The following is a 54,011-nucleotide window of genomic DNA, read 5'->3' as shown; positions in this document are numbered from 1 at the left end:
CATCGATAAGATTGATCATGGCTTCGGCGGCTTGCCTTTCTCGTCGAAAGGATAGGGTTGCTTCCAGCGTTCGAAAATCGGTTTCAACTCGCCGCTCTTCACCAGCACTTCCATGCGTCGGTCGAACAGCGCCCGCAACGTACGGCCGTTTTCGTTGTTGGCGAAACCCAGGTACAGCGGCAAATTGATCAGGGGCGAAAGCTTGAATTGCTTGGGATCGTCGGCCTTGGCAAGCACATCCTGGATTTCCATCAACGCATCGATATAAAAATCGGCACGATCATGGGCCAACATCGGCAAGATACCTACGGCGCGGTGAATCTCATTGAAACGCCGGATGTTGGGCAGGTAGTTGTTGTATTCGTACCCGCGCATCCACACCAGTCGATAGTTGCCAATCGTCGCCAGCGTCGGTGAAGGCTTGGAGGCCAGCCCCAAGGCATAGATATGATCGACGTCGTAGTGCCAATGCGGGTAGAGCACGCCTTCGGATTCATCCCGATAGGCGCCAACCTGCACGTCGACCTCGCCGCGCTGCACCAACCCGATCGAGCGGGTGTAGGGCACGCTGCGGATCTCCAGCTTGACGCCTTCAGGCTCGAAGACCGCGCGCAAGATATCCCAGCCCATGCCCTGGCCATCGGCCTGGGTGTAATCGGCCCACTCTTCGCTGGCCGCACGGATCTTGTCAGGCAGCGGCGGCGACTCGACCGCCCTTGCACCCAAACAGGCTCCTAAACACAGCAACAGCAGTAGTGCGCGGCTTACGCCCATGCCTGACTCCCTCAGGTGAAACACCACACCAATCCCTGCATTGCCAGCCAGGCGAAAACCCCGGCCAACACATCATCGAGCATGATACCGACACCGCCGTGTACATGCCTGTCGATCCAGCGGATCGGCCACGGCTTGAGGATATCGAAGAAACGGAACACCAGGAAACCCGCCAGCAACCAATACCAGCCTTCCGGTACCAGCCACAAGGTGATCCACATGCCGACCATTTCGTCCCAGACGATGCCTTCATGATCGTGCACCCGAAGGTCATCCGCCACTTTGCCACACAGCCAGAAGCCAAACAGCATGGTGATGCCCAGCATCAACCAGTAGCCCCAGTCCGGCAACATCTGCCACAACGGTATGAAGGGTAGCGCAACCAGCGAGCCCCAGGTGCCCGGGGCTTTGGGCAAAGTACCCGAACCGAAGCCAAATGCCAGGAAATGCCAGGGATTGCGCCAGACCGAAGGCGGAACGAACTCTGCCGGGACCTGGTTGGGATGATCTGTCACGGTGTCTCCCGAAAATGTTGATAGCCCCGCACTGGCGGGGTGATGTCGTGCCCGAGGCTGTCGACCAGCGTGACGCCTTGCCCGGCCAGTACACGGCCGATCACGTGGATCGGCCAGCCGGCGGCCTGCAACGCCGACAATCGGCTTGGTGGCACGGCGAACAACAGCACGTAATCGTCACCGCCGCTCAGGGCGACCTGCTCGGCATCCGCCCGGCCAAGAAACGCTACCAGAGCGTTGGACAGCGGCAGTCGGTCCCGTTCAACCTGCAAGGCCACCCCGCACGCTTGGGCGATATGCCCGCAATCGGCCAGCAGGCCATCGGAAATATCCATCGCCGCGCTGGCCTTGCCCCGCAACGCCAGGCCCAGGTCGATCTGCGGACGTGGCGACCAGTAATGGGCCAGCAACGGCTCGGCAATCGCAGGTTCGGCGCTGCGCTGGCCGAGCACCAGCGGCAATGCGCCGGCGGCATTGCCCAATTCGCCGCCCACACACAGCAGGTCGCCGGGCCGCGCGCCGCTACGGGTCAGGGCCTGGCCGGACGGCACGTGGCCAAACACCGTCATGGTCAGGCTCAGGGGCCCACGTGTGGTGTCCCCCCCCACAAGCGCCACGCCACAGGCCTGGGCCATGTGGTTCAAACCGCGGGCATAGGCTTGCAGCCAATCGGCGGTCACCGTCGGCAAGGTCAGGGCAAGGGTAAAGGCGAAAGGGTTGGCGCCCATGGCGGCCAGGTCACTGACCGCCACGGCCAGCGAGCGCTGGCCGAGCAGGAACGGCTCGCAAGGGTCTGGAAAATGCACACCGGCCACGAGCGTGTCGGTGGACACCGCCAGCTGTTCCCCGGAAGGAACGGCCAGCAGGGCGCAGTCGTCGCCGATCCCCAGCGCAACGCCCTCGCCGCCCTGCGCACAAGGCGCGGCGGCGAAGTAGTGACGGATCAGCTCAAATTCGCCCATAGCCGCTGCAAACGCCAATCAGCGCTTGAACGCCTTCACTTCGGCTTCACGCAAGCGCGGGGCAAGTTTGTCGAGCACACCGTTGACGAACTTGTGGCCATCGGTGGAGCCGAAGACTTTCGCCAGCTCGATCCCTTCGTTGATCACCACGCGGTACGGTACGTCGACGCGCTTGAGCAACTCCCAGGTGGACAGGCGCAGCACCGCCAGTTCAACCGGATCCAGCTCTTCAATGGTCAGGTCCAGGCAAGGCGTGAGCGCGGTGTCGATTTCAGTCTTGAACTGTGGGACCCCGTGCAGGATCTCGCGGAAGTAAGCGCCATCAACATCACTGAAATCGTTGTCGACCCGAAACTGCGCTTCGATCTCGTTCAGCGATTGCTTGGCCATGTGCCATTGATACAGCGCCTGGGTCGCGAGCTGACGGGCTTCGCGGCGCTTGGCACTTTTCGACGGCTTGCCGGCATCCGCAGGCTTTGGATCGCGCGGGTTGAAACGATCGCTTTCGTCGCTAATCACTTGGCCTCCAACTGCGCCAGCAGGCTGACCATTTCCAGGGCGGACAGTGCCGCTTCGGCACCTTTGTTACCGGCCTTGGTGCCGGAACGCTCGATGGCTTGCTCGATGGAGTCAACGGTCAGTACGCCGAAAGCGACTGGCACGCCGAATTCCATGGAGACCTGGGCCAAGCCCTTGGTGCATTCGCCGGCCACGTATTCGAAGTGCGGAGTACCGCCACGAATGACCGCGCCCAGGGCGATGATCGCCGCATATTCGCCCTTTTGAGCGACTTTCTGCGCAACCAGCGGAATTTCGAAGGCGCCAGGGGCACGGATGATAGTGATGTCGCTTTCGCTCACGCCATGGCGAACCAGGGCATCGACCGCACCGCCAACCAGGCTCTCGACCACGAAACTGTTGAAACGGCCCACTACCAGAGCGTAGCGGCCTTTGGGGGCGATGAAGGTACCTTCGATGGTCTTCAGGGTCATTCGTCAGATCTCTTAAAGAGCCGGAGCGCGTTCTATACGCGCTCCTCAGTGATATTAGTCTCGAATCTACAGCACCCGCAGATCCCGTCACGCTGTCCATTTCAAGCTTTTGTGGCGAGGGAGCTTGCTCCCGCTGGGCTGCGAAGCGGCCCCGATTGTGGGTGCTGCGCAGCGGCCCTATTGTGGGTGTTGCGCAGCGGCCCAGTTGTGGGTGCTGCGCAGCGGCCCAGTTGTGGGTGCTGCGCACCCAAGCGGGAGCAAGCTCCCTCGCCACAATGAATCTAACAAGCCTTAAGTGAACAATAATGCCGGAATCCGCAGGCCATTATTCGGAGGGCACGTATTCTACAACTTCCAGATCGAAACCGGATATCGCATTAAATTTCATCGGTGCGCTCATCAGGCGCATTTTACGCACGCCCAGGTCCCGAAGGATCTGCGAACCGGCACCGACGATGCTGTAGGTGGTCGGTTTTTTCACGGCGGCTTGATCCGCGGTTTCGCGGATGTGCGCCAGCAGCACGTCGCCATCGAGCGGGTGACCGAGCAGCAGCACCACGCCGCTGCCGGCCTCGGCCACCGCGGCCATGGCGGCCCGCAGGCTCCAGCGGCCGGGTTGCTTGACCATCAACAGGTCACGCAATGGGTCCATGTTGTGCACCCGCACCAGGGTCGGCTCTTCGGCGCACACGGTGCCCAGGGTCAGCGCCATGTGCACGTCGCCTTCCACCGAGTCGCGGTAGGTCACCAGGTTGAACTGGCCCAGTTCGCTGTCCAGCGGCTGCTCGGCAATCCGCTGAACGGTACGTTCGTGGATCATCCGGTAGTGGATCAGGTCGGCGATGGTGCCGATCTTGATGTTGTGTTCGGCGGCGAAGGTTTCCAGCTCCGCACGACGGGACATGGTGCCGTCGTCGTTCATCACTTCGCAGATCACGCCGCTGGGCTCGAAGCCGGCCATGCGCGCCAGGTCGCAGGCCGCTTCGGTGTGGCCGGCGCGGGCCAGGGTGCCGCCAGCCTGGGCCATCAGCGGGAAGATGTGGCCGGGGCTGACGATGTCTTCGGCCTTGGCGTCTTTCGCGGCAGCCGCCTGGACGGTGCGCGCGCGGTCAGCCGCGGAAATACCGGTGGTCACGCCCTCGGCAGCCTCGATGGACACGGTGAACTTGGTGCCGAAGCCCGAACCGTTGCGCGGTGCCATCAGCGGCAGCTTCAGCAGCTCGCAGCGCTCGCGGGTCATCGGCATGCAGATCAGCCCACGAGCATGCTTGGCCATGAAGTTGATGTGCTCGGCCTTGCAGCATTCGGCGGCCATGATCAGGTCGCCTTCGTTCTCGCGGTCTTCGTCATCCATGAGGATGACCATCTTGCCTTGGCGGATGTCTTCAACCAGTTCTTCGATGCTATTGAGCGCCACGCGGCACCCCCTTGGGTCAGGATTTGAGGTAGCCGTTGGCGGCCAGGAAGCTTTCGGTGATGTTGCTGCCGGATGCGGGCTCCGCGGCCTTGTCACCGAGCAGCAGGCGCTCCAGGTAACGGGCCAGCAAGTCGACTTCCAGGTTGACCCGGCGACCTGGCCGGTACGAGGCCATGATGGTTTCGCTCAGGGTGTGGGGAATGATCGTCAGCAGGAATTCGGCACCATCCACCGCGTTGACCGTCAGGCTGGTGCCGTCGACGGTGATCGAGCCTTTATGAGCGATGTACTTGGCCAGCTCCTTCGGGGCGCGGATGCGAAACTCCACGGCCCGGGCGTTATCCGTGCGCGAGACCACTTCGCCGACGCCGTCCACGTGGCCGCTGACCAGATGCCCGCCCAAGCGAGTGGTGGGGGTCAGGGCTTTTTCCAGGTTGACCGGGCTGCCGCTCTTGAGGTCGTTCATGGCCGTGCAGTCGAGGGTTTCACGGCTCACGTCCGCCAGGAAGCCGTTGCCTGGCAGTTCAACGGCGGTCAGGCACACGCCGTTCACCGCGATGCTGTCGCCCAGCTTGACGTCGCTCAGGTCGAGCTTGCCGGTTTCGACGTAGACCCGCACATCGCCGCCCTTGGGGGTGAGTGCACGGATGCTGCCGATGGATTCGATGATGCCGGTAAACATGGAGTCCTCCTCGAGAACAGGCCGCCGCTTGCGCGAAAGCCGGGAATTATACGCTGGCCGGTGGAACGGGAACGGCGATGACTCGCCAGTCATCGCCCACGGCGCGGATTTCGGTGATTTTCAGCTGGGGAGCGTCCTTCATCTGCGCCAGCGGCCAGTCCAACAGCGGCCGCGCCGAAGAACCGAGGAACTTGCCGGCGATGAAAATCTGGAACTCGTCCACCAGCCCTTGCCGGGCAAAAGCGCCCGCCAGGCGCGGACCAGCCTCCACCAGCACTTCATTGACATCCCGGGCAGCCAGCGCCACCAGCAGCCGACGCAGATCGACCTGGCCGTCATCGCCTGCCACGATCATGCATTCGGGACCGTTGGCGTATTGTTCTTCCACCGCCATGCAGGTAGCGACCAGCGCCGGACCGGCCTTGAAAAACGCGGCATCCAGCGGCACCCGCAGACGACCGTCCACCAACACCCGCAGCGGCGGGCGGCTCATGACCAACGCCGTCTGCTCGGCATCGAGCCCGAGTTCATCGGCGCGCACGGTCAGCCGGGCGTTGTCCGCCAGCACCGTATCGGCGCCGGTCAGCACCACACTGGCCTGGGCGCGCAGGCGTTGCACCGCTGAACGTGCAGCCGGGCCGGTGATCCACTGGCTTTCGCCACTTTCCATGGCGGTGCGGCCATCGAGGCTCATGGCGAGCTTGACCCGCACGAACGGCAGCCCCTGCTCCATGCGTTTGAGAAAACCCTCATTGAGCTTGCGCGCTTCACCCTCCAGCACGCCACTTTCGGTGGCGATGCCGGCCTGGGCCAGCCGTTGCAGGCCACGCCCAGCGACTTCCGGGTTAGGGTCCTGCATCGCCGCCGCCACCCGCGCCACGCCGGCGTTGACCAGCGCATCGGCACACGGCGGCGTACGCCCGTGATGGCTGCACGGCTCAAGGGTCACGTAAGCCGTGGCGCCGCGGGCTTGTTCGCCAGCGGCGCGCAGGGCATGGACTTCGGCATGGGGCTCGCCGGCACGGATATGCCAGCCTTCGCCGACAATCTGCCCGTCACGCACGATCACGCAACCGACCCGGGGATTGGGGTGGGTGGTGTAGTGACCGCGCCGCGCCAACTCCAGGGCACGGGCCATGTAATGGGCGTCGAGAACGGCCTGCTGCGCCGAGCCGGTCATTCTTTCACCGGTTCGCGAGCCAGGCGGTCGATTTCTTCGCGGAACTCGTTCAGGTCCTGGAAGCGCCGGTACACCGAGGCGAAACGGATGTAGGCGACTTCATCGAGCTTCTGCAACTCGGCCATCACCAACTCACCGACTACCAGGGATTTGACCTCGCGCTCGCCGGTCGCCCGCAGCTTGTGCTTGATGTGCACCAGCGCCGCTTCCAGGCGCTCGACGCTCACCGGGCGTTTTTCCAGGGCGCGCTGCATGCCGGCGCGCAGTTTGTCTTCGTCGAACGGCTGGCGGCTGCCGTCGGTTTTGATCAGGCGCGGCAACACCAGTTCAGCGGTCTCGAACGTCGTGAAACGCTCGCCGCACGCCAGGCATTCGCGGCGGCGGCGGACTTGTTCGCCCTCGGCGACCAGTCGCGAGTCGATGACCTTGGTGTCGTTGGCACCGCAGAAGGGACAGTGCATGGTGGCAGGCAACAAAAAAAGGGAGGGCCATGGTAGCGCATCCCACTGGCAAGACAAGCCATAGGGTTTACGGTATACAGACGGGCTTACCGTCAGATCCATGGAATTCACCTTGCTGGAGCCACACATGCCGCTACGATCGCTCGTTTTGCTCAGTCTTTTCAGCCTGCTGATGGCGTGCAGCAGCGACGCACCCAAGCCTGCGGCTCCCGCCCCGGGGCCAGCGCCGAAACAGGCCCAGGAAAAAGCCCGCCAAGCGGCCGAGCTAGGGCCGCTGCCGGCGTATCAGCGCGAATTGAGCGGCACCTTGCAAGGCGTGCCGGCCGGGGCCGAGGTTGAACTGGCGCTGCTGGTGATCGATGACAAGGACCGTCCGCAGCAATTGCTCGCCAGTTCCAGCCTGATCGGTACCAACCAGGCCCTGCCCTTCCGCCTGCGCTTCAACCCCGACGCCTTCCCGGTCGGCGCCCGGGTGGAACTGCGTGGCCGCGCCAGCCAGTCGGGCCAGTTGATCCTGCACCTGCCGGAGCAACGCATCAGCCAACCAACCACCCAGGCCCTGGGCGCCCTGCAATTCGTCAAAGCGCCATGAGTGCACCGCAGGACCTGCAACGGGCGTTGAGTGAATTGCTGGGTGACGCGCGCCTGGTGGCCTGCCCGCTACCCGGCGCCGACTTGAAGTTGTGGCTGATCGACGGCGACAACATGGACCGTGCCTTCAGCCCGGAAGAAACCCGCCGCATTCTCCACGAGCCACCCTATTGGAGTTTCTGCTGGGCCAGCGGCCTGGCGATGGCGCGCTACCTGGCCGAACAGCCGCAGTGGGTCAAGGGCAAGCGCATATTGGATTTTGGCGCCGGTTCCGGCGTGGCGGGCATCGCGGCGGTCAAGGCTGGAGCGCTGGAGGTGGTGGCCTGCGACCTGGACCCTCTGGCGATTGCCGCGTGCCGGGCCAATGCCGCGCTCAATGACGTGGAGCTGGGGTATTCAACGGATTTCTTCGCCGAGGCCGATCGCTTCGACCTGATCCTGGTCGCCGATGTGCTCTACGACCGGGCCAACCTGCCGCTGCTCGATCAATTCCTCAGCCGTGGCCGTGAGGCGTTGGTGGCCGATTCCCGGGTGCGGGACTTCCAGCATCCGCTGTACCGACGCATCGACATGCTCCAGGCCATGACCTTGCCGGACCTGGCCGAGCCTGAAGAGTTTCGGCATGTGAGCCTGTATCACGCGCGGCGCGCCTGAAAAGCTTCGCGAGCAAGCCCGCTCTCACACGGGATCTAGAGTGAACGCGAATGTTGTACCCACTGAAGATCAACTGTGGGAGCGGGCTTGCCCGCGATGGCGTCCTGTCAGACACCACGGGACGAAAGACCACCCCGCTTTCAGCCACCCCCCACCAAGCCGTATAGTTGCCCCATTCAAGCGCTCTACGAGATTGCCCATGACTCAGGAAACGCCCTACATCTTCGACGCCACCACCGCCGATTTCGACCAGTCGGTGATCGCGAACTCTTTCCACAAACCGGTGCTGGTGGATTTCTGGGCCGAGTGGTGTGCGCCGTGCAAGGCCCTGATGCCGATGCTGCAAACCATTGCCGAGAGCTATCAGGGCGAACTGCTGCTGGCCAAGGTCAACTGCGACATCGAGCAAGACATCGTCGCCCGCTTCGGCATCCGCAGCCTGCCCACCGTGGTGCTGTTCAAGGATGGCCAGCCGGTCGATGGCTTTGCCGGGGCCCAGCCGGAATCGGCGGTGCGGGCGATGCTCGAACCCCACGTGCAGATGCCACCGCCAGCCGCCGCCGACCCGTTCGAACAAGCCCAGGCGCTGTTCGACGACGGTCGTTTCGCCGACGCTGAAGCCCTGCTCACGGTGTTGCTGGGTGAAGACAACACCAACGCCAAGGCGCTGATCCTGTACGCCCGTTGCCTGACTGAACGCGGCGAGCTGGACGAAGCGCAGACCGTGCTCGATGCGGTAAAAAGCGACGAGCACAAAGCCGCGCTCGCCGGCGCCAAGGCGCAAATCCAGTTCCTCGGCCTGGCCAAGCACCTGCCGGACGCCGCCGACCTCAAGGCCCGACTGGCAAAAGACCCGCAGGACGATGAAGCGGTGTACCAACTGGCGATCCAGCAACTGGCGCGCCAGCAGTACGAAGCGGCCCTCGATGCACTGCTCAAGCTGTTCATGCGTAACCGCAGCTACAGCGAAGGCTTGCCCCACAAGACCTTGCTGCAAGTGTTCGAACTGCTGGGCAACGATCATCCGCTGGTGACGAGCTATCGTCGCAAGCTGTTCGCGGCGTTGTATTAGGGGGGCAGCGGCAAGCTGCAAGCTGCAAGATTGCTTCAGCTTGAAGCTTGCGGCTTGTAGCTTGCCGCTTCTTCTCCCACCCAACTGTAGAGCGGCGTATCGGCGCCGCTCAGTACCTTGACCTCGGCACAGTGGCGCAAGCGCACCAACAGGCGCTTGCCCGCCGAGGCGCTGCCGGTCAGGCCTTCGAGTTGCTCCAGCAGGTCCGGGCCGCTCAATTGCCCGGCCTTGCGCAGCAGTTCCTTGGCGATCTGCCACTGGGCATCGTCCTGACTCACCGGATTGGCCACCGGTTTGGTCGCCGGGGCCGCGACACTCTCGCACTTGGCCACTTGCAATTGCGCGCCGAGCTGCGCCCAGTCGCTCTCATCCATTTCGATCGACAAGTCCACCGGCCAATCGCCGACGGTTCCGCGTATCCGCAACATCACCGTGCTCCTGAATATTTCATGTTCGCATGCTCCCATGGCCCTTGCGCGACGCCAAGCAGACGGTCAAACTCTCCGCACTTTCGTTATAAGATTACATAACCTTTTCGGAGACTCGTCATGCGTCGTCTGCTTCTCGCTTTGCCGTTCGCCCTGCTGCCATTGGCCGTCGCTCATGGGGCGGTCGAGCATGATCATGACCACGAGCACGGCAGCCTGGGTGCCCATGAACACGGTGTGGGCCGGTTGAACGCCGCCCTGGACGGCCAGACCCTGGAGCTGGAACTGGAAAGCCCGGCGATGAACCTGGTGGGCTTCGAACATGCCGCCACCAGCGATGCCGACAAGGCCAAGGTCGCCGCCGTACGCGCGCAGTTGGACAAACCATTGGCGTTGTTCAACCTGCCAGCCGCCGCCAAATGCACCGTGGCCCAACAGGAACTGGAAAGCCCATTGTTCGGCGATGAACCGGACCACGAAGACCATGATGAAGACGGCGACGAGCACCACGGCGAGCACAGTGAGATTCATGCCCACTACCAATTCACCTGCGCCGCCCCGGGTGCACTGAAGAACCTGGACCTGGCGACCCTGTTCAAAACCTTCCCGGCCACCCAGAAAATTCAGGTACAACTGATCAGCCCGAGCGGCCAGCAAGGCGTGGAAGTGACGGCCAAGGCGCCAGTCCTGAAATTCTAAGTACACCGAAAGCCCATGTGGGAGCGAGCTTGCTCGCGATGAGGCCGGCACATCCAACACAGATGCTGCCTGACAAACCGCTATCGCGAGCAAGCTCGCTCCCACAGGAGTTGATCTTTAATTTGACCGGTTTCATATGACCCAAGCACTCATCGAACTCTCCGACCTGGGCTTCAGTTGGCCCGGGCATCCGCCGTTGCTGGATATCCCGGCGTTCCGCCTGGAGGCCGGTGAGACGCTGTTTCTCAAGGGCCCGAGCGGTAGCGGCAAGACCACCTTGCTGGGGCTGCTGGGCGGGGTGCAGACACCGGACCGCGGCAGCATCCGCCTGCTTGGCCAGGAACTCAGCGAACTGGGCGCAGGCCGTCGCGACCGCTTTCGCGTCGACCACACCGGCTATATCTTCCAGCAGTTCAACCTGCTGCCGTTTCTCTCGGTGCGCGAAAACGTCGAGCTGCCCTGTCACTTTTCCAAGCTGCGTGCGCAACGGGCGATCCAGCGCCACGGCAGTGTCGATCAAGCCGCCGCCACGCTGCTGGCCCACCTGGGCTTGACCGATCCGAACCTGTTGGGGCGGCGCGCCGACTCGCTGTCCATCGGCCAACAGCAACGGGTCGCCGCCGCCCGGGCCCTGATCGGCCAGCCGGAGCTGGTGATCGCCGACGAGCCGACTTCGGCCCTGGACTACGACGCCCGGGAAAACTTCCTGCGACTGCTGTTCGCCGAATGCCACGAGGCCGGCTCGAGCCTGTTGTTCGTCAGCCACGACCAGAGCCTGGCGCCGCTGTTCGACCGCAACCTGTCGCTGGCCGATCTCAATCGCGCCGCCACGCCACTCGAGGTTTGAGATGTATTTGTTCCGTCTAGCCATGGCCAGCCTGGCGAACCGCCGCTTCACCGCGATCCTCACCGCGTTTGCCATCGCCCTTTCTGTTTGTTTGTTGTTGGCAGTGGAGCGGGTACGTACCGAGGCGCGAGCCAGTTTCGCCAGCACCATCAGTGGCACCGACCTGATCGTCGGCGCCCGCTCCGGCTCCGTGAACCTGCTGCTGTATTCGGTGTTTCGCATCGGCAACGCCACCAACAACATCCGCTGGGACAGCTTTGAACACTTCGCCAGTAACCCGAAAGTGAAGTGGGCGATCCCCATGTCCCTGGGCGATTCCCACCGTGGTTATCGGGTGATGGGCACCACCGAGGCCTACTTCGAGCATTACCAGTACGGCCGCCAGCAGCACTTGGAACTGGCCGACGGCCGGGCTTTCGCAACCGATCCGTTCGAAGTGGTGCTCGGTGCCGAAGTGGCCGAGGCGCTGCACTACAAGCTCGGCGACAAGCTGGTGCTGGCCCACGGCGTGGCGGCGATCAGCCTGGTCAAGCACGACGACAAGCCCTTCACCGTGGTCGGGATTCTCAAGCGCACCGGCACCCCGGTGGACCGCACGCTGCACATCAGCCTCGGCGGCATGGAGGCGATCCACATCGACTGGAAGAACGGCGTGCCGGCCCAGGGCAATGGCCGCATCAGCGCCGACCAGGCCCGCAACATGGACCTCACGCCCCAAGCGATCACCGCGTTCATGCTCGGCCTCAACAACAAGATCTCCACCTTTGCCTTGCAGCGCGAGATCAACGAGTTCCGCGGCGAACCCTTGCTGGCGATCCTGCCCGGCGTGGCGCTGCAGGAGTTGTGGAGCTTGATGGGCACGGCGGAAAAAGCCTTGTTCGTGATTTCGCTGTTCGTGGTGCTGACGGGCTTGATCGGCATGCTTACGGCGATCCTCACCAGCCTCAACGAGCGGCGCCGGGAAATGGCGATCCTGCGCTCGGTGGGTGCGCGGCCGTGGCACATCGCAACGCTGCTGGTGCTCGAAGCCTTCGCCCTGGCGCTGGCCGGGGTCATCGCCGGGCTGGCCTTGCTGTACATCGGCATCGCCGCCGCCCAGGGTTACGTGCAATCGGCCTACGGCTTGTACTTGCCGCTGGGCTGGCCGAGCGAATATGAATGGACGCTGCTGGCTGGCATCCTGGTCGCCGCCCTGCTGATGGGCGGCGTGCCGGCCTGGCGCGCCTATCGCCAATCGTTGGCCGACGGCCTGTCGATCCGTCTATGAGGACCTTGAAAATGCCCCGCGCCCTGCTTGCGCTGTTGATGATGGTCGCCCTGCCGCTGTGGGCGGCCGAGCCGAGGGACCTGGCCTGGTCGGAAATGATCCCGCCGGACGCCCCGCCAGAAGTGCCGAACATGACCCCGCTGCACGACTTGTCGAAGATGAGCGACGCCCTGGCCGCCGAATCCGCCCCCGCGGCCAAGCAGGATCTGCCCAACGCCCCGGTGGTCAAGGCCCTCGACGGCCAGCAGATTCGTTTGCCGGGCTATATCGTGCCGCTGGAAGTCAGCGAGGAAGGCCGCACCACCGACTTTTTGCTGGTGCCGTATTTCGGCGCCTGCATCCACGTGCCGCCACCGCCGTCCAACCAGATCGTGCATGTGAAAAGTGAAGTCGGGGTCAAGCTCGACGAGTTGTACCAGCCGTACTGGGTCGAGGGGCCGATGCAGGTCAAGCCGTCCACCAGTGAACTGGCCGATGCCGGGTATCAGATGGAGGCCGAGAAGATTTATGTGTATGAGCTGCCGGAGTGAATCCGGTAGTGGTGTGTTGTTGATGAGATAGCCATCGCGAGCAAGCTCGCCACCACAGTTGATCGTGTTTCTTCAGAAAGAATGCGGTCGAATGATGTGGGAGCGAGCTTGCTCGCGATGGTTCCCTCGAATTTTCTCATCAGCGCTTTTATTGAGCTGAGTCAATTAAACACCCCCTGACTCATTGAGCTGGGTCAAAAGACCGGACCAGACGGCTTCGTACCATGAGACATCAAATTTCGATGCCCTCTGGAGCCCTCATGAACAAGTCCTTGCTCTGCGCTTCCCTCGCCGCCCTCGCGCTCGCCGCCCCACTCGCCCAGGCCCACACAGCCGGCGATATTATCGTTCGCGCCGGTGCCATCACCGTCAATCCGGAAGCCGACAGCTCCAGCGTCAAGGTCGACCGTGGCCCGCTGGCCGGCGCCGACCTGGGCGGCAAGGCGACCATGAGCAGCGATACGCAGTTGGGCTTGAACTTCGCCTACATGATCACCAACAACCTGGGGATCGAACTGCTGGCGGCCTCGCCGTTCGAGCACGACGTGAAAATCAAAGGCACCGCCCTGGGCGCGGCCAACAACAAGCTCGGCACCCTCAAGCACCTGCCGCCAACCCTGAGCCTGGTCTACTACCCACTCGACGCCAAGTCGACGTTCCAGCCTTATGTCGGCGCCGGTATCAACTACACCTGGATCTACGACGAACACGTCGGCAGCGAAGCCAGTGCCAACGGCTTCAGCAATTTCCGCGCGAGCAACAGTTGGGGCATGGCGTGGCAAGTGGGCGCTGACTACATGTTGACCGACAACGTCATGATCAACGGCCAGATTCGCTACATCGACATCGACACCACCGCCTATGTGGACAACAACGCCGTGGCCGGCGGTACCCGGGCCAAGGTGAATGTCGACGTGGACCCATGGATCTACATGGTGGGGTTGGGTTACAAGTTCTAAATGGCAACGCAATGAACAGCTGACAACACATCCTGTGGCGAGGGAGCTTGCTCCCGCTCGAGCGCGAAGCGGTCGCAAATACTTTGGGTCTGCTTCGCAGCCCAGCGGGAGCAAGCTCCCTCGCCACAGTGTTCACTCCAGCAAGTTCATGAAAAAGGCGCCTCGAAAGGCGCCTTTTTCGTTCAGCGGCCCAACAGCCGCGCCAGCCCCACACTCAGCGGCGTTTGCTGGGGAAAGCTGAAGCGCTGCCCCAGCCGGCGATTGTCGGCCCGGGAATGGCGGATGTCGCCGGAGCGCGCCGGGCCGTAGCTGATCGGCGGCAGATCACCCACCACGGCGGCCAGGGCCTGGAGCATCTGCTTGAGGGTCGTGGCCTGGTTCCAGCCGACGTTCACTGCCCCCACTTCCACCTCTGGCTTCTCGATGGCCTGCACCAGCAAGTCCACCAAGTCTTCGACGTAGACAAAATCCCGGGTCTGCTCGCCATCACCGAACACGGTGATCGGCAGGCCTTTCTGTGCCCGTTCGCTGAAGATGCTGATGACCCCGGAATACGGCGAGGACGGATCCTGGCGCGGGCCGTAGATGTTGAAGAAGCGGAACACCACCGGCTCCAGATCGTGCTGGCGGCGATAGAAGTCGAAGTAGAACTCGCTGGCCAGTTTGTCCGAGGCATACGGCGTGAGCGGCGCCTTGGGGGTCTCTTCGTCGATGGACTCGCCTTCGCCGTTGTTGCCGTAGACCGCTGCGCTGGAGGCGAACAGCACTCGCTTCACACCGGACTGACGCATGGCCTCGCAGACATTCAGGGTGCCGATGAAGTTGCTCTGGTGCGTGCGCACCGGATCGTCCACCGAAGCTTGCACCGAAGCCACCGCCGCCAGGTGCGCGACGGCGCTGCAACCGGCCATGACCCGCGCCACCAGCGCGGCATCGGCGACGTCGCCTTCGATCAGTTCGACAGCGGGGTTGTCCAGTGGCAGGTTGCTGCGCTTGCCGGTGGACAGGTCATCGAGAATGCGTACCGAATGTCCCTTGGCAAGCAAAGCGTCGGTCAGGTGCGAGCCAATGAAACCCGCGCCGCCGGTGATTAAAACAGGGCCTTCAGCCATGGCGATAAAACCTATCCAGTAAGCCCGGGAGTGCCGCGCGCCAGGCGCGGGGCTTGATCCCGAAAGTGTGCAGAATTTTCTTGCAGGCCAGCACCGCGTGCTGCGGTTCTTCCGCGGCGTCCGGCCGTGCGGCGTGGGCCTGGGGGGTGGGCGACTCGATGGCCAGCGGATGCAGGGCACGGGCTTCGGTGAGGATCGCCTGGCCCAGCGCCAGCGGTGTAGTCGCCTCGTGCCCGGCGTAATGATAAGTGCCCCACAGCGGCGCCGCGCAATCGAGTTGCTTGAGCACCGAGATGATCACCCGTGCCGCATCGTCCACCGGCGTCGGATTACCGCGGCGGTCGTCGGCCAGCAGCAACTCCTCGGGCTGTTCGGCCCGGGCCAGGAAACGTCCGAGGATGCCATCGGCACTGTCGTCCAGCAGCCAGCCGAACCGCAGCAGCACGTGTTGCGGGCAGGTGGCGCGCACGCTTTGCTCGATCCGCCACAGCGCCTGGCCGCGCACGCCCAGGGGCACGGGCTCGTCTTTCTCGCTGTAGGCCGTGGCGCGGGAGCCATCGAACACGCGATAGCTCGACGGTTGCAGCAAGACGATGTTGTGATGCTGGCACAGCTCGGCCAGGCGCTCGACAGCGCGCTCCTGGCTGGCCAGGCGCTGCTCGCTGACAGCCTCGGCCTGGAACCAGTCGAAGTAGTACGCCAGGTTGATCAAGGCGTCCGGACGGGTGTCGTCGAGCAGTTGCGTCAGGCTCGCGGCATCCCAACCGTCTTCGGGCGGGCGGGGGGCAAGAAAACCGATGTCTTCTTCTGCACCGAGGCGAATCAGCGCCTGCCCAAGGGCATTTCCGCCGCCCAGTAACATAAGGCGCATTCGCATAAAGTCAGCAGGCCCAGTCTATTGGCACAAGAATTTGGTCGACCACGCCCGCAGGCGTTGTCGGAATCGTTGCATTTTGCGGGTTTAGTGCGCAACCGTCATCCGTAAAGTGTGGATCGCATCTTACAAGGCTGGTAGCTGACTTGTGGCGAGGGGATTCATCCCCGCTGGGCTGCGCAGCAGCCCCTTTAATTGCCACCTGGGTGGGTCAGATCTATCCCATTTGCTTGTTTGGGGCTGCTTCGCAGCCCAGCGGGGATGAATCCCCTCGCCACAGGCACAGTATCAGTACTTGCATCCTCCCCACCTCGCCCGCATACACTGATCCTATGAATCTGCCCCTTGCAGCCGACCACGCCATGGCAGGCTTTCACCCCGCCGTTCGCGCCTGGTTCAGCCAGACATTCCCGGCGGTCACGGCCGCCCAGGCCCAAGCGTGGCCGTTGATCGGCCAGCGTCGTTCGACCCTGGTGGCGGCGCCTACCGGCTCGGGCAAGACCTTGACGGCTTTTCTCGCCGTGCTCGATGACCTGGTGCATCGCGGCCTGGAACAGGGCGGCCTGCCGGACCAAACGCTGGTGGTCTACGTCTCGCCGCTCAAGGCCTTGAGCAACGATATCCAGATCAACCTGCAAAATCCGCTGGCCGGCATCACCGAACAGCTGCGGCGGATGGACCTGCCCCCCCTGCACATCACCACCGCTGTGCGTACCGGCGACACGCCGCAGAAAGAACGCTCGGCGATGCGCAAGACCGCGCCGCACATCCTGGTGACCACCCCCGAATCGCTCTACGTGCTGCTCGGTTCCGATTCCGGCCGGCAGATGCTCGCCAGCACCCGCACGGTGATCGTCGACGAAATCCACGCCATCGCCGCCAGCAAGCGCGGCAGCCACCTGGCCTTGAGCCTGGAACGCCTGCAAGCCCTGTGCGCCGAACCGTTGATGCGCATCGGCCTGTCCGCCACGCAAAAGCCCATCGAAGCGGTGTCGCGTTTTCTCGTCGGTGAGGGACGTAGCTGCGAAATCGTCGACATCGGCCACGCCCGCCCCCGGGACCTGGACATAGAGGTGCCGCCAGTACCGCTGTCGGCGGTGATGGCCAATGACGTGTGGGAACTGGTCTACAACCGCCTCGCCGAGCTGGCCCGGGAACACCGCACCACCCTGGTGTTCGTAAACACCCGGCGCCTGGCCGAGCGCCTGAGCCGTCATCTGAGCGAGCGCCTGGGCAAGGACGCCGTGGCGGCCCATCACGGCAGCCTGGCCAAGGAGTTTCGCCTCGACGCCGAACAACGCCTCAAGCGCGGCGAACTGAAGGTGCTGATCGCCACCGCGTCCCTGGAGCTGGGCATTGATATCGGCGATGTCGACCTGGTCTGCCAGATCGCCTCGCCCCGTTCGATCTCGGCGTTCCTGCAACGGGTCGGTCGTTCCGGTCACCAGGTCGGTGGCACGCCCAAGGGCCGCCTGTTCGCCACCACCCGCGACGACTTGATCGAATGCGCCGCCCTGCTCGACTGCGTGCGCCGTGGCGAACTCGACATCCTGCACATTCCCAAGGCGCCACTGGATGTGCTGGCCCAGCAGATTGTCGCCGAGGTCAGTTGCCAGGAATGGCCGGAGCAGGCGCTGCTGGAGACCTTCCGCCGCGCCTCGCCCTACGCCGAGCTGGACGAAGGGCATTACCAGGCGCTGTTGCAAATGCTCGCCGAAGGCCTCAATGGCCGCCAGGGCGTGCGCAGCGCCTACCTGCACCGCGATGCCGTGACCCGGACCCTGCGCGGGCGCCGGGGCAGCAAGCTGACCGCCGTGACCAGCGGCGGCACCATTCCCGACAACGCCGACTACAGCGTGCTGCTCGAACCCCAGGGCCTGAACATCGGCAGCGTCAACGAAGACTTCGCGGTGGAGAGCATTGCCGGCGATGTGTTCCAGTTGGGCAATACCTCTTACCGCATCATTCGCGTCGAAACTGGCCGCGTGCGGGTCGAGGACGCCCAGGGCCAACCGCCGACCATCCCGTTCTGGCTCGGCGAAGCGCCGGGACGCAGCGCCGAATTGTCCCTGGCCGTGGCGCGCCTGCAAGCCCAGCTCGATCAACTGCTCGGCGCCACGCCGGGCAATCTGCAACCGGCCCTGGATTGGCTGACCGGCACCTTGCAACTGAACCTGGCCAGCGCCGAACAACTGGTGGATTACCTGGCCCCGGCGCGCCTGGCCTTCGGCGCCCTGCCGTCCCAGGACACGCTGCTGATGGAGCGTTTTTTCGACGAGTCCGGCGGCACGCAACTGATCATCCACACGCCCTTCGGCAGCCGTATCAACCGCGCCTGGGGCCTGGCCTTGCGCAAGCGCTTCTGCCGCACCTTCAACTTCGAATTGCAGGCCGCCGCCAGTGAAGACGCCATCGTGCTCTCGCTGTCCACCAGCCACAGCTTCGAACTGGACGAAGTGTGGCGCTACCTCAACAGCCACAGCGCCGAGCAGATCCTGGTCCAGGCGGTGCTGGATGCGCCGCTGTTCGGCGTGCGCTGGCGCTGGAACACTGGCGTGGCCCTGGCCTTGCCGCGCTACGCCGGCGGGCGCAAAGTCGCCCCGCAGATCCAGCGGATGAAAAGCGAGGACCTGATTGCCAGCGTGTTTCCGGACCAGATCGCCTGCCTGGAAAACCTCGCCGGCGAGCGTGAGATCCCCGACCATCCGCTGGTGGAACAGACCCTCGACGATTGCCTGCACGAAGCCATGGACAGCGAAGGTTGGCTGACGCTGTTGCGGCGCATGGAAGCCGGCCAGATTCGCCTGATCAGCCGCGACCTGCCGGCGCCCTCGCCGCTGGCGGCGGAAATCCTCAGCGCCCGGCCCTACACCTTTCTCGACGACGCGCCGCTGGAAGAACGGCGCACCCAGGCGGTGATCAACCGGCGCTGGAGCGATCCACAGGCCACCGACGACCTCGGCGCCCTGGACGCCGAAGCCATCCAGTCGGTCCGGGATGAAGCCTGGCCGACGCCGACCAATCTCGATGAGATGCACGAAGCCTTGATGAGCCTGGCCTGCATCGCCGACAGCGAGGCCAGCGCCCACGCGTCGTGGCTGGATTGGTTGCAGACGCTGGCCGAGGGCGGACGCGCCAGCCATGTGCAAATCAGCGCCGAACGCGGCTTGTGGGTGGCGCTGGAACGGCTGACGTGTCTGCAAGCGGTTTATCCACAGGCCCAATGGCAACCAGCGCTGACGCCCTTGGCCGGTTTCGATGAAGCCTGGGACGGCGACGAGGCCCTGGTGGAAGTGCTCCGCGCCCGACTCAGCGCCTTTGGCCCGCTGCCGTTGAAGGCCATTGCCTACCCGCTGGGGTTGTCGACCCCGCAAGTCACCCAGGCCCTGGCGCAGCTCGAGCAGCAAGGCTATGTGCTGCGTGGGCGGTTCACGCCGGGCACCGGCCAGGAGGAATGGTGCGAGCGGCATTTGCTGGCGCGGATTCATCGCTACACGGTCAAGCGCCTGCGCCGGGAAATCGAGCCGGTGATGCTGCAGGATTTCATGCGTTTCCTGTTCGACTGGCAACACCTGTCATCGTCCAGCCAAGGTCGGGGCAATGCCGTGCTGCCGTCGATCCTGGGTCAGTTCGAAGGCTTTCCAGCCGCCGCGTCAGCCTGGGACAGCGACCTGCTGCCGGCGCGGATCAAAGACTATTCGCCCACTTGGCTCGATGAGTTGTGCCGCAGTGGCAAGTGGGTATGGACGCGCCTGAGTGCGCACCAGAAGCCTTCCGCCAGCGCCCTGCGCAGCACGCCGGTGGTATTGCTGCCGCGCAGCCAGGTGGCGCTGTGGAGCAGCCTGGCCGGGCAGACGGCCCTTGATGAGCTGTCGCCCAAGACACAAAAAGTCCATCAGGCCCTCGCCGAACACGGCGCGCTGTTTTTCGACGAACTGGCCCACGAGGCTCATCTGCTGCGCAGCGAACTGGAAATCGCCTTGCAGGAACTGGTGGGCGCCGGATTGGTGAATGCCGACAGCTTCGCCGGCTTGCGCGCGCTGATCACCCCCGCCAGCAAACGCCAGGCCCGCAGCAGCCGACGCGGGCGCGGAGCGTTTGTCGGCGGCATGGACGACGCAGGACGCTGGGCCTTGCTGCGCCGTAGCCAACCCGCGCCGGTGGAAGGCAACCGCCCGGCGCCGACACCGCCCGAGACCCTGGAGCACATCGCCATGACCCTGCTGCGCCGCTACGGTGTGGTGTTCTGGCGCTTGCTGGAGCGGGAGGCGGATTGGTTGCCGAGCTGGCGCGAGCTGCTGCGCACCTTTCATCGGTTGGAGGCACGGGGCGAGATTCGTGGCGGGCGGTTCGTCAGCGGCCTGGCAGGCGAACAATTCGCCCTGCCCGAAGCCATCCCGCTGCTGCGCGAAGTGCGCCGCCGCCCCACCGATGGCAGCCTGGTGGCGGTGTGCGGCGTCGACCCGCTGAACCTGGCCGGCACCCTGCTGCCGGGGGCGAAAGTGCCGGCGCTGGCGGGCAATCGGCTGGTGTATCGCGATGGTTTGCCGGTGGCGGCGCAGATTGCTGGCAAGCAGCATCTTTGGATGGAGTTGGATGCTCATGGGATGGCTGAGATCAGGAATAAGCTGATCCAACACCATTAGCCTACACATCACACCTGTGGCGAGAGAGCTTGCTCCCGCTGGGCTGCGTAGCAGCCCCAAACAATACATCCGTGCGCGGCAATATCCGCCCAAAGCGACGACTGCTTCGCAGCCGAGCGGGAGCAAGCTCCCTCGCCACAGGGTTACCGATTAGCTCACGACTCCCCCGATTCTTTCGGCTCCTCCACGAACCGCTTGGGCAACATCACCTGCTGTGGATAAGTCTGCGCAAAGTGCACCGCCGGGTGGTTATCCACAAGCTTCTTCAACTGCTGGTTGAACGCCCGGCTCACCGCATATTGCCCACCCGACACGGTGCGGAACTGCGCCGTGAGCACCACGCCGTTGAGGTCCATCTTGTCCACGCCAAACACATCCAACGGCCCTTGCAGGTTGAACTTGAGGAACGGGTCTTCGGCGATCGAACGCCCGGCCTCGCGAATCAGCTCGATGGCCTGGTCGACATCGGTGTCGTATGTGAATTGCACGGAGAAAAACGCAAAGGCGAATTGCCGGGACTGGTTTGTCACCGCCTTGATCTGGCCGAACGGCACCGAATGCACGAAGCCCTTGCCGTCGCGCAGGCGCAGGGTGCGGATGGTCAGGCCTTCGACGGTGCCGGCGTGGCCAGAGCTGAGCACAACCCAGTCGCCGATGGACAGCGTGTCTTCGATAATGATGAACAGCCCGGTGATGACGTCCTGCACCAGTTGCTGGGAACCGAAGCCGATCGCCAGCCCCACCACCCCGGCACCGGCCAGCAACGGCGCGACGTTGATGCCCAGGTTGGCCATGGTGGTGATCGCGCAAATCACCACCAGGATGATTTTCGCCGCGTTGCGCAACAGCGGCAGGATGGTCTTGACCCGGGTGCTGGGCTGGCGGGCCCCGCGCTTGTTCAGCGGCGGTTTCAGGGCTTCCTGGATCGCCGTGTCGAGCACCACCCACGTGAGCCAGGTCATCAGGAAGATCAGGCCGATGCGGCTCAAGGAATCGCTGATCGCCCGGCCTATGGCATTGCGCGAGGCGAACTCGAACAGGGAAATGCCCCAGATCCGTCCGAGGACTTCGATGAATACCACCGCCATGACGATGCGCAGCAACGCGTGCAGCAGGCTCAACAGGCGGCCCTTGTAGGCGCTGTTGCGCTGGATGGTCTCGGCCTTGGGCGACTTGAAGACGTGTTGGAACACCGTGCTGAGGAACACCGTGGCGATCAGCAGGATGGTGGTGAACAGCGCACAACGCAGGGCTTTCTGGTTGTCCTCGCCGACACCGATCAGGCTCACCGCCGACACCAGCACCATTAACAGGATCGGCCAATACCAGAGCCCGGAGAAAATCCGCAGCGACTCCTGCAAGGCCGGTTGCTTCAAGCGCTGGGCCAGCGGGCGGTTGCGGATCAGGTGCGCCACGGGCCTGCGCATGCGAATCACCAGCCAGCCAAAGATCACCGAGGCAAACAAGCCGGTGAACACTGCGATGCTGCTGGTGATGTTGCCGCCCAGTTGCCGGGCGATCTGCGGGCTGGTCAGGGCATCGCTGAGGGCGGCGAGAAAACCGATCATGAACAATGGCCGGGGGCTGAAGCGCCGGATCATCGCCACCGCCCGGCGTTTGTGACCCGCGTTGAACATCACGATCACGCACAGCAACACCGAGGTGGAGAAAATGCCGCTGCTGGTGGCGTAGGCGAAGCACAGCGCCAGGGCGCGACCGACCGACACCTGCAGGAAGTGGCTGACGTACAGGGTCAGCGGCAGGCAGATCAACGCCGCAGCGGTGTACGGCAGCAGATAACCGAGCAGGTCGCGCAGGCGCTGGCGGGTGCGCAACCAGCGGCGCCGGCCCAGATGGCGCAGCAGCAGCCGCGCGCCCGACCAGATCAGTGCAAAAGCGCCGATCCAGACGCTCGACAACAACAGGAAATCCCCCGCCACGCGCCAGGACGAACGGGACGTCTGGTCTACCAGCCGGTCCACCTCATCCGCCGCCCGGTCCGCCCGCAGGCGCCAGGCATCCACCAGGCTTTGGTTGAGATCGAGTTTGTCCTGGACATCGTCAATGCTCGAACTGATGGCCCCCAATAAACCGCCCTGCACCAGCGGCGCAGGTTCGGCGGGCGGTTCATCGGGCTTGGAGGTGCCAGGGACAGCGGCGGTGCCGTAGGCGCTGGTACCGGTCAGCGCCAGCAAGAACAGCAGCAATACAGTGCTCAATCGAGACAAGACGCGAGGCTCCTTCACACGGGATAGGTAAGGAACTGATCAATATTGCGCCGGCAAGTTCGCTCGCAAGGCCAATACAAAACCTTGTGGCGAGGGAGCTTGCTCCCGCTGGGGCGCGCAGCGGCCCTGTTTTTGGGACTTACTGCGCATCCCTCGCCACAGCTTCACTGCCGCCGGGCATCCCATCGAAACTTTCCAGGCCGCGCAACAGTCATCAAAAGACACAGGCTGCACGAGGTCATTGGCACGGGAGGGATACATGACGGCGATCCACATTGGCATTTCCGGTTGGCGCTACACGCCCTGGCGGGGGGATTTCTACCCCAAGGGGCTGGCCCAGAAACGGGAACTGCAATTCGCCTCGCGAGCGGTCAATAGCATCGAAATCAATGGATCGTTCTACGCCCTGCAACGCCCCGAACGGTATGCCCAGTGGTACGCCGAGACACCGCCCGGCTTCGTGTTCAGCGTCAAGGCCCCGCGTTTCATCACCCACATCAAGCGTCTGCGGGACATCCGCAAGCCGTTGGCCAATTTCTTCGCCTCCGGCGTGCTGGAGCTCAAGGAGAAGCTGGGCGCGATCCTCTGGCAGTTTCCGCCCAGCTTCAAGTTCGACCCCGAGCTGTTCGAAGACTTCCTCAAGCAACTGCCCCACGACACCGAAGGTGCCGCCGCCCTGGCCCGCGAGCACGAGCCGCGCCTGGACGGCCACGCCAGCACCACCACTGATAAAAAGCGCCCACTGCGCCACGCCGTGGAAATCCGCCATGAGAGCTTTATCGACCCGCACTTCGTCACACTGCTCAAGCGCTACGACGTAGCCCTGGTGATCGCCGACACCGCCGGTAAATGGCCCTATCGCGAAGACGTCACCAGCGATTTCGTCTACCTGCGCCTGCACGGCGCCGAGCAGCTGTACGCCAGCGGCTACACCGACGAGGCGTTGAAGCGCTGGGGCGCGCGGATCGAGGCCTGGAGCCACGGCAAACAACCCACCGACGCCCAGTTGATCGACCCCGACAAGAAGCCCCGGGCCCGTAAAAGCCGGGAAGTGTTCTGCTATTTCGACAACGACATCAAAGTCCGCGCGCCCTATGACGCACGCCACTTGCTGGAGCACTTCCATCTGGACAAGGACCTCGCCACCGCGCCCGGCGAGCGCCCGGCCGAAGGGGTGTTGCCATGAACCGCCCGGAAACCAGCGAAGCGACCCACGAGCCGACCCAGCAACAGGCCCAGATTCTCGACCCGGTCAGCCGTTTCACCGTGCTGACGGTCAACACCCACAAGGGTTTCACCGCCCTGAACCGGCGCTTCATCCTGCCGGAACTGCGCGAAGCGGTGCGCAGCGTGTCCGCCGATGTGGTGTTCTTGCAGGAAGTCCACGGCACCCACGAACACCACCCCCAGCGCTATAGCAACTGGCCGAGCATGCCGCAATACGAGTTCCTCGCCGACAGCCTCTGGCCGCAGTTCGCCTACGGGCGCAACGCGGTGTACCCGGCGGGCGACCACGGCAACGCGCTGCTGTCGAAATTCCAGATCATCCGCCACGACAACCTGGACGTGTCCATCAGCGGCCATGAGAACCGCGGCATGCTCCACAGCGTGCTGCGCCTGCCGGGCGATGGACAGCAAGTGCACGCCATTTGCGTGCACCTGGGGCTGCGCGAAGGTCATCGTGTCGAGCAACTCAAGCTGCTTTGCCAGCGCTTGAGCGAACTGCCGCCCGACGCGCCAGTGATCGTCGCGGGTGACTTCAACGACTGGCGCGGCAAGGCCAGTGAACTGCTCGAACCCTGCGGCCTGCGGGAAGTGTTCGCCGAACAGTGGGGCAAACCGGCCCGCAGCTTTCCGGCGCGCCTGCCGGTCCTGCGCCTGGACCGCATCTACGTGCGCAACCTCAAGGCCCGTCATCCCAAGGTGTTGAGCGTACGACCCTGGTCGCACCTCTCCGACCACGCACCGCTGTCGGTGGAGATCGAATTATGAGCGCGACAATGAACAAGGCGACGGTTGAGCAGGTCGAGGCGCCACCCACCGAACGCAACCCGGCGCTGACGGATATCGAATACGGCTGGCACGGCAACAATCGCGTCAAGCTGTTGGAAAACGGCGAAGAGTATTTCCCCAGGGTCTTCGAAGCCATTCGCCGGGCCGAGGCAGAAATCCTCCTGGAGACTTTCATCCTGTTCGAGGACAAGGTCGGTTATGAACTGCGGGACCTGTTGATCGAAGCCGCCGCGCGGGGCGTGCGCATCACCGTCAGCCTCGATGGCTTCGGCTGCGGAGAGCTGACCACCGAATTCCTCGCCTCGTTGAGCGACGCTGGCGTGCGCCTGCAAATGTTCGATCCCGCCCCACGGCGCCTGGGCATCCGCACCAACTGGTTCCGGCGCCTGCACCGCAAGATCGTGGTGGTGGACGGGGTGATTGCGTTTATCGGCGGGATCAATTTTTCCGCCGACCACCTGGGCGATTTCGGACCCGAGGCCAAGCAGGATTACTCCGTGGAAATCAAAGGCCCGGCGGTGGTGGATATCCATCACTTCGCGCTGTTGCAGAGCGGACGGCCTGCCCGGGCCAAATACTGGTGGCAACGGCGCCGCAGTCGGCGCAACGAATTGGCCATCAACGACCACGACGGCCAGGTGCGCCTGGTCTACCGGGATAATCACGAACACCAGACCGACATTGAAGAGGTTTACCTGCAAGTGCTGCGCAGCGCCCAGCGGCGGGTGGTGATCGCCAATGCCTACTTCTTCCCTGGCTACCGGTTGCTGCGCGAGATCCGCAACGCGGCACGGCGGGGCGTGGAAGTACGGCTGATCCTGCAGGGCCAGCCGGACATGCTGATCGCCAAGCTCGCCGCGCGCATGCTCTACAGCTACCTGCTCAAGGCCGGCGTGGTGATCTACGAATATTGCGAGCGACCGCTGCACGGCAAGGTCGCCCTGGTGGATGAGGATTGGAGCACGGTGGGTTCGAGCAACCTCGACCCGCTGAGCCTGTCCCTGAATCTGGAAGCCAATGTGCTGATCCGCGACCAGGCGTTCAATCGCGAACTCTTCGAGCGTCTCGACCACCTGAGCCGCGAACACTGCACGGTCATGCCCGAAAACCATGCGCCTCGGGGCCTGTTGTGGCGCATGACCATCGGTTTCATGGTGTTCCACTTCTTGCGCCATTTCCCGGCCTGGGCCGGCTGGCTGCCGGCCCATAAACCGCGTCTGAAACCATTTTCGCCGCCGACGGCGGTCCGGAGCGAACCCCATGAACCACTCTGAAGCGCACACCGCGCCGAGAGATGCCCATGCGCCGGAACAGTCCAAGCCCAAATCCCGCTGGAGCCGCTGGAAAAGACCGCTGACCCTGGCGTTTTTCCTGCTGTTGATCGTGCTGTTCACCACCTTGGCCCGACGCATCGATTGGTCGGAAGTGTTCGCCACCCTGGCGGACTTCAAGGTGCGCACCTTGATCATCGCCGCCGCGCTGACCGTCACCAGTTTCATCACCTATGCCTGCTTCGACCTGATCGGCCGCACCTACATCCGCCAGAAACTGGGTTGGCGGCAGATCTTGCCGGTGGGGGTGATCAGTTACGCGTTCAACCTCAACCTCAGCGCCTGGGTCGGTGGCATCGCCATGCGCTATAGGCTGTATTCGCGGCTGGGGGTCAGCAGCGGGAACATTGCCAAGATTCTCGGCCTGAGCCTGGCCACCAACTGGTTCGGCTACATGACCTTGGCCGGGGTGGTGTTCAGCAGCGGCCTGGTGACCATGCCACCGGGCTGGAAACTCAGCAGCGATGCGTTGCAAGGCGTCGGCGCGCTGTTGCTGCTGGTGAGTGCCGGTTACCTGGTGGCCTGCCGGTTTTCCAAGCGCCGGGCCTGGACGATTCGCGGCATGGAAATCAACCTGCCATCACCGCGCATGGCGGTGCTGCAACTGGCGTTGGGCGCGTTGAACTGGTCGTTGATGGCGGCGGTGATCTTCACGTTGCTGCCCGGCAAACTGGATTATCCAGTGGTGCTCGGGGTGTTGCTGATCAGCAGCATTGCGGGGGTCATCACCCACATTCCGGCGGGGCTTGGGGTGTTGGAAGCGGTGTTCGTTGCGCTGCTGCAACATGAAGTGTCGCGGGGCAGCCTGCTGGCGGGGTTGATCGCCTACCGGGCGATCTACTTCATCCTGCCGTTGCTGATTACCGTGGTGATGTACCTGGTGATCGAGGCGAAGGCCAAGGCGTTGCGGGTCAAGCCTGGGGTCAAGTGATGGGTTGCCTGGCTTGGCCTCATCGCGAGCAAGCTCGCTCCCACATTGGATCTGTCGTGAACACACCTGTCTCGATCGCCACACATCCCCTGTGGAAGCGAGCCTGCTCGCGATGGGGCCCTCGCACACACCGCACGATCAGCGTTCCTGGATGATGCTCAAGCGCTCTCCCACCACCATTTCCGTGATCCAGTCCACCAGGATCGAGGTGTAGGCCTGCTGTGACACGGGGTCGCTCAAGGCATGATCGGCACCGTCGATGATCCGGTGAGTCAGCGAGTGGGTCTGCTGGCACGCCGCCCGGTAGCTCATGATGGTGGCATGGGGCACGTAGGCATCGGTCTCGGACTCCACCAGCAACACATCGCCGGTGAACTGCGAACACGCATGCAAGGCGCGATTGGTTCCGGCGTGCACCAGCGTGCTGCGGTAATCCAGCAGGTCGGTCTTGTCCAGGTCGCGCTTGGGGGTGTGCCATTGCTCGTCGCGGTACAGCGCTGGCACCCGCAGGGCCAGCCAGCGTACCGGACGCAACGAAGTCAGGATCGAAGCCAGGTAGCCGCCATAACTGGTGCCCACCACGGCAATCGCCGAGGTATCCAAGGCTGGGTGCGCGAGCAAGCGGTCGTAGGCCGCCAACAGGTCTCGCAGGTTGTCCTCGCGGGTGACCCGCGCCAACGGGATCCCCGCTCCGCCAGTGTGCCCACGCAAGTCGAAGGTCAGGCACACGCAACCCAGGCCGGCGATGCCTTTGGCCCGTTCCAGGTCCCGCTCCTGGCTACCGCCCCAGCCGTGCACGAACAACACGCCAGGAACCTTCGACTTGGGACTCAGGAATGTCCCGTTCATGCGTTCATCGTCAATCTCGATCTGAATGGTTTCACTTCTAGCCGTCATAGGATTGAACCGTTACGTATTTGAGAAGGAAGTCACCGTTGTGCGCCTCACCGCGATAGACCTCCCTCGCACCGGGCGGCAGCGGTTGCTCGGTGTAGGTCTCCACCGAGGACACCCGCACCGCGCAGGTTTGCGGCGCTTCGACGAACACCTGCAACGCCGCCAGTTCGGCGCTGCTGGCGCCGCCCATGCGCCATGACTGTTCCAACACACCGCCACGGGGCTGGCCGGCGGCATCCAGGCCCTGGGCGATGTCGTAATTGCGCCGCGATGCAAAAAAGCTCGGGTAGGCCTGATTGGCGGCGTCATCGAACACTTGCGCCAGGCGCACCGCCTCGCGCACATCGTCGGGCAATTCGAGCCTGAGCAACTCGATATAACCGCCCTGTACTATCAGCAGGTCCGACCCGCCGTACACCTCCACCCCCTCGCTGTCGTGGGTCAGGTGTTGCACACCGCAATAACTCAGGACCTTGCCGTTGATGAAGCTCTGGCCGACGCTCTGGGTCTTGACCTCGTTGAGGTGCTGTTCCAGCGCCACCCCATCGCGAAACAGCGCCTGGGCGTCCGGCCCGGCGACAATTTCATCGAACTGCGCCAGGCTCTTGATCAGCCGTTGCCCACGCCCGGCACAGGCATGGATCGGCTTGAGGCGAATCGGCCCGGTGTACAGCAAGTGCTCGGCGGCCGGACGCGCATCCTTGAGCGAAAAGACCGTCACGCCATCGAGTACCGCGCCTCGCGTGAGCTTGGCAAACAGCGGCGACCAGCCTTTGGGCGCCACGGCATCCTTATTCAACAGACCGTGGGTAATCGCCTTGGTGCAGATAAAATCATGCTCGACATACCCACCCCACACATCCTCCGGCCCCTTGACCCCCAGGCGCATCAAGGTTTCGGTGCCGATCAGGGTTTGCGTGGGCAACAGATAAAGATCATGACCGGCACTGGGGTCATGGCTGTCGCCGTACTCCCAACCCAGGATCTGCGCCAGCCACTGGGCCAGTGCACGATTGGTCTCGACCTCATGGCGCGGCGCTTGTGGATTGACCGAATAGGCCACTACCCGCTTGTTGCGATTGACTGGTGTCATGCGTTGCCCTTTTTCCTGCGCTCGATGGCTTTGGATATGCCTGTGAATCAGGAAAGGTGCAGAGATCAGGCCAACGGTGGCATCGGTAAGGATGGCTCAGCCAAACGGGCGTCTAGTGCGCAGTTGATAGCATCGGGCCTGTTTCATTCTGCACGACACACGCTTGGCATCCCGCAAATTGCACGATGCCAGGACCAAGCACTGTTCCCTGTGGCGAGGGGATTTATCCCCGCTGGGCTGCGCAGCAGCCCTAAAATCTGACGCCTCGGTGTGTCAGGCAGATTGAGTTGGGTGCTTTGGGGCTGCTACGCAGCCCAGCGGGGATAAATCCCCTCGCCACAAATGGACTCACAGCTACTTTGGAGTATTCGGTGGATTTACCCCAAACCGCGCCCGGTAATCACTCGGCGCCAACCCGGTGATTTTCTTGAACGTCGCGCGAAAGGCGCTCGGGTCCTGGTAACCGACGGTCCAGGCAATGTGGTCGATGGTGCCATTGGTGAACTCCAGCATTTCCCGGGCTTTGCCGACGCGCAGATGCTGGCAGTATTCGGTGGGCTTGAGCCCGGTGGCGGCGCGAAACCTGCGCAGGAAGGTGCGTTCTTCCAGCCCGGCGCGTTCGGCCATCGCACCGAGGGAAACCTCCACCGCGCCGCTGCTTTGCAACCAATGCTGGACCTTGAGAATCGCCGGGTCGCCATGGCCGAGGATGGGCGCAAAATTACTGCCGCACTGGCTCGCGCTGTCGCTGTGCTCGATCACCAGGAATTGCGCCGTGCGCGTGGCGATGCTGGGCCCGAGCAGGCGGTCCACCAGGCGTAGCCCCAGCTCCGACCAGGCCATCAGCCCGGCGGTGGTGATCAGGTCGCCGTCGTCGACGATGGGTTTGTCGGCGTTGAGTTTGATTTTCGGGTAACGCGCGGCAAAGGTCTTGGCCGAAGTCCAGTGGGTGGTGGCGCTGCGCCCGTCGAGCAGGCCGCTTTCGGCCAGCAGGATCGAGCCCACGCAAACCCCGCCCAGCACTGTGCCGTCGGCATGCTGCGCCCGCAGCCAATCCATCAGCGCCTGAGAGACCAAGCCTTCACTGAAACCGGCAAGGGACGGTGGAATCAACAACGCCACCAACTTGCCCGCCGGGCCTGTTTCGCTGTCGAACACCCGCAACGGCGCCTCGCCCTCCTCCGCCCGCCAGTGACTTACCCGCAGCGTTGGCAACTGCACGCTGGCATGCTCGGCCGCGATCCGCTGCGCCACGGCGAACAGATCGGTCAAGCCATGCACCGCCGCCAGTTGCGCGCCAGGGTAGATGAGCACCCCAAGCTCGGCGACGGCCCTTTGCTGCGTCATTGTCAGTTTTCCCTCGCTTATTGTCGTTGCGGCCAATCCTCGAAGCGACGGCAAAAGCCAATACTGGCTTCACACCCAATCTGATCGAGGAAGCCCCCATGTCCAAGCAAGCGCTCATCGTAGTCGATATCCAGAACGACTACTTCCCCCAGGGCAAATGGCCGTTGGTCGGCGCCGAAGCCGCCGCCGACAATGCCGTACGGTTGATCGAAGCCTTCCGTCAGGCCGGTGATCGCGTGGTGCACATCCGCCACGAGTTCACCTCCGACGACGCCCCGTTCTTCACCCCAGGCTCGGAAGGCGCACAACTGCATCCTAAAGTGCTCAACCGCGCCGACGAACCGGTGGTGCTCAAACATTTCGTCAATTCGTTTCGTGAGACCGAACTACAATCCCTCCTCGAGCACCATGGCATCGAACAACTGGTGGTGGTCGGCAGCATGAGCCACATGTGCGTCGACGGCGTGGTGCGGGCGGCAGCGGACCTGGGCTACGGCGTCACGGTGATCCATGATGCCTGCGCCACCCTCGACCTGGAGTTCAACGGCGTCGTCGTGCCGGCTGCCCAGGTGCATGCGGCGTTCATGGCAGCGCTGGGGTTTGCCTACGCGAGTGTGGTGAGTACCGAGCAATTCCTGGCCGACCATCAGTAAACCCACGGCACAGCTAAAAAACCGCGCTTGATCACCCAAGTGCGGTTTTGCCTCGGGCATCAACGGCGTGTCTGAAGGCGATCAAGTCTCCAGCACGAGCAACAACCGCGGCGTCGTCGCCACGAACCCCATCTGCTGCGCTTCGCGCGCCATCCCTTCAGCTTCTCGCCGCTGCGCCCCTACTGTTTTTACTAGGCGTACTTGAGGAATAACGATAAGAATGGCCGGGCATTTTTCCCAAGAGCCAGCCGTATGAAACGCAAACGCCCACCGCGCCTGGTCGAATCCCCGTTCCCGACCGCTACATCAGCGCCACTGCACCCGCCCTCGTGGGATTGCTCAAGCAACGTATCCAGGCCGGGATACCTGGGCACGATGGTGTATGCCGTGGTAATGCTGCTGGCCTTGCCGGTCTATGGGCTGACAGTGCTATCGACGAAGCTGTTTCATGTCGGACAAAACCTGTCGCCCATTCATACAAGAGTGATCGAGGCCCCCCTGTTTATAGCGCTCGCGTTCATCAGCGCATTCGCGGCCGTCTGCGTGCTCAACTGGCTGGCATCCGGACCTGAGGTGCTCGGTTTCTGCTTTGACGAACGCCAGCAACGCCTCACCTTCACCCAATGCCGCCCTGCCCGGCAAACCACCGAAGAATGCGTGCCGTACAGCGATATCCACTCCATCAGGCCCTACATAACGACCGCTTCCGCCCACTTTTGTCACTTTGTGGTGTGCTTCGCCGGGGCCAATGGCAAACCGATCGAACTTCGGTTTTCGGAGGTAACGGTGCGGGACATGGCGTTCCATGCCGAGTGGTTGAGGCAGTCGATTGGCGAGAGGATGCAGGAAGTATTGGATCTGGATTTGTGAGCATGACCGGGATTGCCCGGGGTCCTCAAGTCATGAACCTGGCCTGCGCCAATAAATAAAAAGCCCCAAGGGCAGAGTGCGCTTGGGGCTTTTTTTCAAACTATTGGCTGAGTAGTCTCAACCTGTCATCAGAACGGAATATCGTCATCAAAGCTGTCGAAATCCGGAGCCGGTTGCGGCGCGGCCTGTTGTGGGGCCGGACGCTCGCGTTGTGGCTGTGGGGCCGACTGCGGACGCGGGGCCTGCTGACGCGGAGCCGATTGCTGGTAGTTGTTGCCACCTTGTTGCTGGTCGCCCTGTGGACGACCGCCCAGCAGTTGCATGGTGCCTTGCATGTCGACCACGATTTCGGTGGTGTAACGCTTGATACCGTCTTTTTCCCACTCGCGAGTCTGCAGCTTGCCCTCGATGTACACCTGCGAACCCTTGCGCAGGTATTCGCCGGCGATCTCAGCTACTTTGCCGAACATCGACACGCGGTGCCATTCGGTCTTCTCGACCTTCTGGCCGGTCTGCTTGTCGGTCCACTGTTCGCTGGTCGCCAGACTCAGGTTGGTCACGGCGTTGCCGTTCGGCAGGTAGCGAACTTCGGGATCCTGGCCGCAAGTACCGACCAATATGACTTTGTTAACCCCACGGGCCATAACGTTCTCCTAGGCTTCGCACGTAGTCGGGGCCGGGTTGTTCACCAGGCGCTCGAGCGTCGCGCGATCCAATAATTCGGTGTCGAGTTTGATATACACGGCCGCTTCGTCGGCGACCACCACTGCATCGGTTACTCCAACGACGGCCTTCAGACGCTCGGTCAGGCCAGCCTCACGAATCGCCTCGGGCGATAAGGGCAAGCGCAGGCTCGTCACATAGGGAGGTTCGCGCATGGTAACAGCAAAGGCCAACCAAAGTGCAGCCAGCGCGGCACAACCCAAGAACACAACCGACAAACCGCCATGCTGGAACAGCCAGCCGCCGAGGATCCCGCCCAACGCCGAACCCAGGAACTGGCTGGTGGAATAAACCCCCATCGCCGTGCCCTTGCCGCCCGCCGGCGAGACCTTGCTGATCAACGACGGCAGCGAGGCTTCCAGCAGATTGAACGCGGTGAAGAACACCACCGTGCCGATCACCAGGGCCCGCAAGCTATCGCCGAACTGCCAGAAGAATAGCTCAGTGAGCATCAGCGTCATGACGGCGCCGAGCAAAACTCGTTTCATTTTGCGTCGTTTTTCGCCATAGATGATGAACGGGATCATGGCGAAGAACGAAATCAGCAGCGCCGTCAGGTAGACCCACCAGTGCTGCTCCTTGGGCAGGCCGGCCTTCTCGACCAGGGCCAGCGGCAAGGCCACGAAGCTGGACATCAGCATGGCGTGGAGCACGAAAATGCCGAGGTCCAGGCGCAACAGGTCCGGGTGCTTGAGCGTCGGGATCAGCGCCTGGCGCGCCACCCCGGATTCCCGGTGCTGCAACGGGCCAGTGGCGTGCGGCACCATGAACGCCACGATCAGGATCCCCACCAGCGCCATGGCCCCGGTCGCCAGGAACAGGCCGGACAAGCCAAAGGCGCGGGTCAGCAAGGGGCCTACCACCATGGCCACGGCAAACGACAGACCAATGGTCATGCCGATCATGGCCATGGCCTTGGTTCGATGTTGTTCGCGAGTCAAGTCTGACAGCAGCGCCATGACGGCCGCGGAAATAGCCCCGGCGCCCTGCAGGATGCGTCCGGCGATCACGCCCCAGATCGAGTCGGCATTGGCCGCCAGCACACTGCCCAGGGCGAAGACGATCAGCCCCAGGTAGATGACCGGGCGCCGGCCGATACGGTCGGAAATGACCCCGAACGGGATCTGGAAGATCGCCTGGGTCAGGCCATAGGCGCCAATCGCCAACCCGATGAGGGCCGGGGTCGCGCCAGCCAGGTCCATGCCATAGGTCGCCAGCACCGGCAACACCATGAACATGCCCAGCATACGGAAGGCGAACACCAGGGCCAGACCGCTTGCTGCGCGCGTCTCGCCACGACTCATGCGTTCGCTGTGGGGATCTTGCATGGAAAAACCTCATGTGAACCGGCGGCGATTCTACCAGTCCCATCGATTGAGAGGGTATATGGCGACCGTTTGCCGCGCAGTCTTCATGTATGGCTGTAATCGCACCTTCAATAGTGTGCATCCATCCAGTATTTGCCCGTATACTCCTACGTTTTCGACGCCCGCCGAGCGAGGCCACTTTGGACAAGATCCTGATTCGTGGGGCCCGTACCCACAACCTGAAGAACATCGACCTGACCCTGCCACGGGACAAGCTGATCGTCATCACCGGCCTGTCCGGATCCGGCAAATCATCCCTGGCCTTCGACACGTTGTACGCTGAAGGCCAGCGACGCTATGTCGAATCGCTGTCGGCCTACGCCCGGCAGTTCCTGTCGATGATGGAAAAACCCGACGTCGACACCATCGAAGGCCTGTCGCCGGCCATTTCCATCGAACAGAAGTCGACTTCCCATAACCCCCGGTCGACGGTCGGCACCATCACCGAGATCTACGACTACCTGCGCTTGCTGTATGCGCGGGTCGGTATTCCCCGTTGTCCCGATCACGACATTCCCCTGGAAGCCCAGACCGTCAGCCAGATGGTCGACCTGGTGCTGGCCCAGCCCGAAGGCAGCAAGCTGATGCTGCTGGCCCCGGTGGTTCGCGAACGCAAGGGCGAACACCTGATGGTGTTCGAAGAACTGCGCGCCCAAGGCTTCGTGCGGGCCCGGGTCAACGGCAAGCTGTGCGAGCTGGACGAACTGCCGAAACTGGATAAACAGAAGAAGCATTCGATCGATGTGGTGGTCGACCGCTTCAAGGTCCGTGCCGACTTGCAGCAGCGGTTGGCCGAGTCCTTCGAGACGGCACTGAAACTGGCCGACGGCATCGCCCTGGTCGCACCGATGGACGACGAGCCCGGCGAGGAGATCATTTTCTCCGCGCGTTTCGCCTGCCCGATCTGCGGCCATGCCATCAGCGAGCTGGAACCCAAGCTGTTCTCCTTCAACAACCCGGCTGGCGCCTGCCCGACCTGCGATGGCCTGGGGGTCAAGCAGTTCTTCGACACCAAGCGCCTGGTCAATGGCGAGCTGACCCTGGCCGAAGGCGCGATTCGCGGCTGGGACAGGCGCAACGTCTATTATTTCCAGATGCTCGGTTCGCTGGCGGCCCATTACAAGTTCAGCCTGGATAAACCGTTCAACGAGCTGCCCGCCGACCAGCAGAAATTCATCCTGCAGGGCAGCGGCTCGCAGAATGTCGACTTCAAATACCTCAACGACCGCGGCGACATCGTCAAGCGCTCCCACCCGTTCGAAGGCATCGTGCCGAACCTGGAGCGACGCTACCGCGAGACCGAATCGGCCAGCGTGCGCGAAGAACTGGCCAAGTTCCTCAGCACCCAGCCCTGCCCGGACTGCCGTGGCACCCGTTTGCGTCGCGAAGCGCGACACGTATGGGTCGGCGAGAAGACACTGCCGGCGGTGACCAGCCTGCCGATTGGCGACGCTACCGATTATTTCGGTGGCTTGAAGCTCACCGGCCGTCGGGGCGAAATCGCCGACAAGATCCTCAAGGAAATCCGCGAGCGCCTGCAGTTCCTGGTGAACGTCGGCCTGGACTACCTGACCCTCGACCGCAGCGCCGACACCCTGTCCGGCGGCGAAGCCCAGCGTATCCGTCTCGCCAGCCAGATCGGCGCCGGCCTGGTGGGGGTGATGTATATCCTCGACGAGCCGTCCATCGGCCTGCACCAGCGGGACAACGACCGGTTGCTCGGCACCCTGAAGCACCTGCGGGACATCGGCAACACGGTGATCGTGGTCGAGCACGACGAGGACGCGATTCGCCTGGCGGATTACGTGGTCGACATCGGCCCGGGCGCGGGCGTGCATGGCGGGCATATCGTTGCCCAGGGCACGGCCGCCGAAGTCATGGCGCACCCTGACTCGCTGACGGGCAAATACCTGTCGGGCCGGGTGAAGATCAAGGTTCCGGCCAAACGTACGCCGCGCAACAAGAAGCTGTCGCTGACCCTCAAGGGCGCCCGTGGCAACAACTTGCGCAACGTCGACCTGGAAATCCCGATCGGCTTGCTGACCTGCGTGACCGGCGTGTCCGGCTCCGGCAAGTCGACGCTGATCAACAACACCCTGTTCCCCCTCAGCGCCACGGCCCTGAACGGCGCCACGACCCTGGAAGCGGCCGCCCACGACAGCATCAAGGGTCTGGAGCACCTGGACAAGGTGGTCGACATCGACCAGAGCCCGATTGGCCGTACCCCGCGTTCCAACCCGGCGACCTATACCGGGTTGTTCACACCGATCCGCGAACTGTTCGCCGGCGTGCCAGAGTCCCGCTCGCGCGGCTACGGCCCGGGGCGTTTCTCGTTCAACGTCAAGGGCGGGCGCTGCGAAGCCTGCCAGGGCGATGGCCTGATCAAAGTGGAAATGCACTTCCTGCCAGACATCTACGTGCCGTGCGATGTGTGCAAGAGCAAGCGCTACAACCGCGAGACCCTGGAGATCAAATACAAGGGCAAGAACATCCACGAAACCCTCGAGATGACCATCGAGGAAGCCCGGGTGTTCTTCGACGCGGTGCCAGCCCTGGCGCGCAAGCTCCAGACGCTGATGGATGTGGGCCTGTCGTACATCAAGCTGGGGCAATCGGCAACGACCTTGTCCGGCGGTGAAGCCCAGCGGGTCAAGCTGTCCCGCGAGCTGTCCAAGCGCGACACCGGCAAGACCCTGTATATCCTCGACGAGCCGACCACAGGCCTGCACTTCGCCGATATCCAGCAATTGCTCGACGTGCTGCACCGCCTTCGCGACCACGGCAATACTGTAGTGGTGATCGAACACAACCTGGACGTGATCAAGACCGCTGACTGGCTGGTGGACCTGGGGCCGGAAGGCGGCTCCAAGGGTGGCCAGATCATCGCCGTAGGGACGCCGGAACAAGTGGCCGAGATGAAGCAGTCCTACACCGGCTACTACCTCAAGCCGTTGCTGGAACGTGATCGGGACTGATTTCACCCGAGCACGAAAAAGCCCCTGTCATCTCATCGGTGACAGGGGCTTGATCGTTCCCACGCTCTGCGTGGGCATGCAGCTTGGGACGCTCTGCCTTCCCTTTCCCAGCAATCAGAATTGCGATTGCAGGTAGTTTTCCAACCCGATCAGCTTGATCAGTCCCAACTGCTTCTCCAGCCAGTAGGTATGGTCTTCTTCGGTGTCGTTGAGCTGGATCCGCAGGATCTCGCGGGTCACGTAGTCGTTGTGCTGCTCGCAGAGCTCGATGCCTTTGCACAGTGCGGCGCGGACTTTGTATTCCAGGCGCAGGTCGGCGGCGAGCATGTCGGGCACCGTGGTACCGACGTCGAGGTCATCGGCACGCATGCGTGGCGTGCCTTCGAGCATCAGGATCCGGCGCATTAGCGCATCGGCGTGCTGGGTCTCTTCTTCCATCTCGTGGTTGATACGTTCGTAGAGCTCGGTAAAACCCCAATCCTCGTACATCCGCGAATGGATGAAATATTGATCACGGGCTGCCAGTTCGCCTGTCAGCAACGTGTTGAGGTAATCGATTACGTCTGGGTGACCTTGCATCGCCCTACATCTCCACAAGCTCTTAAAGGTTGTAGTTTGAACCAAGCTGAGCGCAAGGTCACTGTCTCAACGCTACAAAAGCGAAGAAAATCCGAGAAAACCAGGTTAAATAACGCAAAAACCGCCCAAATGAGGGCGGTTCTGCTTCTCGTTTAGACTTAGTTAAGCGCTACACCCAAGGCTTTTGCGATGCCCTCTCCATAGGCAACATCGGCCTTGAAGAAATGCTGCAGCTGACGGTCAACCACATCTGCCGACACGCCTGCCATTGCACCGGCGATATTGCTGATCAACAGCGCCTTTTGCTCATCGCTCATCAAGCGGAACAGCGCACCGGCGTGGCTGTAGTAGTCGGTGTCTTCGCGATGATCGTAACGGTCCGCCGCGCCAATGAGAGCCAGTGCTGGTTCTGCGTAACGCGGGGCTTGCTTCGGCGCTTCCACGTAGCTGTTAGGCTCGTAGTTCGGTGCCGCCCCGCCATTGCTGCCAAACGCCATGGCACCGTCGCGCTGATAGGTATTGACCGGACTGCGCGGCGCATTCACCGGCAATTGCTGGTGATTGGTGCCCACACGGTAGCGATGCGCATCAGCGTAGGCGAAGACACGGCCCTGCAGCATGCGGTCCGGCGAGAGGCCAACCCCTGGCACCATGTTGCTAGGGCCAAACGCCGCTTGCTCGACTTCAGCAAAGTAATTCAGCGGGTTGCGGTTGAGCTCGAGCACACCGACTTCGATCAGCGGAAACTCTTTCTGCGACCAGGTCTTGGTGACGTCGAACGGATTCTCGTAATGGGCTGCGGCCTGGGCTTCGGTCATGACCTGGATGCAAACGCTCCATTTCGGGAAGTCACCGCGCTCGATGGCGCTGAACAAGTCACGCTGGGCGTAATCCGGGTCCGTCCCCGCCAGGCGTGCTGCCTCTGCCGGCGCGAGGTTCTTGATCCCTTGCTGGGTCTTGTAGTGCCACTTCACCCAGTGGCGCTCACCCTGTGCGTTGATCAGGCTGTAGGTATGACTGCCGAAGCCGTGCATGTGGCGGTAGCCATCCGGGATACCGCGATCGGAAAACAGAATGGTGACCTGGTGCAACGCCTCAGGCGAATGCGACCAGAAATCCCACATCGCCTGGGCGCTTTTCAGATTGCTTTGCGGCAGACGTTTCTGGGTGTGGATGAAGTCTGGAAATTTCAACGGATCACGGATGAAGAATACCGGGGTGTTGTTGCCGACGATGTCCCAGTTGCCTTCCTCGGTGTAGAACTTCAGGGCGAAACCGCGCGGATCGCGTTCGGTGTCGGCAGAACCACGCTCACCGCCCACGGTGGAGAACCGCAGGAAAGTTGGGGTTTGCTTGCCGACTGTATCGAACAACTTGGCGCTGGTGTACTGCGTGATATCCCGGGTCACGGTAAATGTACCGTAGGCGCCCGAGCCTTTGGCGTGCACACGGCGTTCAGGAATATTTTCGCGGTTGAAGTGGGCGAGTTTCTCGATCAGGTGGAAATCGTCGAGCAGCAGCGGGCCGCGCGGGCCGGCGGAGCGAGAGTTCTGGTTATCGGCGACAGGAGCGCCACTGGCGGTCGTAAGCGTTTTGGTCTGGCTCATGCTCAATCTTCCTAGGTCGGTCTTCGAACTGCCGGCTAATCGGCTGGAAAGGAGTATTGATCATGTTAATGACAGTATCCAAATTCATTAAATCATGGACATCGATAGTTATTATCTAAGTCTAAAGGCTTGCCGATAGCGAAACCTGACGAAACGGTCTTTCTGCTTTTCTAGCAGGCACAAAAAACCGGGCACGAGGCCCGGTTTTTTGTATGTTGCCGACTTACTCAGCGGATACAGCTTCGCCGCTGGTAGCACGATCAACCAACTCGACGTACGCCATAGGCGCGTTGTCGCCAGCGCGGAAACCGCACTTGAGGATGCGCAGGTAGCCACCCTCACGGGTAGCGTAACGCTTGCCCAGGTCGTTGAAGAGCTTACCAACGATAGCTTTCGAACGAGTACGGTCGAAAGCCAGACGGCGGTTAGCCAGGCTATCTGTCTTGGCCAGAGTGATCAGCGGCTCAGCAACGCGACGCAGTTCTTTGGCTTTCGGCAGTGTAGTTTTGATCAGCTCGTGCTCGAACAGCGACACCGCCATGTTTTGGAACATGGCCTTGCGGTGCGAGCTGGTGCGGCTCAGGTGACGACCACTTTTACGATGACGCATGGTTCATTCCTTACCAAACACAACGTTCGGTGATTACGACGATCAGGCAGTCGCCTTGTCGTCCTTCTTAAGACTTGCAGGCGGCCAGTTGTCGAGGCGCATGCCGAGGGACAGACCGCGGGAGGCCAGAACGTCCTTGATTTCAGTCAAGGATTTCTTGCCAAGGTTCGGAGTCTTCAACAGCTCTACTTCGGTACGCTGAATCAGGTCGCCGATGTAGTAGATGTTTTCCGCCTTAAGGCAGTTAGCCGAACGTACAGTCAGTTCCAGATCGTCAACCGGGCGAAGCAGGATCGGATCGATCTCGTCTTCCTGCTCGACAACCACTGGCTCACTGTCACCCTTGAGGTCGACGAACGCAGCCAACTGCTGTTGCAGGATGGTTGCAGCACGGCGGATAGCCTCTTCAGGATCCAGGGTACCGTTGGTTTCCAGATCAATAACCAGCTTGTCCAGGTTGGTACGCTGTTCGACACGGGCGTTTTCCACCACGTATGCGATACGGCGAACTGGGCTGAACGAAGAGTCAAGCTGCAAGCGACCGATGCTGCGGCTTTCGTCTTCATCGCTCTGACGCGAGTCTGCCGGTTCATAACCACGACCACGAGCTACGGTGAGCTTCATGTTCAGGGCGCCGTTAGACGCCAGGTTAGCGATTACGTGATCGGGGTTAACGATCTCGACATCATGATCCAGCTGAATATCGGCAGCGGTAACCACCCCCGAACCCTTCTTCGACAAGGTCAGCGTAACTTCGTCACGACCGTGCAGCTTGATAGCCAGACCTTTCAGGTTCAACAGGATTTCAATTACGTCTTCCTGTACACCTTCGATGGCGCTGTACTCATGGAGCACACCGTCAATCTCGGCCTCGACTACTGCACAGCCGGGCATTGAGGACAACAGGATGCGGCGCAGCGCGTTGCCCAGGGTGTGGCCGAAACCACGCTCGAGAGGCTCGAGTGTGATCTTGGCGCGGGTTGGACTGACAACCTGCACATCAATATGGCGGGGTGTCAGGAACTCATTTACCGAAATCTGCATGGATGCACCTATTTTCTAGCCCTTACTTGGAGTAGAGCTCGACAATCAGGCTTTCGTTGATGTCGGCGGACAGATCACTGCGAGCAGGAACGTTCTTGAAAACGCCCGACTTCTTCTCAGTGTCTACTTCTACCCATTCTACGCGGCCACGTTGGGCACACAGATCGAGAGCTTGGACAATGCGAAGTTGGTTCTTTGCTTTCTCGCGAACAGCAACCACGTCACCAGCACGAACCTGGTAGGACGGAACGTTTACGGTCTGACCGTTAACGCTGATCGACTTGTGCGATACCAGCTGACGAGATTCGGCACGAGTAGAACCGAAACCCATACGGTATACAACGTTGTCCAGGCGGCATTCGAGCAGCTGCAACAGGTTTTCGCCGGTTGCGCCTTTCTTGCCAGCAGCTTCTTTGTAGTAGCCGCTGAATTGACGCTCGAGAACGCCGTAGATACGACGGACCTTCTGCTTTTCACGCAGTTGGGTGCCGTAGTCGGACTGGCGACCGCGGCGTTGGCCGTGGATACCAGGTGCTGCTTCAATGTTGCACTTCGATTCGATCGCGCGCACGCCGCTCTTCAGAAAAAGATCGGTGCCTTCGCGACGAGCGAGTTTGCATTTTGGACCAATGTAACGAGCCATTCTTTACAATCTCCTGGATTACACGCGGCGCTTCTTCGGCGGACGGCACCCGTTGTGCGGGATTGGCGTCACGTCGGTGATGCTGGCGATCTTGTAGCCACAGCCGTTCAAAGCGCGGACTGCGGATTCACGACCTGGACCTGGACCCTTGACGTTGACGTCGAGGTTTTTCAGGCCGTATTCCAGCGCAGCTTGACCAGCACGCTCAGCAGCTACTTGAGCAGCGAACGGGGTGGACTTGCGGGAACCGCGGAAACCCGAACCACCGGAGGTAGCCCAGGAAAGAGCGTTACCTTGACGGTCGGTAATGGTCACGATGGTGTTGTTAAAAGAAGCATGGATGTGGGCGATGCCATCAACCACTGTCTTTTTAACTTTTTTACGAGGACGAGCAGCAGGTTTTGCCATGATTAAATTCCTGTCGATTCGCTGGGGCGATTACTTGCGGATCGGCTTACGCGGACCTTTACGGGTACGCGCGTTGGTCTTGGTACGCTGACCGCGTACTGGCAGACCACGACGATGACGCAGACCGCGATAGCAACCGAGGTCCATCAAGCGCTTGATTTTCATGTTGATTTCGCGACGCAGGTCACCTTCAGTGGTGAACTTCGCCACTTCGCCACGCAGCTGTTCAATCTGCTCGTCGCTCAGATCTTTGATCTTTGCCGCTGGGTTGACCCCAGTCACTGCACAAATTTTCTGTGCAGTAGTGCGACCAACACCATAGATGTAGGTCAGCGAGATAACAGTATGCTTGTTATCTGGAATGTTGACGCCTGCAATACGGGCCATTCAGTGGGACTCCAATTGACAGCTACCTACGCCCCGGAAGCCAAGAAATAGGGCGCGAGATAATATCGCTGTAATAACAAATAATCAACCCGGCAGCGCACTAGCTGCCGGGCTTAAAGCACAATCACACTCAGCCTTGGCGCTGTTTGTGACGCGGTTCCGCGCTGCAAATTACCCGAACAACACCTTCGCGGCGAATAATCTTGCAGTTACGGCACAGCTTTTTCACCGATGCACGAACTTTCATCACCAACTCCTCGAACCTTATGGACGCTACTCAGCGCAACATGCCGCTGCCGTAGCCCTTCAGGTTGGCTTTCTTCATCAGGGATTCGTACTGGTGCGAAACGAGGTGCGATTGTACTTGGGACATGAAGTCCATCACAACCACGACCACGATCAGCAACGAGGTCCCGCCAAGGTAGAACGGTACGTTTGCCGCAACCACCAGGAACTGGGGCAACAGACAGACGGCCGTCATGTAAAGAGCACCGAACATGGTCAAGCGAGTCAGAACGCCATCAATGTAGCGCGCAGACTGCTCACCTGGACGGATGCCCGGAATAAAGGCACCGGACTTCTTCAGGTTTTCCGCTACGTCTTTCGGATTGAACATCAACGCCGTATAGAAGAAGCAGAAGAAAATAATCCCTGCACTAAACAGCAGAATATTCAACGGCTGACCAGGAGCGATCGACTGCGAGATGTCCTGCAACCAGCCCATACCTTCAGACTGGCCGAACCAGGCACCCAACGAAGCCGGGAACAGCAGGATGCTGCTCGCGAAAATAGCCGGAATGACGCCGGCCATGTTCACCTTCAACGGCAAGTGGCTGGTCTGCGCAGCAAATACCTTGCGGCCCTGCTGACGCTTGGCGTAGTGAACAGCAATACGACGCTGACCACGCTCAATGAACACCACGAAACCGATAATCGCTACTGCCAGCAGACCGATGGCAACCAGGGCGAAAATGTTGATATCACCCTGACGCGCAGACTCGAAAGACTGCCCGATCGCTCTCGGAAGACCGGCGACGATACCTGCGAAGATCAACATCGAGATACCGTTGCCAACACCACGCTCAGTAATCTGCTCACCCAGCCACATCATGAACATCGCGCCTGCCACAAAAGTGGTTACCGCAACGAAATGAAAGCTGAAGTCAGCAGTGAACGAAACGCCCTGCCCCGCCAAGCCGATGGACATGCCAATGGCTTGAACGAGAGCGAGGACGACAGTGCCGTAGCGGGTGTACTGGCTGATCTTGCGACGGCCAGCTTCACCTTCCTTCTTCAACTGCTCCAGCTGCGGGCTGACGGCGCTCATCAATTGCATGATGATCGATGCCGAAATGTACGGCATGATCCCCAGTGCAAAGATGCTCATCCGCTCCAGCGCGCCGCCGGAAAACATGTTGAACAAGCTAAGAATGGTCCCCTCATTCTGTCGAAACAGGTCCGCGAGTCGGTCCGGGTTGATACCTGGAACCGGGATGTGTGCGCCTATTCGGTAGACGATAATCGCCAGGAACAGAAAACGCAGACGAGCCCAGAGTTCAGACATACCGCCTTTGCCGAGCGCAGAGAGAGCACCTTGCTTAGCCATTTATTCCTCGAACTTGCCGCCAGCTGCTTCGATAGCCGCACGCGCACCTTTGGTGGCGCCGATTCCCTTTCCGATGGTGACAGCACGAGCAACTTCGCCCGACAGCATGATTTTCACACGCTGAACGTTCTGGTTGATCACGTTGGCATCCTTCAGGGACTGCACGGTGACGATGTCGCCTTCCACTTTGGCCAGCTCGGACAGACGCACTTCTGCGCGATCCATGGCTTTCAGGGAAACGAAACCGAACTTCGGCAGGCGACGATGCAGCGGCTGTTGACCGCCTTCAAAGCCTGGAGCAATGGTGCCACCGGAGCGGGAAGTCTGACCTTTGTGGCCACGGCCACCGGTCTTGCCCAAACCACTACCGATACCACGGCCCGGACGATGCTTTTCGCGACGGGAACCCGGCGCTGGACTCAGATCATTGAGTTTCATCGATTAACCCTCGACACGCAGCATGTAGTAAGCCTTGTTGATCATCCCGCGATTCTCGGGAGTATCCAGGACTTCTACAGTGTGACCGATGCGACGCAGACCCAGACCCTTAACGCACAGTTTGTGGTTAGGGATGCGGCCGGTCATGCTTTTGATCAGCGTAACTTTTACGGTAGCCATGATCAGAAGATCTCCTTGACGCTTTTGCCACGCTTGGCGGCAATGGATTCAGGAGACTGCATTGCTTTCAAACCCTTGAAAGTGGCGTGAACCACGTTTACTGGGTTAGTCGAGCCGTAGCACTTGGCCAGAACGTTCTGAACGCCAGCAACTTCGAGGACAGCACGCATAGCGCCGCCAGCGATGATACCGGTACCTTCAGAAGCAGGCTGCATGTACACCTTCGAAGCGCCATGGGCAGACTTCATTGCGTACTGCAGAGTGGTGCCGTTCAGATCAACCTGGATCATGTTGCGGCGAGCAGCTTCCATTGCCTTCTGGATCGCAGCAGGCACTTCACGCGACTTGCCACGGCCGAAGCCAACACGGCCTTTACCATCACCCACTACGGTCAACGCAGTGAAAGTGAAGATACGGCCGCCTTTAACGGTTTTGGCTACGCGGTTAACTTGAACCAGCTTCTCGATGTAGCCTTCGTCGCGCTTTTGGTCGTTATTTGACATAACTTAGAACTCCAGCCCAGCTTCACGAGCAGCATCAGCCAGCGCCTTGACGCGGCCGTGGTACTTGAAGCCAGAGCGGTCGAAAGCCACCTGCGAGACGCCAGCGGCTTTTGCACGCGTAGCGACCAGCTGGCCAACCTTAGTGGCCGCGTCGATGTTGCCAGTGGCGCCATCACGCAGTTCTTTATCCAAAGTCGAGGCACTTGCCAGGACTTTGTTGCCGTCGGCCGAAATGACCTGGGCGTAGATGTGCTGCGACGAGCGGAACACGCAGAGACGCACGACTTCGAGTTCGTGCATTTTCAGGCGTGCTTTGCGAGCGCGACGCAGTCGAGTAACTTTTTTGTCGGTCATTTGCTATGCCCTACTTCTTCTTGGCTTCTTTACGACGGACGACTTCGTCCGCGTAGCGCACACCTTTGCCTTTGTACGGCTCTGGTGGACGGAAGTCGCGGATCTCGGCGGCCACTTGACCTACCAGCTGCTTGTCGATGCCCTTGATCAGGATATCGGTCTGGCTAGGAGTCTCAGCGGTGATGCCTTCCGGCAGTTCATAATCCACTGGGTGCGAGAAGCCAAGAGCCAGGTTCAGCACTGTGCCTTTTGCTTGCGCTTTGTAACCAACACCGACCAGCTGGAGCTTGCGCTCGAAGCCTTGGCTTACGCCTTGGACCATGTTGTTTACCAACGCACGAGTGGTACCAGCCATTGCGCGAGTCTGTTGATCGCCATTGCGAGCAGCGAAACGCAGCTCACCAGCTTCTTCAACGATCTCAACGGACGAATGGATGTTCAGTTGCAGAGTGCCCTTGGCACCCTTCACCGAAAGCTGTTGGCCTGCGAATTTGACTTCGACACCGGCTGGCAGCTTAACGGGGTTCTTAGCGACGCGTGACATGCTTATCCCCCCTTAGAACACAGTGCAAAGAACTTCGCCGCCGACACCGGCAGCGCGCGCAGCACGATCCGTCATCACACCTTTGTTGGTGGAGACGATAGACACGCCCAGGCCGCCGCGAACTTTCGGCAGATCCTCGACGGACTTGTACTGACGCAGGCCTGGACGGCTAACGCGCTTCACTTCCTCGATGACCGGACGGCCTTCGAAGTACTTCAGCTCGATGGACAGCAGTGGCTTGATTTCGCTGCTGATCTGATAACCCGCAATGTAACCTTCGTCCTTCAGGACTTTGGCAACAGCTACCTTCAACGTAGAAGATGGCATGCTTACGACGGACTTTTCAGCCATCTGGGCATTACGGATACGAGTTAGCATGTCCGCTAACGGGTCCTGCATACTCATGGGCTAGACGCTCCTAATACACAAAAAATTAGCCTTTCGGCTAGTACGTGTCGCCGAGCGCATCCGCGCAATAAAAACACGGGCTCAGGCGAGCCGGGTATTCTAGACACACCCCACAAATGAATCAAGCCCCAATAGGGGCTTGATTCATGTTCAAGGTCACCGACGGTCAGGATCTTGCGATCCCGAACGCCGCGACTTTGACAGTGCTTACCAGCTGGCTTTAACCAGACCTGGAACGTCACCACGCATTGCAGCTTGACGCAGCATGTTACGGCCAAGGCCGAACTTGCGGTACACGCCGTGCGGACGACCAGTCAGGCGGCAGCGGTTACGCATGCGCGAGGCGCTTGCGTCACGTGGCTGCTTCTGCAGGGCTACGGTAGCTTCCCAACGCGCTTCTGGACTTGCGTTCAGATCAACGATGATAGCTTTCAGCGCTGCACGCTTGGTGGCGTACTTGGCAACGGTGAGCTGACGCTTCAGCTCACGGTTCTTCATACTCTTCTTGGCCATTTTCCTACTCCAATCAGTTGCGGAACGGGAATTTGAAAGCGCGCAGCAGTGCGCGACCTTCGTCATCCGTCCGAGCAGTGGTGGTCAGGGTAATGTCCAGACCGCGGAGAGCGTCGATCTTGTCGTAATCGATTTCCGGGAAAATGATCTGCTCTTTAACGCCCATGCTGTAGTTGCCACGACCATCGAAGGACTTGGCATTCAGGCCGCGGAAGTCGCGAACCCGAGGCAGGGAGATCGACAGCAGACGATCCAGGAACTCGTACATACGCTCACGGCGCAGGGTCACTTTGACACCGATCGGCCAACCTTCACGGACTTTAAAGCCAGCGATGGATTTCCGAGCGTAAGTCACAACGACTTTCTGACCGGTGATCTTTTCCAGGTCGGCAACAGCGTGCTCGATGACTTTTTTGTCGCCGATCGCTTCGCCCAGACCCATGTTCAGGGTGATTTTGGTAACGCGCGGAACTTCCATCACGTTCGAAAGCTTAAGTTCTTCCTTAAGTTTCGGTGCGATTTCCTTCCGGTAAATCTCTTTTAGTCGTGCCATGGTCTTCTACCTAGCAGTGTTCAAGCATCAACCGCTTTTTGGGTCGACTTGAAGACACGAATTTTCTTACCGTCTTCTACTTTGAAACCAACGCGGTCAGCCTTGTTGGTTTCGCCGTTGAAGATGGCGACGTTGGAAGCGTGCAGTGGCGCTTCTTTCTCGACGATACCGCCCTGTACGCCCGACATCGGGTTAGGCTTGGTATGACGCTTGACCAGGTTCAGACCACCAACAACCAGACGGTTGTCAGCAAGAACCTTCAGCACCTTACCGCGCTTACCTTTGTCTTTGCCGGCGATCACGATGATCTCGTCGTCACGACGAATCTTTTGCATGTCGGATCTCCTTACAGCACTTCTGGGGCGAGCGAGACGATCTTCATGAACTTCTCAGTACGAAGTTCACGGGTCACTGGCCCAAAGATACGGGTGCCGATCGGCTCTTGCTTGTTGTTCAACAGAACAGCAGCGTTGCCATCAAAGCGGATGATGGAGCCGTCAGCACGACGGACACCATGGCGAGTGCGGACTACGACAGCAGTCATCACCTGGCCTTTTTTCACCTTACCGCGAGGAATTGCTTCCTTGACGGTAACTTTGATGATGTCACCGATACCAGCGTAACGACGATGGGAGCCACCCAGCACCTTGATGCACATAACACGGCGAGCGCCGCTGTTATCGGCCACATCGAGCATGGATTGAGTCTGAATCATATAATTTCTCCGACCCCTAGCCCTTAGACTTCCACAGCGCGTTCGAGAACATCAACCAGCGCCCAAGACTTGGTCTTGGCCATCGGACGAGTTTCACGAATAGTGACTTTGTCGCCGATGTGGCACTGATTGGTTTCGTCGTGCGCGTGCAGCTTAGTCGAACGCTTAACGTATTTACCGTAGATCGGGTGCTTAACGCGACGCTCGATCAGAACGGTGATGGTTTTGTCCATCTTGTCGCTGACAACACGGCCAGTCAGCGTACGGACAGTTTTTTCGGCTTCAGCCATGATTACTTACCTGCCTGCTGGTTGAGCACAGTTTTCACGCGAGCGATGTCACGCTTAACTTGCGAGAGCAGATGAGACTGCCCCAACTGGCCAGTTGCTTTCTGCATACGCAGATTGAACTGGTCGCGCAGCAGGCCGAGCAGTTGCTCGTTCAGCTGCTGTGCTGATTTTTCACGAAGTTCATTCGCTTTCATCACATCACCGTCCGTTTAACAAAGGAGGTGGCGAGCGGCAGCTTTGCAGCAGCCAGGGCGAAAGCCTCACGCGCCAGCTCTTCAGAAACACCCTCGATTTCATACAGGACTTTGCCTGGCTGAATCTGGGCAACCCAGTACTCCACGTTACCCTTACCTTTACCCATCCGAACTTCGAGTGGCTTCTTGGTGACAGGCTTGTCCGGGAATACACGGATCCAGATCTTGCCGCCACGTTTTACGTGACGGGTCAGAGCACGACGCGCTGACTCGATCTGACGAGCGGTGAGACGACCACGAGCAACAGACTTCAGCGCGAACTCGCCGAAGCTGACTTTGCTACCGCGCAATGCCAGGCCACGGTTGTGACCGGTCATCTGCTTGCGGAACTTCGTACGCTTTGGTTGCAACATTTGGCGTACCCCTTACTTAGCAGCTTTTTTACGAGGCGCTGGTGCTTGTGGCTTCAGTTCTTCTTGGCGACCACCAATTACTTCGCCTTTGAAGATCCAAACCTTTACACCGATCACACCGTAGGTGGTGTGAGCTTCGTAGTTGGCATAGTCGATGTCGGCACGCAGGGTGTGCAGTGGCACACGACCTTCGCGATACCATTCAGTACGTGCGATTTCAGCACCGCCGAGACGACCGCTCACTTGGATTTTGATGCCCTTGGCACCAATGCGCATTGCGTTCTGTACAGCGCGCTTCATAGCGCGACGGAACATTACGCGACGCTCCAGCTGCTGAGCTACGCTCTGCGCAACCAGCATACCGTCGAGCTCCGGCTTGCGGATCTCTTCGATATTGATGTGCACAGGCACACCCATTTGCTTGGTCAGGTCCTGACGCAGTTTCTCAACATCTTCACCTTTCTTCCCGATAACGATACCTGGACGAGCGGTGTGGATGGTGATACGTGCAGTCTGCGCCGGACGATGGATATCGATACGGCTTACGGACGCGCTTTTTAGTTTGTCTTGGAGATACTCACGCACCTTCAGATCAGCGAACAAGTAGTCCGCATAAGTCCGACCGTCTGCGTACCAGACGGAGGTGTGCTCCTTGACGATTCCCAGGCGAATGCCAATGGGATGTACTTTCTGACCCATCTCTTCGACTCCGTTACTTGTCAGCAACCTTGACAGTGATATGGCAAGACCGCTTGACGATGCGATCAGCACGGCCTTTGGCACGTGGCATGATGCGCTTCAGCGAACGCCCTTCGTTGACGAAAACGGTGCTGACCTTCAGGTCATCAACGTCTGCGCCTTCGTTATGCTCGGCGTTGGCTACGGCCGACTCCAGCACTTTCTTCATGATCTCGGCGGCTTTCTTACTGCTGAAAGCCAACAGGTTGAGCGCTTCGCCCACCTTCTTCCCGCGGATCTGGTCGGCGACCAAGCGGGCTTTCTGGGCGGAGATTCGAGCGCCCGACAACTTAGCGGCTACTTCCATTTCCTTACCCCTTAACGCTTGGCTTTCTTGTCAGCCACGTGCCCACGGTATGTGCGGGTACCGGCGAACTCGCCCAGTTTGTGGCCGACCATGTCTTCGTTCACGAGAACTGGGACGTGTTGGCGACCGTTGTGTACTGCGATGGTCAGACCGACCATTTGTGGCAGGATCATCGAACGACGCGACCAGGTCTTAACTGGTTTGCGATCGTTCTTTTCCGCCGCCACTTCGATCTTCTTCAGTAGGTGAAGATCAATAAAAGGACCTTTTTTCAGAGAACGTGGCACTGTCGTATCCCTCTATTTACTTGCGACGACGGACGATCATTTTGTCGGTACGCTTATTACCACGAGTCTTCGCGCCCTTAGTCGGGAAGCCCCATGGCGATACCGGATGACGACCACCAGAGGTACGACCTTCACCACCACCATGTGGGTGGTCAACCGGGTTCATGGCAACACCACGAACGGTTGGGCGAACGCCACGCCAGCGCTTGGCACCAGCTTTACCCAACGAACGCAGGCTGTGCTCGGAGTTCGAGACTTCGCCCAGGGTCGCACGGCATTCAGCCAGTACTTTACGCATCTCACCAGAACGCAGACGCAGGGTCACGTAGACACCTTCACGAGCGATCAGCTGAGCCGAAGCACCAGCGGAACGAGCGATCTGCGCGCCTTTACCTGGCTTCAATTCGATGCCGTGTACGGTGCTACCAACTGGAATGTTACGCAGTTGCAGAGCGTTGCCCGGCTTGATCGGTGCCAGGGCACCTGCGATCAGCTGGTCGCCAGCACTCACGCCTTTAGGGGCGATGATGTAGCGACGCTCGCCATCTGCGTACAGCAGCAGAGCGATGTGAGCAGTACGATTTGGATCGTATTCGATACGCTCGACGGTGGCAGCGATGCCATCCTTGTCGTTGCGACGGAAGTCGACCAGACGATAATGCTGCTTATGACCACCACCGATGTGACGAGTGGTAATACGGCCATTGTTGTTACGACCACCAGACTTCGATTTTTTCTCGAGCAGCGGTGCGTGAGGAGCGCCTTTATGCAGCTCCTGGTTGACCACCTTGACCACAAAACGGCGGCCAGGGGAAGTCGGTTTGCATTTAACGATTGCCATGATGCACCCCTTCCTTACTCAGCACTGCTGCTGAAATCGAGATCTTGGCCTGGCTGAAGGGAGATAACTGCCTTCTTCCAGTCATTACGCTTGCCCAGACCGCGAGCAGTGCGCTTGCTTTTACCCAGAACGTTCAGGGTAGTCACGCGCTCTACTTTCACGCTGAACAGGCTTTCGACGGCCTTCTTGATTTCCAGCTTGGTTGCGTCGGTAGCAACCTTGAAAACGAACTGGCCTTTCTTGTCTGCCAGAACCGTAGCCTTCTCGGAAACGTGCGGGCCAAGCAGAACTTTAAATACGCGTTCCTGGTTCATCCCAGCAGCTCCTCGAATTTCTTCACGGCCGACACGGTGATCAACACCTTGTCGTATGCGATCAGACTGACCGGATCGGAACCCTGCACGTCACGAACGTCGACGTGTGGCAGGTTGCGAGCAGCCAGGTACAGGTTCTGATCAACAGCGTCAGACACGATCAGGACGTCAGTCAGGCCCATGCCGTTCAGCTTGTTCAGCAGATCTTTGGTTTTCGGTGCTTCAACAGCGAAGTCCTGAACCACGACCAGACGATCAGTACGCACCAGCTCAGCAAGGATGGAACGCATTGCTGCGCGATACATCTTCTTGTTCAGCTTCTGGGAGTGATCCTGAGGACGAGCTGCGAAAGTGGTACCGCCGCCACGCCAGATTGGGCTACGGATAGTACCGGCACGAGCACGGCCAGTACCTTTCTGACGCCATGGGCGCTTGCCGCCACCGGAAACGTCGGAACGGGTCTTTTGCTGCTTGCTACCTTGACGGCCGCCAGCCATGTAGGCCACGACTGCTTGGTGAACCAGCGTCTCGTTGAATTCGCCGCCAAATGTCAGTTCGGAAACTTCGATCGCTTGAGCGTCATTTACATTTAATTGCATGTCAGCTTCCCCTTAACCGCGAGCCTTGGCTGCTGGACGTACAACCAAGTTGCCGCCAGTAGCGCCAGGAACAGCGCCCTTGACCAACAACAGATTGCGTTCAGCGTCCACGCGCACTACTTCGAGGGACTGCACGGTCACGCGCTCAGCGCCCATATGACCGGACATTTTTTTGCCCTTGAATACACGACCAGGAGTCTGGCACTGGCCGATAGAGCCTGGAACGCGGTGGGATACGGAGTTACCGTGGGTGTTATCTTGCCCGCGGAAGTTCCAACGCTTGATCGTACCCTGGAAGCCTTTACCCTTGGACTGACCGGTTACATCAACCAGTTGACCAGCGGCGAAGATTTCAGCATTGATCAGATCGCCGGCCTGGTACTCGCCTTCTTCAAGGCGGAATTCCATTACGGTACGACCAGCGGCAACGTTCGCCTTGGCGAAGTGGCCAGCCTGAGCTGCTGTTACACGCGAAGCACGACGCTCGCCGACAGTGACTTGCACTGCACGATAGCCATCGGTCTCTTCAGTTTTGAACTGGGTGACGCGATTCGGCTCGATCTCAATGACCGTGACCGGAATGGAGACACCTTCTTCGGTGAAAATACGGGTCATACCGCATTTACGACCGACTACACCAATAGTCATGTTGTAAACCTCATGAGTGTACGGGGCTTTCACCCGCTATGGCCGCCCATTTCAGAGCGTTACACGACTAAGACCGAGTCTTAGCCGAGGCTGATCTGCACTTCCACACCGGCCGCAAGATCGAGCTTCATAAGAGCATCAACGGTTTTATCCGTTGGCTGGACGATGTCCAGAACGCGCTTATGAGTACGGATCTCGTACTGGTCACGCGCGTCTTTGTTGACGTGCGGGGAGACCAGAACGGTGAACCGCTCTTTACGGGTAGGCAGTGGAATTGGACCACGCACTTGAGCACCAGTACGTTTCGCGGTTTCCACGATTTCCTGGGTGGATTGGTCGATCAGGCGATGGTCAAAAGCCTTCAACCTGATACGGATTTGCTGATTTTGCATTGGATTTCAGACTCCGGCTGCTATTCCCACCGGGCGCAATACGCCCGTTAAAAGGAGGCGCAATTCTATAGACGCCCCTGATAGGTGTCAACCCAATAAAAAAGCCCCCGCTAAGCGGGGGCTTTTCAACTCATCAAGCTGACTCTGAAAGAGACTTACTCGATGACTTTGGCTACGACGCCAGCGCCGACGGTACGACCGCCTTCACGGATAGCGAAACGCAGACCGTCTTCCATCGCGATGGTCTTGATCAGGGTAACAGTCATCTGAATGTTGTCACCTGGCATTACCATTTCAACGCCTTCTGGCAGCTCGCAGTTACCAGTCACGTCAGTTGTACGGAAGTAGAACTGTGGACGGTAGCCTTTGAAGAACGGAGTGTGACGACCGCCTTCTTCCTTGCTCAGAACGTAAACTTCTGCGGTGAACTTGGTGTGCGGCTTGACGGTGCCTGGCTTGACCAGAACCTGGCCACGCTCAACGTCGTCACGCTTGGTGCCGCGCAGCAGCACGCCGCAGTTCTCGCCAGCACGACCTTCGTCGAGCAGCTTGCGGAACATTTCAACGCCGGTGCAGGTAGTTTTCTGAGTGTCGCGCAGACCGACGATCTCAACTTCTTCCTGGATACGGACGATGCCACGCTCAACACGACCAGTCACAACAGTACCGCGACCGGAGATCGAGAATACGTCTTCGATTGGCATCAGGAACGGCTTGTCGATAGCACGCTCTGGCTCTGGGATGTAGCTGTCCAGAGTTTCCACCAGCTTCTTGACAGCAGTGGTGCCCATTTCGTTGTCGTCTTG

Annotated in this window: 65 protein-coding genes; 16 read left to right on the top strand and 49 right to left on the bottom strand. The window is 60.8% G+C overall.

Annotated elements, in window-relative coordinates; all coding sequences use genetic code 11:
• Positions 1 to 15 precede the first annotated feature (15 nt).
• The 9 genes from BLT00_RS29795 to nrdR all read right to left on the bottom strand — a co-directional run bounded on the left by BLT00_RS29795 (position 16) and on the right by nrdR (position 6,983).
• Complete coding sequence (locus BLT00_RS29795) at positions 16 to 774, bottom strand: substrate-binding periplasmic protein (RefSeq protein ID WP_092149739.1); 759 nt, start codon at positions 772 to 774, stop codon at positions 16 to 18.
• 11 nt (positions 775 to 785) lie between these two features.
• A complete protein-coding gene (locus tag BLT00_RS29790) occupies positions 786 to 1,289 on the bottom strand; it encodes a phosphatidylglycerophosphatase A family protein (RefSeq protein WP_003206020.1) in 504 nt (167 codons plus the stop codon).
• Entirely contained in the window at positions 1,286 to 2,251 is a 966-nt protein-coding gene (thiL, locus tag BLT00_RS29785; protein WP_092149736.1) for a thiamine-phosphate kinase, read from the bottom strand. Before thiL ends, BLT00_RS29790 begins: the two co-directional genes overlap by 4 nt.
• A gap of 18 nt (positions 2,252 to 2,269) precedes the next feature.
• Positions 2,270 to 2,770 carry a transcription antitermination factor NusB gene (nusB, locus tag BLT00_RS29780; protein ID WP_057713127.1) on the bottom strand — a complete coding sequence of 167 codons (501 nt, stop codon included), beginning with the start codon at positions 2,768 to 2,770 and terminating at the stop codon, positions 2,270 to 2,272.
• Entirely contained in the window at positions 2,767 to 3,243 is a 477-nt protein-coding gene (gene ribE, locus BLT00_RS29775; RefSeq protein WP_003206025.1) for a 6,7-dimethyl-8-ribityllumazine synthase, read from the bottom strand. The genes nusB and ribE overlap by 4 nt, the downstream gene beginning before the upstream one ends.
• A gap of 325 nt (positions 3,244 to 3,568) precedes the next feature.
• Entirely contained in the window at positions 3,569 to 4,660 is a 1,092-nt protein-coding gene (ribBA, locus tag BLT00_RS29770) for a bifunctional 3,4-dihydroxy-2-butanone-4-phosphate synthase/GTP cyclohydrolase II (RefSeq protein ID WP_063324168.1), read from the bottom strand.
• Positions 4,661 to 4,676: 16 nt separating this feature from the next.
• Positions 4,677 to 5,342, bottom strand: coding sequence for a riboflavin synthase (locus tag BLT00_RS29765; RefSeq protein ID WP_041022468.1), 666 nt, complete (start codon positions 5,340 to 5,342; stop codon positions 4,677 to 4,679).
• 46 nt (positions 5,343 to 5,388) lie between these two features.
• A complete protein-coding gene (gene ribD / locus BLT00_RS29760) occupies positions 5,389 to 6,522 on the bottom strand; it encodes a bifunctional diaminohydroxyphosphoribosylaminopyrimidine deaminase/5-amino-6-(5-phosphoribosylamino)uracil reductase RibD (protein WP_092149733.1) in 1,134 nt (377 codons plus the stop codon).
• Positions 6,519 to 6,983: a transcriptional regulator NrdR gene (nrdR, locus tag BLT00_RS29755; protein WP_024778359.1), complete on the bottom strand. Its 465-nt coding sequence runs from the start codon at positions 6,981 to 6,983 to the stop codon at positions 6,519 to 6,521. Before nrdR ends, ribD begins: the two co-directional genes overlap by 4 nt.
• 127 nt (positions 6,984 to 7,110) lie before the next feature.
• On the opposite strand from nrdR, the gene BLT00_RS29750 reads away from it, so the two are divergent.
• The 3 genes from BLT00_RS29750 (at position 7,111) to trxA (ending at position 9,300) form a co-directional block, all read left to right on the top strand.
• The gene (locus BLT00_RS29750) at positions 7,111 to 7,575 is read left to right on the top strand and encodes a YbaY family lipoprotein (RefSeq protein WP_092149730.1); all 465 of its coding nucleotides are present in this window, start codon (positions 7,111 to 7,113) and stop codon (positions 7,573 to 7,575) included.
• On the top strand, positions 7,572 to 8,228 hold the full coding sequence (locus BLT00_RS29745; RefSeq protein WP_063324165.1) for a class I SAM-dependent methyltransferase: 657 nt from the start codon (positions 7,572 to 7,574) through the stop codon (positions 8,226 to 8,228). The genes BLT00_RS29750 and BLT00_RS29745 overlap by 4 nt, the downstream gene beginning before the upstream one ends.
• A 199-nt stretch (positions 8,229 to 8,427) precedes the next feature.
• Positions 8,428 to 9,300, top strand: coding sequence for a thioredoxin (trxA, locus tag BLT00_RS29740; protein ID WP_072346362.1), 873 nt, complete (start codon positions 8,428 to 8,430; stop codon positions 9,298 to 9,300).
• Between the two features lie 35 nt (positions 9,301 to 9,335).
• Here trxA and BLT00_RS29735 read toward each other — a convergent pair whose 3' ends face one another.
• Complete coding sequence (locus tag BLT00_RS29735; RefSeq protein WP_063324163.1) at positions 9,336 to 9,728, bottom strand: hypothetical protein; 393 nt, start codon at positions 9,726 to 9,728, stop codon at positions 9,336 to 9,338.
• A 120-nt stretch (positions 9,729 to 9,848) separates the two neighbouring features.
• Between BLT00_RS29735 and BLT00_RS29730 the strand changes: the two genes are divergently transcribed.
• From BLT00_RS29730 to BLT00_RS29705, 5 genes are all read left to right on the top strand, one after another.
• Positions 9,849 to 10,427, top strand: a complete 579-nt coding sequence (locus BLT00_RS29730; RefSeq protein WP_092149727.1) for a DUF2796 domain-containing protein — start codon at positions 9,849 to 9,851, stop codon at positions 10,425 to 10,427.
• 136 nt (positions 10,428 to 10,563) lie between these two features.
• A complete protein-coding gene (locus BLT00_RS29720; protein WP_092149721.1) occupies positions 10,564 to 11,274 on the top strand; it encodes an ABC transporter ATP-binding protein in 711 nt (236 codons plus the stop codon).
• A gap of 1 nt (position 11,275) precedes the next feature.
• Positions 11,276 to 12,541, top strand: coding sequence for an ABC transporter permease (locus BLT00_RS29715; RefSeq protein WP_092149718.1), 1,266 nt, complete (start codon positions 11,276 to 11,278; stop codon positions 12,539 to 12,541).
• 11 nt (positions 12,542 to 12,552) lie between these two features.
• Entirely contained in the window at positions 12,553 to 13,071 is a 519-nt protein-coding gene (locus BLT00_RS29710) for a DUF3299 domain-containing protein (RefSeq protein ID WP_013694320.1), read from the top strand.
• Positions 13,072 to 13,331: 260 nt separating this feature from the next.
• Positions 13,332 to 14,030 (top strand): OmpW/AlkL family protein, encoded by a 699-nt coding sequence (locus tag BLT00_RS29705; protein ID WP_063324159.1) that lies wholly within the window; start codon positions 13,332 to 13,334, stop codon positions 14,028 to 14,030.
• Between the two features lie 182 nt (positions 14,031 to 14,212).
• On the opposite strand, the gene BLT00_RS29700 is transcribed toward BLT00_RS29705, so the two are convergent.
• Positions 14,213 to 15,142, bottom strand: coding sequence for an NAD-dependent epimerase/dehydratase family protein (locus tag BLT00_RS29700; RefSeq protein ID WP_063324158.1), 930 nt, complete (start codon positions 15,140 to 15,142; stop codon positions 14,213 to 14,215).
• Positions 15,135 to 16,019 carry a sugar nucleotide-binding protein gene (locus BLT00_RS29695; RefSeq protein WP_053188636.1) on the bottom strand — a complete coding sequence of 295 codons (885 nt, stop codon included), beginning with the start codon at positions 16,017 to 16,019 and terminating at the stop codon, positions 15,135 to 15,137. Before BLT00_RS29695 ends, BLT00_RS29700 begins: the two co-directional genes overlap by 8 nt.
• Before the next feature lie 329 nt (positions 16,020 to 16,348).
• Here BLT00_RS29695 and BLT00_RS29690 point away from each other — a divergent pair, with 329 nt between their 5' ends.
• A complete protein-coding gene (locus BLT00_RS29690; RefSeq protein ID WP_092149715.1) occupies positions 16,349 to 20,662 on the top strand; it encodes a DEAD/DEAH box helicase in 4,314 nt (1,437 codons plus the stop codon).
• Positions 20,663 to 20,817: 155 nt separating this feature from the next.
• Here the strand turns inward: BLT00_RS29690 and BLT00_RS29685 are convergent, their stop codons facing one another.
• On the bottom strand, positions 20,818 to 22,890 hold the full coding sequence (locus BLT00_RS29685; RefSeq protein ID WP_063324156.1) for a mechanosensitive ion channel family protein: 2,073 nt from the start codon (positions 22,888 to 22,890) through the stop codon (positions 20,818 to 20,820).
• A 259-nt stretch (positions 22,891 to 23,149) separates the two neighbouring features.
• Here BLT00_RS29685 and BLT00_RS29680 point away from each other — a divergent pair, with 259 nt between their 5' ends.
• Genes BLT00_RS29680 through BLT00_RS29665 form a run of 4 tightly spaced genes read left to right on the top strand, consistent with a single transcriptional unit; the run spans position 23,150 to position 27,165 of the window.
• The gene (locus BLT00_RS29680; RefSeq protein ID WP_072346380.1) at positions 23,150 to 24,076 is read left to right on the top strand and encodes a DUF72 domain-containing protein; all 927 of its coding nucleotides are present in this window, start codon (positions 23,150 to 23,152) and stop codon (positions 24,074 to 24,076) included.
• Positions 24,073 to 24,882 (top strand): endonuclease/exonuclease/phosphatase family protein, encoded by an 810-nt coding sequence (locus BLT00_RS29675; RefSeq protein ID WP_092149712.1) that lies wholly within the window; start codon positions 24,073 to 24,075, stop codon positions 24,880 to 24,882. Before BLT00_RS29680 ends, BLT00_RS29675 begins: the two co-directional genes overlap by 4 nt.
• Positions 24,879 to 26,177, top strand: a complete 1,299-nt coding sequence (gene clsB / locus BLT00_RS29670; protein WP_092149709.1) for a cardiolipin synthase ClsB — start codon at positions 24,879 to 24,881, stop codon at positions 26,175 to 26,177. The genes BLT00_RS29675 and clsB overlap by 4 nt, the downstream gene beginning before the upstream one ends.
• On the top strand, positions 26,164 to 27,165 hold the full coding sequence (locus tag BLT00_RS29665; protein WP_092149706.1) for a lysylphosphatidylglycerol synthase domain-containing protein: 1,002 nt from the start codon (positions 26,164 to 26,166) through the stop codon (positions 27,163 to 27,165). Before clsB ends, BLT00_RS29665 begins: the two co-directional genes overlap by 14 nt.
• A 138-nt stretch (positions 27,166 to 27,303) precedes the next feature.
• On the opposite strand, the gene BLT00_RS29655 is transcribed toward BLT00_RS29665, so the two are convergent.
• The 3 genes from BLT00_RS29655 to BLT00_RS29645 form a co-directional block, all read right to left on the bottom strand.
• On the bottom strand, positions 27,304 to 28,062 hold the full coding sequence (locus tag BLT00_RS29655; protein WP_003206064.1) for an alpha/beta hydrolase family protein: 759 nt from the start codon (positions 28,060 to 28,062) through the stop codon (positions 27,304 to 27,306).
• Positions 28,052 to 29,155 carry a DUF3182 family protein gene (locus tag BLT00_RS29650; protein WP_092149703.1) on the bottom strand — a complete coding sequence of 368 codons (1,104 nt, stop codon included), beginning with the start codon at positions 29,153 to 29,155 and terminating at the stop codon, positions 28,052 to 28,054. The genes BLT00_RS29655 and BLT00_RS29650 overlap by 11 nt, the downstream gene beginning before the upstream one ends.
• A gap of 354 nt (positions 29,156 to 29,509) precedes the next feature.
• The gene (locus BLT00_RS29645; RefSeq protein ID WP_092149701.1) at positions 29,510 to 30,502 is read right to left on the bottom strand and encodes a GlxA family transcriptional regulator; all 993 of its coding nucleotides are present in this window, start codon (positions 30,500 to 30,502) and stop codon (positions 29,510 to 29,512) included.
• Positions 30,503 to 30,600: 98 nt separating this feature from the next.
• On the opposite strand from BLT00_RS29645, the gene BLT00_RS29640 reads away from it, so the two are divergent.
• Positions 30,601 to 31,155 carry a cysteine hydrolase family protein gene (locus BLT00_RS29640; protein WP_092149698.1) on the top strand — a complete coding sequence of 185 codons (555 nt, stop codon included), beginning with the start codon at positions 30,601 to 30,603 and terminating at the stop codon, positions 31,153 to 31,155.
• Between the two features lie 252 nt (positions 31,156 to 31,407).
• Complete coding sequence (locus BLT00_RS29635) at positions 31,408 to 32,025, top strand: hypothetical protein (RefSeq protein WP_170862088.1); 618 nt, start codon at positions 31,408 to 31,410, stop codon at positions 32,023 to 32,025.
• 128 nt (positions 32,026 to 32,153) lie between these two features.
• Here BLT00_RS29635 and BLT00_RS29630 read toward each other — a convergent pair whose 3' ends face one another.
• Positions 32,154 to 32,669, bottom strand: a complete 516-nt coding sequence (locus BLT00_RS29630) for a single-stranded DNA-binding protein (RefSeq protein WP_024778338.1) — start codon at positions 32,667 to 32,669, stop codon at positions 32,154 to 32,156.
• 9 nt (positions 32,670 to 32,678) lie between these two features.
• Complete coding sequence (locus BLT00_RS29625) at positions 32,679 to 34,076, bottom strand: MFS transporter (protein WP_092149695.1); 1,398 nt, start codon at positions 34,074 to 34,076, stop codon at positions 32,679 to 32,681.
• A gap of 179 nt (positions 34,077 to 34,255) precedes the next feature.
• Between BLT00_RS29625 and uvrA the strand changes: the two genes are divergently transcribed.
• Complete coding sequence (gene uvrA, locus BLT00_RS29620; protein WP_063324142.1) at positions 34,256 to 37,090, top strand: excinuclease ABC subunit UvrA; 2,835 nt, start codon at positions 34,256 to 34,258, stop codon at positions 37,088 to 37,090.
• A gap of 114 nt (positions 37,091 to 37,204) precedes the next feature.
• Here uvrA and bfr read toward each other — a convergent pair whose 3' ends face one another.
• The 31 genes from bfr to BLT00_RS29465 form a co-directional block, all read right to left on the bottom strand.
• Complete coding sequence (bfr, locus tag BLT00_RS29615) at positions 37,205 to 37,669, bottom strand: bacterioferritin (RefSeq protein ID WP_014340470.1); 465 nt, start codon at positions 37,667 to 37,669, stop codon at positions 37,205 to 37,207.
• Positions 37,670 to 37,827: 158 nt separating this feature from the next.
• Positions 37,828 to 39,276, bottom strand: coding sequence for a catalase (locus tag BLT00_RS29610; protein ID WP_092149692.1), 1,449 nt, complete (start codon positions 39,274 to 39,276; stop codon positions 37,828 to 37,830).
• Positions 39,277 to 39,499: 223 nt separating this feature from the next.
• Positions 39,500 to 39,886 (bottom strand): 50S ribosomal protein L17, encoded by a 387-nt coding sequence (gene rplQ / locus BLT00_RS29605; protein WP_003186009.1) that lies wholly within the window; start codon positions 39,884 to 39,886, stop codon positions 39,500 to 39,502.
• Between the two features lie 42 nt (positions 39,887 to 39,928).
• Positions 39,929 to 40,930 carry a DNA-directed RNA polymerase subunit alpha gene (gene rpoA / locus BLT00_RS29600; RefSeq protein WP_003186012.1) on the bottom strand — a complete coding sequence of 334 codons (1,002 nt, stop codon included), beginning with the start codon at positions 40,928 to 40,930 and terminating at the stop codon, positions 39,929 to 39,931.
• A 22-nt stretch (positions 40,931 to 40,952) separates the two neighbouring features.
• Positions 40,953 to 41,573 (bottom strand): 30S ribosomal protein S4, encoded by a 621-nt coding sequence (gene rpsD / locus BLT00_RS29595; RefSeq protein WP_003176404.1) that lies wholly within the window; start codon positions 41,571 to 41,573, stop codon positions 40,953 to 40,955.
• An 18-nt stretch (positions 41,574 to 41,591) separates the two neighbouring features.
• On the bottom strand, positions 41,592 to 41,981 hold the full coding sequence (rpsK, locus tag BLT00_RS29590) for a 30S ribosomal protein S11 (protein ID WP_002555466.1): 390 nt from the start codon (positions 41,979 to 41,981) through the stop codon (positions 41,592 to 41,594).
• 30 nt (positions 41,982 to 42,011) lie between these two features.
• Positions 42,012 to 42,368: a 30S ribosomal protein S13 gene (gene rpsM / locus BLT00_RS29585; protein ID WP_003186020.1), complete on the bottom strand. Its 357-nt coding sequence runs from the start codon at positions 42,366 to 42,368 to the stop codon at positions 42,012 to 42,014.
• A 130-nt stretch (positions 42,369 to 42,498) separates the two neighbouring features.
• The gene (gene rpmJ, locus BLT00_RS29580) at positions 42,499 to 42,615 is read right to left on the bottom strand and encodes a 50S ribosomal protein L36 (RefSeq protein WP_002555468.1); all 117 of its coding nucleotides are present in this window, start codon (positions 42,613 to 42,615) and stop codon (positions 42,499 to 42,501) included.
• A 30-nt stretch (positions 42,616 to 42,645) separates the two neighbouring features.
• Positions 42,646 to 43,974 carry a preprotein translocase subunit SecY gene (secY, locus tag BLT00_RS29575; protein ID WP_003186029.1) on the bottom strand — a complete coding sequence of 443 codons (1,329 nt, stop codon included), beginning with the start codon at positions 43,972 to 43,974 and terminating at the stop codon, positions 42,646 to 42,648.
• Positions 43,975 to 44,412, bottom strand: a complete 438-nt coding sequence (gene rplO, locus BLT00_RS29570; protein ID WP_063324140.1) for a 50S ribosomal protein L15 — start codon at positions 44,410 to 44,412, stop codon at positions 43,975 to 43,977. It lies immediately after the preceding gene.
• A 3-nt stretch (positions 44,413 to 44,415) separates the two neighbouring features.
• The gene (gene rpmD / locus BLT00_RS29565; protein ID WP_003186033.1) at positions 44,416 to 44,592 is read right to left on the bottom strand and encodes a 50S ribosomal protein L30; all 177 of its coding nucleotides are present in this window, start codon (positions 44,590 to 44,592) and stop codon (positions 44,416 to 44,418) included.
• A 2-nt stretch (positions 44,593 to 44,594) separates the two neighbouring features.
• Positions 44,595 to 45,095 carry a 30S ribosomal protein S5 gene (gene rpsE / locus BLT00_RS29560; protein WP_003186035.1) on the bottom strand — a complete coding sequence of 167 codons (501 nt, stop codon included), beginning with the start codon at positions 45,093 to 45,095 and terminating at the stop codon, positions 44,595 to 44,597.
• Positions 45,096 to 45,098: 3 nt separating this feature from the next.
• Positions 45,099 to 45,449 (bottom strand): 50S ribosomal protein L18, encoded by a 351-nt coding sequence (gene rplR / locus BLT00_RS29555; RefSeq protein ID WP_003186037.1) that lies wholly within the window; start codon positions 45,447 to 45,449, stop codon positions 45,099 to 45,101.
• Positions 45,450 to 45,459: 10 nt separating this feature from the next.
• On the bottom strand, positions 45,460 to 45,993 hold the full coding sequence (gene rplF / locus BLT00_RS29550) for a 50S ribosomal protein L6 (protein ID WP_003186039.1): 534 nt from the start codon (positions 45,991 to 45,993) through the stop codon (positions 45,460 to 45,462).
• Between the two features lie 12 nt (positions 45,994 to 46,005).
• Positions 46,006 to 46,398, bottom strand: coding sequence for a 30S ribosomal protein S8 (gene rpsH, locus BLT00_RS29545; protein WP_017848802.1), 393 nt, complete (start codon positions 46,396 to 46,398; stop codon positions 46,006 to 46,008).
• A 210-nt stretch (positions 46,399 to 46,608) separates the two neighbouring features.
• A complete protein-coding gene (rpsN, locus tag BLT00_RS29540) occupies positions 46,609 to 46,914 on the bottom strand; it encodes a 30S ribosomal protein S14 (protein WP_003186042.1) in 306 nt (101 codons plus the stop codon).
• Between the two features lie 13 nt (positions 46,915 to 46,927).
• Complete coding sequence (gene rplE / locus BLT00_RS29535) at positions 46,928 to 47,467, bottom strand: 50S ribosomal protein L5 (RefSeq protein ID WP_003186044.1); 540 nt, start codon at positions 47,465 to 47,467, stop codon at positions 46,928 to 46,930.
• A 20-nt stretch (positions 47,468 to 47,487) separates the two neighbouring features.
• Positions 47,488 to 47,802, bottom strand: a complete 315-nt coding sequence (rplX, locus tag BLT00_RS29530) for a 50S ribosomal protein L24 (RefSeq protein WP_003186046.1) — start codon at positions 47,800 to 47,802, stop codon at positions 47,488 to 47,490.
• 11 nt (positions 47,803 to 47,813) lie between these two features.
• On the bottom strand, positions 47,814 to 48,182 hold the full coding sequence (gene rplN / locus BLT00_RS29525) for a 50S ribosomal protein L14 (protein WP_002555479.1): 369 nt from the start codon (positions 48,180 to 48,182) through the stop codon (positions 47,814 to 47,816).
• Between the two features lie 23 nt (positions 48,183 to 48,205).
• Entirely contained in the window at positions 48,206 to 48,472 is a 267-nt protein-coding gene (gene rpsQ / locus BLT00_RS29520) for a 30S ribosomal protein S17 (RefSeq protein ID WP_003194644.1), read from the bottom strand.
• Positions 48,473 to 48,474: 2 nt separating this feature from the next.
• Positions 48,475 to 48,666: a 50S ribosomal protein L29 gene (rpmC, locus tag BLT00_RS29515; RefSeq protein WP_002555481.1), complete on the bottom strand. Its 192-nt coding sequence runs from the start codon at positions 48,664 to 48,666 to the stop codon at positions 48,475 to 48,477.
• Positions 48,666 to 49,079 (bottom strand): 50S ribosomal protein L16, encoded by a 414-nt coding sequence (rplP, locus tag BLT00_RS29510; protein ID WP_003186052.1) that lies wholly within the window; start codon positions 49,077 to 49,079, stop codon positions 48,666 to 48,668. Before rplP ends, rpmC begins: the two co-directional genes overlap by 1 nt.
• 12 nt (positions 49,080 to 49,091) lie before the next feature.
• The gene (gene rpsC / locus BLT00_RS29505) at positions 49,092 to 49,778 is read right to left on the bottom strand and encodes a 30S ribosomal protein S3 (protein WP_003176422.1); all 687 of its coding nucleotides are present in this window, start codon (positions 49,776 to 49,778) and stop codon (positions 49,092 to 49,094) included.
• Positions 49,779 to 49,791: 13 nt separating this feature from the next.
• Positions 49,792 to 50,124 (bottom strand): 50S ribosomal protein L22, encoded by a 333-nt coding sequence (gene rplV / locus BLT00_RS29500; protein WP_003103908.1) that lies wholly within the window; start codon positions 50,122 to 50,124, stop codon positions 49,792 to 49,794.
• Between the two features lie 11 nt (positions 50,125 to 50,135).
• Positions 50,136 to 50,411, bottom strand: coding sequence for a 30S ribosomal protein S19 (gene rpsS, locus BLT00_RS29495; RefSeq protein ID WP_002555486.1), 276 nt, complete (start codon positions 50,409 to 50,411; stop codon positions 50,136 to 50,138).
• Positions 50,412 to 50,427: 16 nt separating this feature from the next.
• A complete protein-coding gene (gene rplB, locus BLT00_RS29490) occupies positions 50,428 to 51,252 on the bottom strand; it encodes a 50S ribosomal protein L2 (protein ID WP_003186055.1) in 825 nt (274 codons plus the stop codon).
• Positions 51,253 to 51,266: 14 nt separating this feature from the next.
• Positions 51,267 to 51,566 carry a 50S ribosomal protein L23 gene (gene rplW, locus BLT00_RS29485; protein WP_002555488.1) on the bottom strand — a complete coding sequence of 100 codons (300 nt, stop codon included), beginning with the start codon at positions 51,564 to 51,566 and terminating at the stop codon, positions 51,267 to 51,269.
• Positions 51,563 to 52,165: a 50S ribosomal protein L4 gene (rplD, locus tag BLT00_RS29480; protein WP_003186057.1), complete on the bottom strand. Its 603-nt coding sequence runs from the start codon at positions 52,163 to 52,165 to the stop codon at positions 51,563 to 51,565. Before rplD ends, rplW begins: the two co-directional genes overlap by 4 nt.
• A gap of 12 nt (positions 52,166 to 52,177) precedes the next feature.
• Entirely contained in the window at positions 52,178 to 52,813 is a 636-nt protein-coding gene (gene rplC, locus BLT00_RS29475) for a 50S ribosomal protein L3 (RefSeq protein ID WP_003186059.1), read from the bottom strand.
• Positions 52,814 to 52,893: 80 nt separating this feature from the next.
• A complete protein-coding gene (gene rpsJ, locus BLT00_RS29470; protein ID WP_003186070.1) occupies positions 52,894 to 53,205 on the bottom strand; it encodes a 30S ribosomal protein S10 in 312 nt (103 codons plus the stop codon).
• Between the two features lie 155 nt (positions 53,206 to 53,360).
• Positions 53,361 to 54,011, bottom strand: a 651-nt coding sequence (locus tag BLT00_RS29465) for an EF-Tu C-terminal domain-related protein (RefSeq protein ID WP_139209667.1), incomplete at its 5' end; no start/stop codon positions are given.

The organism is Pseudomonas sp. NFACC51, from assembly GCF_900103575.1.
Lineage (GTDB): Bacteria > Pseudomonadota > Gammaproteobacteria > Pseudomonadales > Pseudomonadaceae > Aquipseudomonas > Aquipseudomonas fluorescens_Q.
The sequence above is the reverse complement of the archived record's forward strand: the minus strand, read 5'-3'. Positions and strand labels throughout refer to the sequence as shown.

Bases quoted from the DNA above. Each gene is read 5' to 3' on its own strand.
- BLT00_RS29795 (WP_092149739.1), bottom strand. From the start codon at position 774: ATGGGCGTAAGCCGCGCACTACTGCTGTTGCTGTGTTTAGGAGCCTGT.
- thiL (WP_092149736.1), bottom strand. From the start codon at position 2,251: ATGGGCGAATTTGAGCTGATCCGTCACTACTTCGCCGCCGCGCCTTGT.
- ribE (WP_003206025.1), bottom strand. From the start codon at position 3,243: ATGACCCTGAAGACCATCGAAGGTACCTTCATCGCCCCCAAAGGCCGC.
- BLT00_RS29765 (WP_041022468.1), bottom strand. From the start codon at position 5,342: ATGTTTACCGGCATCATCGAATCCATCGGCAGCATCCGTGCACTCACC.
- ribD (WP_092149733.1), bottom strand. From the start codon at position 6,522: ATGACCGGCTCGGCGCAGCAGGCCGTTCTCGACGCCCATTACATGGCC.
- nrdR (WP_024778359.1), bottom strand. From the start codon at position 6,983: ATGCACTGTCCCTTCTGCGGTGCCAACGACACCAAGGTCATCGACTCG.
- BLT00_RS29750 (WP_092149730.1), top strand. From the start codon at position 7,111: ATGCCGCTACGATCGCTCGTTTTGCTCAGTCTTTTCAGCCTGCTGATG.
- BLT00_RS29745 (WP_063324165.1), top strand. From the start codon at position 7,572: ATGAGTGCACCGCAGGACCTGCAACGGGCGTTGAGTGAATTGCTGGGT.
- trxA (WP_072346362.1), top strand. From the start codon at position 8,428: ATGACTCAGGAAACGCCCTACATCTTCGACGCCACCACCGCCGATTTC.
- BLT00_RS29735 (WP_063324163.1), bottom strand. From the start codon at position 9,728: ATGTTGCGGATACGCGGAACCGTCGGCGATTGGCCGGTGGACTTGTCG.
- BLT00_RS29730 (WP_092149727.1), top strand. From the start codon at position 9,849: ATGCGTCGTCTGCTTCTCGCTTTGCCGTTCGCCCTGCTGCCATTGGCC.
- BLT00_RS29720 (WP_092149721.1), top strand. From the start codon at position 10,564: ATGACCCAAGCACTCATCGAACTCTCCGACCTGGGCTTCAGTTGGCCC.
- BLT00_RS29715 (WP_092149718.1), top strand. From the start codon at position 11,276: ATGTATTTGTTCCGTCTAGCCATGGCCAGCCTGGCGAACCGCCGCTTC.
- BLT00_RS29710 (WP_013694320.1), top strand. From the start codon at position 12,553: ATGCCCCGCGCCCTGCTTGCGCTGTTGATGATGGTCGCCCTGCCGCTG.
- BLT00_RS29705 (WP_063324159.1), top strand. From the start codon at position 13,332: ATGAACAAGTCCTTGCTCTGCGCTTCCCTCGCCGCCCTCGCGCTCGCC.
- BLT00_RS29700 (WP_063324158.1), bottom strand. From the start codon at position 15,142: ATGGCTGAAGGCCCTGTTTTAATCACCGGCGGCGCGGGTTTCATTGGC.
- BLT00_RS29695 (WP_053188636.1), bottom strand. From the start codon at position 16,019: ATGCGAATGCGCCTTATGTTACTGGGCGGCGGAAATGCCCTTGGGCAG.
- BLT00_RS29690 (WP_092149715.1), top strand. From the start codon at position 16,349: ATGAATCTGCCCCTTGCAGCCGACCACGCCATGGCAGGCTTTCACCCC.
- BLT00_RS29680 (WP_072346380.1), top strand. From the start codon at position 23,150: ATGACGGCGATCCACATTGGCATTTCCGGTTGGCGCTACACGCCCTGG.
- BLT00_RS29675 (WP_092149712.1), top strand. From the start codon at position 24,073: ATGAACCGCCCGGAAACCAGCGAAGCGACCCACGAGCCGACCCAGCAA.
- clsB (WP_092149709.1), top strand. From the start codon at position 24,879: ATGAGCGCGACAATGAACAAGGCGACGGTTGAGCAGGTCGAGGCGCCA.
- BLT00_RS29665 (WP_092149706.1), top strand. From the start codon at position 26,164: ATGAACCACTCTGAAGCGCACACCGCGCCGAGAGATGCCCATGCGCCG.
- BLT00_RS29655 (WP_003206064.1), bottom strand. From the start codon at position 28,062: ATGACGGCTAGAAGTGAAACCATTCAGATCGAGATTGACGATGAACGC.
- BLT00_RS29650 (WP_092149703.1), bottom strand. From the start codon at position 29,155: ATGACACCAGTCAATCGCAACAAGCGGGTAGTGGCCTATTCGGTCAAT.
- BLT00_RS29645 (WP_092149701.1), bottom strand. From the start codon at position 30,502: ATGACGCAGCAAAGGGCCGTCGCCGAGCTTGGGGTGCTCATCTACCCT.
- BLT00_RS29640 (WP_092149698.1), top strand. From the start codon at position 30,601: ATGTCCAAGCAAGCGCTCATCGTAGTCGATATCCAGAACGACTACTTC.
- BLT00_RS29635 (WP_170862088.1), top strand. From the start codon at position 31,408: ATGAAACGCAAACGCCCACCGCGCCTGGTCGAATCCCCGTTCCCGACC.
- BLT00_RS29630 (WP_024778338.1), bottom strand. From the start codon at position 32,669: ATGGCCCGTGGGGTTAACAAAGTCATATTGGTCGGTACTTGCGGCCAG.
- BLT00_RS29625 (WP_092149695.1), bottom strand. From the start codon at position 34,076: ATGCAAGATCCCCACAGCGAACGCATGAGTCGTGGCGAGACGCGCGCA.
- bfr (WP_014340470.1), bottom strand. From the start codon at position 37,669: ATGCAAGGTCACCCAGACGTAATCGATTACCTCAACACGTTGCTGACA.
- BLT00_RS29610 (WP_092149692.1), bottom strand. From the start codon at position 39,276: ATGAGCCAGACCAAAACGCTTACGACCGCCAGTGGCGCTCCTGTCGCC.
- rplQ (WP_003186009.1), bottom strand. From the start codon at position 39,886: ATGCGTCATCGTAAAAGTGGTCGTCACCTGAGCCGCACCAGCTCGCAC.
- rpoA (WP_003186012.1), bottom strand. From the start codon at position 40,930: ATGCAGATTTCGGTAAATGAGTTCCTGACACCCCGCCATATTGATGTG.
- rpsD (WP_003176404.1), bottom strand. From the start codon at position 41,573: ATGGCTCGTTACATTGGTCCAAAATGCAAACTCGCTCGTCGCGAAGGC.
- rpsK (WP_002555466.1), bottom strand. From the start codon at position 41,981: ATGGCAAAACCTGCTGCTCGTCCTCGTAAAAAAGTTAAAAAGACAGTG.
- rpsM (WP_003186020.1), bottom strand. From the start codon at position 42,368: ATGGCCCGTATTGCAGGCGTCAACATTCCAGATAACAAGCATACTGTT.
- rpmJ (WP_002555468.1), bottom strand. From the start codon at position 42,615: ATGAAAGTTCGTGCATCGGTGAAAAAGCTGTGCCGTAACTGCAAGATT.
- secY (WP_003186029.1), bottom strand. From the start codon at position 43,974: ATGGCTAAGCAAGGTGCTCTCTCTGCGCTCGGCAAAGGCGGTATGTCT.
- rplO (WP_063324140.1), bottom strand. From the start codon at position 44,412: ATGAAACTCAATGATCTGAGTCCAGCGCCGGGTTCCCGTCGCGAAAAG.
- rpmD (WP_003186033.1), bottom strand. From the start codon at position 44,592: ATGGCTACCGTAAAAGTTACGCTGATCAAAAGCATGACCGGCCGCATC.
- rpsE (WP_003186035.1), bottom strand. From the start codon at position 45,095: ATGTCAAATAACGACCAAAAGCGCGACGAAGGCTACATCGAGAAGCTG.
- rplR (WP_003186037.1), bottom strand. From the start codon at position 45,449: ATGACCGACAAAAAAGTTACTCGACTGCGTCGCGCTCGCAAAGCACGC.
- rplF (WP_003186039.1), bottom strand. From the start codon at position 45,993: ATGTCACGCGTCGCTAAGAACCCCGTTAAGCTGCCAGCCGGTGTCGAA.
- rpsH (WP_017848802.1), bottom strand. From the start codon at position 46,398: ATGAGTATGCAGGACCCGTTAGCGGACATGCTAACTCGTATCCGTAAT.
- rpsN (WP_003186042.1), bottom strand. From the start codon at position 46,914: ATGGCCAAGAAGAGTATGAAGAACCGTGAGCTGAAGCGTCAGCTCACC.
- rplE (WP_003186044.1), bottom strand. From the start codon at position 47,467: ATGGCACGACTAAAAGAGATTTACCGGAAGGAAATCGCACCGAAACTT.
- rplX (WP_003186046.1), bottom strand. From the start codon at position 47,802: ATGCAAAAGATTCGTCGTGACGACGAGATCATCGTGATCGCCGGCAAA.
- rplN (WP_002555479.1), bottom strand. From the start codon at position 48,182: ATGATTCAGACTCAATCCATGCTCGATGTGGCCGATAACAGCGGCGCT.
- rpsQ (WP_003194644.1), bottom strand. From the start codon at position 48,472: ATGGCTGAAGCCGAAAAAACTGTCCGTACGCTGACTGGCCGTGTTGTC.
- rpmC (WP_002555481.1), bottom strand. From the start codon at position 48,666: ATGAAAGCGAATGAACTTCGTGAAAAATCAGCACAGCAGCTGAACGAG.
- rplP (WP_003186052.1), bottom strand. From the start codon at position 49,079: ATGTTGCAACCAAAGCGTACGAAGTTCCGCAAGCAGATGACCGGTCAC.
- rpsC (WP_003176422.1), bottom strand. From the start codon at position 49,778: ATGGGTCAGAAAGTACATCCCATTGGCATTCGCCTGGGAATCGTCAAG.
- rplV (WP_003103908.1), bottom strand. From the start codon at position 50,124: ATGGAAGTAGCCGCTAAGTTGTCGGGCGCTCGAATCTCCGCCCAGAAA.
- rplB (WP_003186055.1), bottom strand. From the start codon at position 51,252: ATGGCAATCGTTAAATGCAAACCGACTTCCCCTGGCCGCCGTTTTGTG.
- rplW (WP_002555488.1), bottom strand. From the start codon at position 51,566: ATGAACCAGGAACGCGTATTTAAAGTTCTGCTTGGCCCGCACGTTTCC.
- rplD (WP_003186057.1), bottom strand. From the start codon at position 52,165: ATGCAATTAAATGTAAATGACGCTCAAGCGATCGAAGTTTCCGAACTG.
- rplC (WP_003186059.1), bottom strand. From the start codon at position 52,813: ATGACTATTGGTGTAGTCGGTCGTAAATGCGGTATGACCCGTATTTTC.
- rpsJ (WP_003186070.1), bottom strand. From the start codon at position 53,205: ATGCAAAATCAGCAAATCCGTATCAGGTTGAAGGCTTTTGACCATCGC.